This is a genomic window from Halomonas sp. R57-5 (genome assembly GCF_900070345.1).
Classification (GTDB): domain Bacteria; phylum Pseudomonadota; class Gammaproteobacteria; order Pseudomonadales; family Halomonadaceae; genus Vreelandella; species Vreelandella ventosae_B.
Genome location: NZ_LN813019.1, coordinates 2,132,766 through 2,190,436 on the forward strand (window position 1 = coordinate 2,132,766; position 57,671 = coordinate 2,190,436).

The following is a 57,671-nucleotide window of genomic DNA, read 5'->3' on the forward strand; positions in this document are numbered from 1 at the left end:
CGGGCTCATGGCGACCGGTGGTACATCCGCTTGGCGCAGTTTGCGCGGCGACAATCCGTAGCTGCGGCGAAATGCATGGGAGAGCGCGCTTTGATTGGCAAAGCCGGTTTGAATGGCAATATCGGTGAGGGGAAGACGGCTTTGTAGGACCAGTTGGCGGGCCGCATGCAGACGCTGGCGCTTAACGTACTGCCAGGGCGACAGGCCGGTTTGGGCGCGGAAGCAGTCGGAGAAATGGGCTTCGCTTAAACAGGCGAGTCGGGCTAAATCGGCGACGCGCAGGTCTTCGGCGAGGTGCTGACGAATAAAGCGGTTAATGCGCGTCAAATCCAGGCGCTGCTGGTTGCTGTTGGCGGTGGTGCCTAATCGCGCCTTCAGTGAGCCTAGCAGCGTGGCAGCCAAGCGGTCTTGCTGAAAGGAGTTAGTCGAGGTGTCAAACCCTTGAGCAAGTTCGCTTTGCATAAATGCTAAATAGTGTTGCAGCGCGTTATCTAGGCCAAAAAAACGCGGCGCATCAAACAGCGCTACCAATTCGCGGTTTTCACCGGTGAGCGCGGGGGCGTCTTCGGGTAGGTCAAAAATTAATTGCCGATTGTGGCCGTAACCCGAGTAGTAGTGCTCGTGATTAGCAGGCACGATACAGCCCGAAAAGGCATTAACTCTGCCACCTAAGCCTTCAATTTCAAATTCTGATGAGCCACACAGCGTAATCACAATCTGATGAAAGTCATGGGTATGATGGTGCGTTGCGCTGGCTAGCGGAATTTGTCGAATGGTACTGGGCATGCAGGTCTCCTTAATCGCAATAGGTCTGCTGAACCGCTACTGCTCGCGGAGGGCCGTGTGGGCGGATAAATGGTCGCGAAGGGCCTGCAGTTCTGCCTGCCCCTCTTGATTGAGTAACGGTTTGCCTTGAGCAATCATCCAGCGTCGCCCGTGCTGCTCCATCAAGTGCGCGGCACGGCGTCTAATGCCGTCCAGGTACTCATTGTGTCGAATAGGGTAACCGATCATCGCATTCCACTCGGTTTCGCTTACTTGGCTGTTGAGCGCTTTATCAAACAACGCCAGTAAGTCCTTGGGTTCTGTGCGGTAGCGGGGGGTACTTGAGGTCATTAGCACCAGCATTACCGCACCAATCACCAGCAAACACACTCCCAACACCAATAGATACAGCGCCATTCGCGGTGCTCCCAGGCATCATTAATTAAAAAACTGCCCCTAAATTATACGCTTGACGCCGCCTGGGTCGAAATTTTTACTTTTTTGCGAACTTTTCCTTCATCGCGTGTCTGAGTATGTACAGGCAACATCGCGATAGCAGTCGCTAAAGTTGTTGTTCTGGCTCTATTGTTTTGATCCCTTGCCTCCGCTACTCACTGAGTAGCGGCTTTTTTTTGGCTGAAGATTTTTCTGTCGAATGCTTACCTAGAACGTTTAACAGCCCTGCTAATGGCGGCGTATAGCTAATAGTGCTATCAGGATATCACGTCGTGTCACGATTCCTMCCAGCCGCTGCTGCTCAACCACCGGGTAGACTTTAGGTTTTGAGCCAAGCATCTCCTGGGCCAAGTCGGTTATGCTTTTAGTGGGGGAGACGCTGAGCACTTCGTGGCGCATCATCTCTTTTACCAATGGTGCTTCGTCATCATGGTAAATACTGTCCAGCACACGGCCCATAACATCCTGTTCTGAAATAAAGCCAATTAAACGATCGGCATCATCCACGACCGGCGCGCCGGGCAGGCGGTGCAGTGCCAGTCCTTTAGCCAAGGTGGTGACCGAGGCGTTGGGTGAGACACGGTAGCAATCCCGGGACATGATATCGCGGACAATGCTGGGGGTTGCTCTATTCATCATGGACACTCCTTGCTCATCGTAGTAATCGCTATGGCAAGCAGGGCATCGCAAGCAAAGCGATCTGGTCTAGGTGCTAAAGTAGCAGCGACTCTTTCACTGTAGGTGATTTAATCCGCAGTGTTTTGTCTGCAAGTCGTCTTTATTCAACGCTGTAATTACTGAATTTTCTGAGCCGTTAATTTTCTAACCACTCAAATGATCTGTAAATTAACGCATTAAGGAGCCACCCATGGATGCACGTGAGTACTTAAATCGCAAAGGGGTGGGGCTTGACCGAGACCCTGACCGGCCGAACACCTTGGAGGAGAAAGCCTGGGAGCGTGCGCGGGGTTCCGGGCACCAACGGCCAAAATCGGGGACGCCTCACGATTGGGAAGATTGGGAGCGTCACCACGATGATCTTGCTGAAGGGGCTGAAACCCTAGAGCAGAAAATTGATAAAGAGGCCCATCGGCTTGCCCAAGAGCGGGCCGCTAAGGCCGCAGCTGAGCGCGCTTCCAGCACTGTGGAGCACTTCACACCGCCGCCCAACGCTGAATCAGTGGCTGCACAGGTCGAACCCCCCGAAGCGACTCCTGGGCCGCAAGCAGAGCAAGCAGTGCCAGAGCCTGGCGCGTTAAAGCTTGCCTATTATGCTTTGGCGTTACTCCTGCCTCCGCTGGCGGTGGGTTTAACCCTGGGGGGCGGCAAACGTGTAGGCTTAGCCGTGCTACTCACGCTAGCAGGATGGCTGCCTGGCGTGGTGTATGCGGTTTGGTGGTTGCAGCGGCGTTAACTAACGCCCCCTAAAGACGTTTACCGCTTGGCAGCCTCATCCAAGTGCGTATAATCCGCGTAAACTAAATAATAGATTGAGGTTTACGATGGGTTGTCTGATCGGCGTCACTGCCCTATGGGCCTTCTCCTTTTCGCTGATAGGGGTTTATCTAGCGGGCCAGGTCGACAGCTACTTCGCGGTGCTCCTGCGGGTAACGCTTGCTACGCTGGTGTTCTTGCCGTTTTTACGCCCCAGCCTGCTGCGTGGTAAACAGCGGCTGGCGCTGATGGGTTTAGGCGCCATACAGCTGGGGGTGATGTACACCTTCTTCTATCAATCCTTTTTGCTGCTATCGGTACCTGAAGTCCTGCTGTTTACTATCTTTACGCCTATTTATATTGCGCTGCTGGATGATCTGCTGTTTGGGCGCTTCACGCCGATCTATATTGTGACCGCGCTGCTCGCTGTAGTCGGGGCGGGGGTTATTCGCTATGACGGTGTTGATAGCGGTTTCTGGGCAGGCTTTTTAGTCGTGCAGGGGGCAAACCTCTGCTTCGCGCTTGGCCAAGTAGGCTATCGTCGCCTAGCCGCTGATTTACCGCCTACCCTGGCATGGCACAATGTGTTTGGCTGGTTTTTTATTGGCGCGATGGTGGTGGCCCTGCCCGCCTATTTACTCTTTGGTAACAGCGCGGCACTGCCGACCACGTCACTACAATGGGGCGTACTCGCATGGTTGGGGCTAGTAGCGTCTGGTGTGGGCTATTTCGCCTGGAATCAGGGTGCCACCAAAGTGGATGCAGGCACACTGGCCATTATGAACAATGCGCTGGTACCGGCGGGTCTAATCGTCAACCTAGTGATTTGGAACCGCGATGCGGATATCCCCCGTTTGTTGCTGGGTGCGCTGATCATGGCAGCCTCACTATGGCTCAATCATTGGKGGTGTCAGCGCCGTCAAGTGGCCGTTAGCTAAGCCTGTTTGCCCGATAGCAGAGGTGTCTCCATAATGGCGACTTACGTTAGCGAGAGTCGGCCCATGAGCAACACCTTATCAGCAGACGCTAAGCCAGGGACTGTATCCCCCTCCGGCGATCAATCAAGCAGGCCCTTTAAAACTATCGGGCTGATTGGTCGGCTGGGGAGCGACAAAGTGGTCGACTCCCTCCAGCGTCTGGTGACCTACCTGACTGCCCATGATTATTCGGTGTTGGTGGAAGACCGCACCGCCACTGCCTTGCCGCACCACGGCCAACCGGAAGCGAGTCGCCGTATGTTGGGTGAGCTGTGCGACTTGGTAATTGTAGTGGGAGGCGATGGCAGCTTGCTGGGCGCAGCACGTGCCCTATGTCGCAGTGGTACGCTGATTTTAGGCGTTAATCGCGGCCGCCTGGGGTTTCTTACCGATATCTCCCCAGATGAGCTGGAAACCCGCGTCAGCGAAGTGCTGGCGGGGGAGTTCGAGGTTGAGCAGCGTTTTTTACTCGATACTGTGCTTTATCGTAATGGCGTTGCCGTGGGTAATGGTGATGCACTGAACGAAGTCGTCCTGCACCCCGGAAAAGCGGTGCGCATGATTGAGTTTGAGCTGTTTATTGATGGCCAGTTCGTGTATAGCCAGCGCAGCGATGGCTTGATTGTCGCGACCCCCACCGGCTCTACGGCCTATGCACTTTCTGGCGGCGGGCCGATTATGCACCCCAAGCTCGATGTGGTGACGCTGGTGCCGATGTTCCCTCATACGCTGTCGAGTCGCCCCATTGTGGTTGATGCCGCCAGCGAAATACGCATTCATATTGGTGAAACCAATCAATCCTATCCGCACATCAGCTGCGATGGACAGACCCGGGCGGTGGCCAAACCCAACGATGTGTTGGTGATTACCCGCAAGCCTGAGCGTGTCCAACTGGTGCATCCCATCGGCCATAATTTCTACGAAGTGTTGCGCAGCAAATTAGGCTGGAGCAATCGGCTGGGGGATTGAGTATGGAGGGCTACGACCTTATTGGGGATGTTCACGGCTGCGGCGCTACGCTTGCCTCGCTGCTGGAAAAACTGGGTTATCACCAGCGCAACGGCGTGTATCGCCACCCCCGGCGCAAAGTGATATTCCTGGGCGACCTGATTGATCGCGGCCCAAGAATTCGTCTGGCGGTCACCATTGCCCGACGAATGGTCGAGCAGGGCGAGGCGTATATTGTCATGGGCAATCACGAATATAACGCCCTGGCCTATACCCACCCAGGACCCGCTGGTAGCCACAAACGCTGGTTGCGCGAGCATACGCCGCGGCATAATCGTATTATTCAAGACACCCTAGAGCAGTATCGCGACTTCACTAATGAGTGGGAAGACACCCTGGCGTGGTTTAAAACCATCCCGCTGTGTTTAGAAATCGATGGTATCCGCGTGGTGCATGCCTGCTGGGATGAGACGCTGATTGATGAGCTTAAACAGCGCCGCCCAGATGGCTGCATGGACACCCAGTTTCTGATTGAGTCCACCGACCCCACCACCCAGGCGTTTCGGATCTTAGATCGCCTCACCCGAGGCCCGCATGTCTCGCTGCCCGCGGGCATTGCGATACACTCCGGTGATGGCTTTACGCGGAAAAGTTTTCGCGCTCACTTCTGGGCCGAGGCTCCAAAGCAGTGGGGAGATGTGGTCTTCCAGCCGGATAACTTGCCCGGTGATCTTGAAACCCGCGAATTGACCGACGAAGAACGACAGAAACTTAGCTATTACGGGCCAGAGCAGCCGCCGCTGTTTATCGGTCACTATTGGTGCGAAGGCATACCGGCACTGCCGGCCCATAATATTGCCTGCCTGGACTATAGCGCCGTCAAATATGGGCGTTTAGTGGCTTATCGTTGGAGTGGTGAGTCGGTCTTAAATGCTGATCATTTTGTCTGGATTAAAGTGCCAAAAGAGGAGCGGGCGCTGCCTAAACCCTGGGAAATCGACTTTGATTAACCGCGCCGATTAACAAATGTTTCTTTTTATTACATAAAATTACATATTTTTTTCAAAACGGCTGAACTAACCCTGCCGTCGGCTATCTGAGTAAGTGTTCCCTTGAATGATCCCTTGCTTTTATTCTCCGGCGGTCCCCACCGCCGGTTTTTTTTCGCCTGTATGTTGGCAGCCGTGCGGTACATTCAGTCGTTATCTTCAATAGCTACCCGCTGCGGTCAGCATGACGTCAGCGCTTTGATTAGAGGGATGTTATGCATCCAGTGATGCTTCTGCCCGATCACGCGGATACGAGCAAACTGCGCCAGGCGCTTTGGCGCCATCGCATTGGCCACCGCATTACCGATGAGGCCGACGGCCAACTGCTATGGGTCGCCGACCCGCGCCAACTAGATGCGCTTAAAGCCTTGGTTGAACGCTGGCAGCAGGGGGAACCCCTGGTGCTCCAGCAGCCTAATCAGCATCCACGCACGATGGCCAACTCCTTGGCTGCGCTAAAACAAGTGCCGGTGACGGCGCTGATGATTGTGATTAGCCTGGTGATATTTGCACTGATTAGTGTTTTTGGCGACCAGTTGATTGTTACTTTAACCATCGTGCCGATAGGTATTTCGGGTGGTGAACTTGTGTTCGGCAACCTGACGCAAACGCTTACCTCCGGGCAAGTATGGCGCTTGCTATCGCCCGCTTTTCTGCACTTTGGCTGGATGCATTTAATCTTCAATTTGATGTGGGTGTGGTATTTCGGTCGCCAGGTCGAGGCCCTACAGGGCAGCCGTACCATGCTACTGCTGCTTGTTGTGGCGGGCATTGGCGCTAATGTGGCGCAGTACGCAACCGGTACCGTGCTATTTGGTGGCATGTCAGGCGTTGTTTACGCCTTGCTGGCCCACGTTTGGTTGATGTCACGACGGGTTCCCCAAAGTGGCTTCTTTGTGCCCCAGATGTTGGTGGTATTTATGCTGGGGTGGATGGTGTTCMCCATGACCGATATGGCGGGCAGCGTTGGCTTTGGCAATGTCGCTAATGAAGCGCATTTGGGCGGTTTACTCGTGGGGCTGGTCACAGGCTGGTATTATTCATCCCGCCGTTTGAAAAATCGTTAAGAGGCCTGCAATGAGCGAAATGACGTTCGAAAAAATGATCAATCAGATGACCCCAGCGATTTACGAGAGCCTTAAACAAGCCGTATCGCTGCGTAAATGGCCCGACGGTCGCCGCTTAACGCCGGAGCAGACCGAACTCTGCCTAGAAGCCGTTATGCGTTTTGAGGCGGAGAATAACGTGCCTGAGGAGAACCGCGTTGGGTATCTAGAGCAGCGTACCTGCGGGGCGGCGGCTACCGGTGCTGGCGTAACGCCTGAAATGGCCGGCTTGGCACGGGATGCCACGCGTGATTGAAGCGGCAGTACCGGGCTTTTCAGTACAGGGCTGTTTAAGCAAAATGGCGGCAGCGCTACCTGGCCGCCAAGACCAGCCAGTGGTTTACCACTTGCGCGCGGGTGAGCACCGTGTTGCGCTTAACGAGCGTATCGGTGAGCCGCTTAGCTTGCGTTGGACGGGTGCCATTGCCTGTACCCACTGTGGGCGGGCGACCAAGAAAAGCTTTGCCCAGGGCCACTGCTACCCCTGCTTCAAGCGGCTAGCCCAGTGCGATACCTGCATCATGAAGCCGGAAACTTGCCACTATTTCCAAGGCACCTGCCGTGAGCCGGAGTGGGGCGAGCGGCACTGCTTCCAGCCGCATATTGTCTATTTGGCTAATTCGTCGGGGCTCAAAGTCGGCATTACTCGCAAAACCCAAATGCCTACCCGTTGGCTGGATCAAGGCGCGATTCAGGCGCTGCCGATTCTTGAAGTGGATACTCGTCAGCAGTCCGGCTTTGTCGAAATGCTGTTTAAACAGCAGGTGGCTGACCGTACCAATTGGCGTGCGATGCTCAAGGGCGATGTCGAAACCATGGATTTAAGCGCCGAGCGTGATCGTTTGCTGACTTTGCTAGCCGATGGATTGAACCAACTGCGTGAGACCCATGGCGCGGAGGCGATTCGCACGCTGGAAGCGGTGCCGCAGCATTTTCACTACCCCGTCAGCGTTTTCCCCAAAAAAGTGGTCTCGCATAATTTTGATAAACAGCCGCTGGTGGAAGGCGTGCTGCACGGCATCAAAGGGCAGTATTTGATCCTTGATAGCGGGGTGATTAATCTCCGCAAATTCACGGGTTACGAGATACAAGTGAGTTAGGCGGCTAGCCAGATGAGGGKGTTTTGACTAAGGTTAGGGAGTGATCTGATCCCGCCTTATGCAACGCAAGGAAGCCCCGATGCCTTGGCTTAAACTGCTTCACATTGCCGCGCTAGTGATCTGGTGCGGCTCACTGCTTTATTTGCCTGCCTTACTCAGCCAGGCACTGCAACTGCGCAAAGACGCGGGCTTCGCCCAGGGCACGCCGCCCATGCCGCGCTTCTTTTATAACTCTATTGCTACCCCAGCTGCCCTGGTGGCGATTACCTCAGGCACGCTGCTGTTTCTCGTGCATGGCCTGCTGGGCGGATGGCTGATCTTAAAGCTGGGTGCCGTCGTGGCCATGGTGGCTGCGCACGGCTGTTTTGGCTGGTTAATACTGCGCCTTGAGATGGGCCACTACCGCTGGGTTAAGCCCGCCAACTGGACGGCGCTCTGTTTAGCCCTGGCAGGCATTCTAAGCGTGCTGGGGTTTGTGTTAGCAAAACCACTGGATTGGAGCTAACACGATGACTTTTAACGTATTAGCGTTAATCCTCAACCTCGACACCCACCGCGTGTTCATACACCAGCTGGCCACCCAGCCAGCCCGCCAGGGCGATCAACGCCGCCGTGACCAGCGAGACCGCCAGCCCCCAGGGCAGAATCGCGCTGGGGTCGTTGAAGCGCAGCAGCCAGTTCAGCGACGCCAACGAGAGCATGACCACCGCGACGATGGCGTGGCTCCAGCCGGTAATCAGGCGGCGAATGCGCGGCACGGTGACCAGATCGATAATGCCCGCCGTACTGGCAATCCAGCCGCCAAACGCGCCGACGCCTGCCAGCCACAGGCTAGCGCGCAACCAAAAGGGATCGCCGCTCAGCAGGTAACCGATATCGCTTGCCACCAGCGCCATCAGGGCTGCGACGGGAAAGTGAATCATCACGGGATGAAGCGGGTGGCCGGCGAGGGACGCGCGGCTTTTAATCGAGCGCTGACGAGGTTTTGCCATGGTCACTTCCTGTGGGCCGAAACAGCAATTCAAAGGGTAAGACACACTATTCAACGCTTAACCCCGCAGCGGGTCAACTCACTTGGCGTAACGCTAGCGCTGTTTGCGGGGCTGTTGCTAACCGGCTGCGCGGGGGATAAGTCTATTCTAGACCCGGCCGGTCAGGCCGCGTGCGATGTGGTGATGATCTGGTGGGTAATGCTGGGGTTTGGCAGCGTGGTTTTGGTGCTGGTCACCGCTTTTTGGCTGTATACCTTCAAGCGCAAAGAAGTAACGCGAACGCCTGCCGAGGAGCGAACAATAGCTCGTCGCTGGATTATTGGCGGCGGCATTTTGCTGCCGGTGGCAAGCATTACCACGCTACTGGCCTTCGGGGTGCCCACTGGGCAGCGTTTATTGCCGCTACCGTTGGGAGAACCACCGGAAGTCATCGAAGTTATCGGCCATCAATGGTGGTGGGAAGTCCGCTACCCAGGGGCGGAAGGGGGCGAGGTGGTGACCGCTAATCAACTTATTATGCCGGCGGGAGAACCGGTCGATTTTCACGTCACCGGTGCCGATGTGATTCACGCCTTCTGGGTGCCCCGCCTGGGTGGAAAGATCGATATGATTCCCGGGCGGGTGAATAAAATTCGTCTGGAAGCGGATGAACCGGCGGTATTTGGCGCCCAGTGCGCCGAGTTTTGCGGTGCCCAGCATGCCCAAATGCAGCTCTATGTAGAAGCCGTCGAGCGCGACGAGTACGAGGCTTGGCTGGCCGCTCGCGAAACGGACGCATTGTCGTCGCTAGCGGAAAACGATCAACAGCATGAGCCGGCCAGGGAGGCCTTTATGACCCATTGCGCGAGCTGCCATCGGGTAGCGGGACTCTCCTCGGGTGGGGAGGGGCCGGATCTTTCCGATCTTGGCAACCGCACCAGCCTTGGGGCGGGCATTATGGCCATGGAAGAGGGGGCGGTAACCCGCTGGCTACAGCACCATCAAGATTTAAAGCCGGGCAACAAAATGCCGCCCCACGATGATATTGAGACGGCCACCTTGGAGAGCCTGGGTGCTTGGCTGGAGACGCTCACCCCATGACCACTATCAACCGTGAAGCGACCCCCGAAGGCGATAACATCAAAGGTCCCCATCAACTGCACAGCGACTTGCACGACATATGGGGCAATCCGCGGGGCTTAAAAGCCCTCACCATTGTTAACCACACCACGCTCGGCCTACGTTTTATGGTTACCGGGATGGTGTTCTTCTTGATTGGTGGCCTATTGGCCATGCTGGTGCGCACCCAGTTGGCGCTCCCCGATCAAGACTTTATGTCCCCGGATATCTATAACCAAGTCACCACCATGCATGGCACGGTGATGATGTTTCTGTTCGCCATCCCAATGCTGGAAGGGTTGGCGATTTATATGATTCCCAAGATGATCGGCGCCCGTGATCTGGTTTGCCCACGGCTTACATCGCTGGGTTACTGGTGCTATCTGTTTGGCGGCATCATCCTATCGTTTAGTCTGGTGCTAGAAATGGCGCCGAATAGCGGATGGTTTATGTATACCCCGCTAAGCAGCAGCGAGTACTCCCCGGGATTGGGCTCGGATTTTTGGCTGCTGGGTATTACTTTTGTTGAGATCTCCGCGCTCTCTGCCGGGGTAGAACTGGTGGTTTCGATACTGCGTACCCGCACCCAGGGCATGGCGCTGCACAAAATGCCGCTGTTTGCCTGGTATATCCTCGCCATGGCGCTGATGATCGTGGTCGGTTTCCCGCCGCTGATTCTGGGCAGTATTCTATTGGAGCTTGAGCGCGCAGTCGGGATGCCCTTTTTCGAAGTGGCGGGTGGCGGTGACCCGATTCTTTGGCAGCACCTCTTTTGGCTGTTCGGCCATCCTGAGGTTTACATCATTTTCCTGCCTGCGGCGGGCATTGTCTCCACGCTGATACCTGTCTTTGCTGGCCGTCCGATTGTTGGCTATGGCTGGGTGGTGTTTGCCATTGCCGTGACAGGCTTTATCAGTTTTGGGCTTTGGGTTCACCACATGTTTACCGTGGGCATCCCTCAACTGGCCCAGGCGTTCTTCTCCGCCGCCAGTATGTTGGTGGCGGTGCCCACGGCGATTCAGGTGTTTGTGTGGCTGGCCACGCTATGGCTGGGCAAGCCCAAAATGAAACTGCCGATGCTGTGGATCATGGGCTTCCTGATTATCTTCGTGTGTGGTGGCTTGACTGGGGTGATGCTGGCGCTGGTGCCGTTTAACTGGCAGGTGCACGACACCCATTTTGTGGTGGCGCATATGCACTATGTGCTGGTGGGCGGGATGTTCTTTCCGCTGATTGCCGGGCTTTACTACTGGCTGCCGCTGTTTTCCGGACGGATGCCGTCTGAAACCTTAGGCAAATGGGGCTTTTGGCTGACCTTTTTAGGCTTTAACGGCACGTTCTTAATCATGCACTGGACGGGCCTGCTGGGTATGCCGCGGCGGGTTTACTCCTATGAAACGGGCATGGGCTGGGATATTTTCAATCTGCTCTCGTCCATGAGTAGCTTTATTATGTCGGCGGGGATTGCCATGGTGCTGCTCGATTTTGCGCTGCATTTCCGTTTTGGCAAACCCGCTAAGCATAACCCCTGGAATGCTGACACTCTTGAGTGGGCTAACAGCATGCCGCCCAGCGCCTATAACTTTGTCAGCCTACCCAGCGTCGAGACGCGTCATCCGCTCTGGGATAATCCCGACCTGCCACGCACCATGGCAGAAGGGCAGCATAGCCTGGCGGTGGCGACTCACGGCCGCCGTGAAATGTGGGGCAGTGACCCATTAACGGGCAAAGTGCGCGAAATCATTCACCTTCCGGGTAATTCCTGGTGGCCGCTGTTTGCTGCCATGGCGCTGGCGGTTGTATGTATTAGCTTGCTAACGCGCCTTTATCCCTTGGCGGGCATCGCGGTGGTTATCGCTGGGCTATTTTTGCTGCGCTGGTCGTGGGAGAACGGGGCGCATCCAAAAGCCGCCCCGGATGCAGAAGTTGCTCCCGGCGATCCACCACTGCACTCGCGTACCATGGATGGCCCCGGCCTATGGGCCATGTCGATCACGCTAATCGCCAATGGCTCGTTCTTTCTCTCGTATTTGTTTGGTTGGTTTTACCTGTGGACGGTGTCGCCGGAGTGGCGGATGCCTGAGTCTTCACCGCTCTCCTTGCTGGGGTTGATTCTTGCCGGGGCAGCGCTAACCGCTGGCGCAGGAATTCTCGAAAAACTTGTTAGCGGTTTGCGACAGGGTAGGGATGCGGGGCTGGCAGTGGGCATGTATGGCATCAGTGCCCTTGGATTTGTGCAGGTAGCGATGACGCTGTGGGTGCTGTTAAGTGCAGACTTGGCAGTGACCGAGACCTCCCATGATGCAATCATCATGGTTGGCTTAGCCTATGCGCTGCTACATGGCGGTTTAGGCGCCGTGCTTGCCCTGCTTCAAGGCCTGCGGGTGGGCTATGGCTATGTGGGTGCTCATGCGCCTTTCGAACCCGCTGTGGTTGCCCAATGGTGGCGCTATAACCTGGTGACCTTCTGGATACTCGTGGGCGCGCTTGCCGTGTTGCCTCGTGTAATAGGGAGCTAATCTGATGTGGAAACCGCCTACAATGCAGCGCCTACACCTTACCCATCCACTACATTTCGTCATTGGCCTAACGCTGTGGTGTATCTGGTTTATAGTGGTTTATGGTGGGCATGCGGTTGCCTGCGCAGTCGCACCGCCTGCTCCCGAGCAGGGCGTATTCACCCTGGTGAGCGCTATGCTGCTTGCCGTCAGTGTCGCAGCGATTGCGTTACTGACGGCATTAACGGTGGGCTGCTGCCAGATGGCCAAGCGCCAGGTCGGGCGGCTGCGTTTTAATGCTTCGGTGTCCGCCGGGCTGTATCTTTTCTCTACCTTAGGCGTTGTGTTTGCGGCAATGCCGATTATCGGCATTCCGCCTTGTTTGTGAGTGGCATGACTGACGGCAACGCGGAAAATCTCTATACCCTCCACGGTATGTGGTGCACCAGTTGCGCCCTAGCCGTGGAGGGTTCGCTTAAGCGGCTTGAAGGCGTGCGTGAGGTTAGCGTGCACTACCCAAGCGCAACGCTTTGCATCAGCGGCACGCCTGCCGCTACCCAGCTCTCGAATCTCGCTGCAAAGGTTAAGCGTCTGGGCTACCGACTGACGGAGCTTGAGCCGGTGGCGGACGCCCATGCGCGTTTAGAAGAGGAGAGCCGCTACTTAACGCTTAGACTAATGGTCGGCTCGTTGTTCGGCATGTGGACGATGCTGGCTTCTCTACTGATCTACGCCGGTGCGCTGCCAAGCGAGCAGGTTGAGCAGGTAGTCGCTTGGGTTTCAGGGGCGTTTTCACTGCCCGTTGTGCTGTTTGCCGGCGTGCCGTTTTACCGGGCTGGGTGGCGCACGCTGCTCGCCAAGCGCCCCGGTATGGATGTGCTCGTCAGCCTTGGTGTTATTGGCGCGGTGACGGTGTCGGTATGGCTGCTATGGCGCGGCTCTGCAGAGGTCTACTTTGATACGGCGGTAATGCTGATCGTGCTTTTACTCGTTGGGCGGCTGGTGGAAACGCTGTGCCGCCACCGGGGGTTAAAAGCATTGGATGCCCTGACGCTGCCGGACGTGAATATCACTGCTTGGCAAGAGGAAGCCTGGATATCGCTGCCCGTAGATGACGTGAAAACGGGAATGCGCGTTGAGCTAGCGCCCGGTGCGATGGTGGCTCTCGACGGCACCCTTGAAGAGCCCGGCTGGATCGACACCGCCTCACTGACTGGGGAAAGCTTGCCGCGACATTTTCAAGCAGGGCAGAAGGTATACGCGGGCTGCCGTTATTTGGGTGCCACGCCTATCGTCATGCAGGTCAGCGCTGGGGTAGGCCAGCGGCGACTGGATCGGCTGTGTGATGAAATGCGCCGCTATCAGGCCAAAAAAGGTGAACTGCAGAAGCTCGCTGACCGTTTTGCCGCCTGGCTAAGCCCGCTAGCACTAGGGCTCGCGTTACTGACACTGCCCGCTGCACTGTTATTCGGGTTGGGGTGGGAGGATGCCTTAGTGCGCGCGCTTTCCGTATTAGTCGTGGCATGCCCCTGCGCCGTCGGGCTTGCAGTACCGCTGGCAAGCCTGGCAGGGAGCGGTCAGGCAATGCAGCAAGGGATTGCACTGCGCGACCCCGCCGCGCTTGAAACCCTGGCACGTATTCGCTCGGTCGCACTGGATAAAACCGGCACTCTGACCACCGGTAGCCACGCAGTGCTTCACTGGCAAGCGCGTGAGGGTGTTAATGAACAGGTGTTACAACGCAAGCTCAGCGCCGCCGTTGCGGGCAGCGAACACCCCTTAGCACAAGCGCTCGCTCGCTGGGCGAGTAACCCAGGCGATCAGCGACCTGAACAGTGTATAGAGGTCAACGAATCGCCTGGGGAAGGACGCCGCGTGCAGTTAAGTAGCGGCGAATGGCTGACGGTAGGCAGTGCCAATTGGTTGGCTCGCCAGCGTATCGTGCTGCCTGCCCAAGCGGAGGACGCAACGCTGGCCTTTGCTTCTCAAGTGGTGATAGCTGATAAGGTGGGTTGGCTAGCCACGCTCTATCTCACTGATCAACCGGTGGGCGACGCCGAGCCTAGCGTGAAACATCTGTTAGCGTCAGGGTATGTGGTGGCGATGATTAGTGGTGACCGGCAGGGCGCGGTGAGTTGGTTAGGCGAGCGTGTGGGGCTTGCCCGTGAAGCTTGCTATGCACAGCGCTCGCCGGAAGCGAAAGCGCGTTTATTGCGGGGGCTACCATCGCCAACGCTCTACGTGGGGGATGGCTTAAACGATACCTTGAGCCTGGCCGCAGCAGATGTGGGTATCGCGCCACTAAGTGCCAGCGAAACCGCCCGGGAGGGGGCTGCTGCCCAGCTTATGGCACCAGGAATTGGCGGGGTAGTGAAACTGCTTGGCATTGCCCAACGCACCCGGCGCATCATGGCTCAAAACCTGTTCTTTTCAGCGCTGTATAATACTCTGGCGCTCGGTTTGGTGGTCGTGATGGCAATACCCCCGCTAATCGCGGTGCTCGCCATGGCAGCAAGCTCGCTGACAGTTACCCTTAACGCTGCACGATTAGCCTGGGCTGAGCCGGATTAAGAGGGCTAACTAAATGAAGAGAGCTAAATGGAATAGCCAAGTGCCTGTTTAAGCCGCTCTGCATTGGTAGCCACCCAACGTGGATCAATCGCGCCCCAATTACGTATCTGGTAGCGGCCAATGTTGTGGCGCTCGCCGTCATCTTTAGTAAATACACACTCGATATCCAACTCGGCCAGGGAGGCGATCGTATCCTGGGCGGTGCGCCGGGGCATACCGGTGGCCTCGATCAACGCAGGCACGCTGGCAGCACCTTGTTCGATCAAATGGGCGACGTATAAACGGCGGTAAAAACTTGATTTGGTTTTGCTAAGAGCGGGCATTGGGCTTCCTTTTCAGCTAATTGTTGCATATGCCGCTTAGCTTAAATGAATAAATCCTGCTGCGCTCGTGGCGGGCGAAAATCCCGTGTATTCAAGCCCTGCTCGGTGCGATCCTGCATGTTCCACTGGCGGCTGGCACGGGCAAAGCGCTGGGCGATTAAATCCGCAAATACCCCTTCACCGCGAAAGCGCTTACCAAACTTGGCATCGTACGCCTTACCGCCACGGCACTGACGTATTAGGCTCATCACTTTCGCAGCGCGCTCTGGGTAGTGTGCTTCTAACCACGCTTCAAAAAGCGGCGCCACTTCATAGGGTAAGCGCAGTAGCATCCAGGCGGCAGTGCGCGCCCCTGCACGGCTGGCAGCTTCCAAAAGGTTTTCGATTTCATGATCCGTCAGTCCCGGAATAACTGGCGAAATCAGCGTACCTACGGGAATGCCCGCGGTATTCAGTTCCCGAATGGCTCGTAAGCGCGCCTGGGGAGATGCCGCCCGCGGCTCTAATGTGCGTTTCAAGTTGGCATCCAGGCTAGTCAAACTAACAAATACGCGCACCAGCCGGTGCTCAGCCATTTCGGCCAGGAGTTCTAAATCGCGCAGCACTAAGGTGCTTTTGGTCACTAGCGTTACCGGGTGGCGACACTTCAGTAGCAGCTCAAGTAACTGCCGAGTGGTTTGATGTTTGGCTTCAAGCGGTTGGTAGCAGTCGGTGTTGCCGGAAAGGTTGATGGGGCGGCACACATAGTTGGGATGACAAAGCTCTTCAGTTAACCGCTCCACTAAACCGCTGCGGGCAATCAATTTGGTTTCAAAATCCAACCCCGGCGACAAATCCCAGTAGGCGTGGGAGGGGCGGGCATAGCAGTAAACGCAGCCGTGCTCACAGCCACGATACGGGTTTAGTGATCGATCAAAGGGTAAATCCGGCGATTTGTTCCAGGAGAGTGCGCTTTTGCTGACTTCCTCACGTACTTCGGTGGCGATAGTGGTGGATGTTTCCTCCCGCCACCAACCGTCGTCTTCCGCATTGCTTTGGGTGGGCGCAAAACGGTTATGCGGATCGTACGTTGCCCCGCGACCTTTACGCACGGCTGACGCATGAGACGCTTGTTCGGGAGTCGTCATTGGCCACCTCACCTCTAAATGCTATTGATGTATGCATATGGTTATATATACAGTATATGGCGTTTATAAAAAGACGCAAGCAGAGGGGTAGGAGCTTAAATGCTAAATTCGGGGGATGAACAGACGCTCCGTTATTTCATACTCTTAACTAGGGCCTGTTGGCGTTTCACTCACGGCCACGCTGGCGCCCATATTGAAAGAGGCGATATGACCTATGGAGCTGCAACCACATTTTGAGCTGATGGCATCCTATAACCAGTGGATGAACACCAAGGTATACGATGCTGCCAGCAGGCTGACGACCGCTGAGCTTAGCGAAGAGCGTGGCGCTTTCTTCGGTTCGATTTTTGGCACGCTAAATCATGTTGTGGTCGCCGATACCATTTGGCTTAAGCGGTTTGCAGCGCATCCCGCGTCTAGCGCAAGAACGCTTGCGGTAATAGTCGACCTCCCTACGCCACAGCGGCTTGATGAATTGATGTTTGATGACTTGGAAGGCCTGAAAGCGCATCGCCGATGGCTTGATACTGTAATTATTAACTGGGTGGGCGCGCTAACTGATGACGATTTGAGTACCACGCTGAGTTATCACAACACAAAAGGAGTGGCCTCAAAACGACGCTACTCAAGCCTGATTCTCCACTTCTTCAATCACCAAACCCACCATCGCGGACAGGTATCTACTTTATTCTACCAAGCCGGGGTGGACATTGGTGTCACCGATCTGCTGGCGCTGATTCCGGACGAAGCATCAATATGATGTTTAACCACCTTATATGGTGGAAAACGGTGAAGGGAGAAAGGCCATGCATATTAGATATATGTATACTGAAGATCATTGATAGCGGTCACTTACATTGAAAGGTTTCACATTAATTAAGACGGTTGCGAGCACTAGATGATCAAGCTAGAAAAACTTGATGCAGCGGATGTGGCTGAAGTGCGCAACATCGCGGTGCGCGATGATCAGGTGAAATTTGTGGGGACCGCTAAGGAGTTTCTCACTGATCGACATGAAGCGACGCATCTGCATGTGATTAAGCACGATGACCAGTTGGTAGGATGCTTCAAAATCGATATAGCCTACGCTGATGACTATGATTTTTGTACGGAAGGCAGCATAGGCCTACGCGCGTTTTTCATTGACGCCAAGCAGCAGGGTAGAGGGCTTGGGACGTTGGCGGTAAAAGCGCTGTTTCCCTACCTAAAAGAAAACTATGCGAATTATCCCCGAATCTACCTGACGGTGAACGCCAAGAACCCTGCGGCTCACACCTGTTACCAAAAGGCGGGCTTCCATGAAACAGGTGAGCACTACCTGGGCGGGGCTGCGGGGCCTCAACATATAATGTATTGGGACCTCCAGTGATCAGAACGTTTACCCCAAGCGATAGTGAGTCAGTTCTGACTTACTAGTTCGTTGATGTTATGTAGCTTGACGTATAAGGGCGAGCATAAACGCCTTGGTTTTCTCAAACCAAGGCGTTCTTTTTTCTACCCGGTTAGCAAGCTAGCCTAGCGCTTCTTCTTCGCGGGTTTCTTACCGGCACTGGCTGGTGCGCTTTCCTTCTCACCGCTACCGCCATTAGGGAAGTGCGCACGCACCAGTTCCAGCAGACCTTGCGTTGAGGCGTCGAAGTCGGCGGCGTTGGTGTCGATGCGCTCGCTGATTTCACCGGCGATGCGCTTGCCGAGCTGTACGCCCCACTGGTCAAAGGAGTTGATGTTCCAGATGACCCCTTGCACGAACACCTTATGCTCGTAGAGCGCGATCAGCGCACCCAGGTTTTTCGGCGTTAGTTCGTCCAGCAGCAGTGTGCTTGATGGTCGGTTGCCGGGGCAGCTGTAGGGGTCGTGTTGGCTAAGCTCTTTGCTGTCCCCCTGGCTGCCTTCCATAAAGGCGTTGGCCTGGGCGAGCATATTGGTGAGCAGTGCGAAGTGGTGGTCTTCAACGCCGGGCTCGGGCTTAAGCGAAGCAATAAAGTCGATAGGTACGTAGCGCGTGCCCTGGTGCAGCAACTGGAAGAAAGCGTGCTGGCCGTTGGAGCCGGTCTGGCCCCAGACAATCGGGCCGGTTTTGTAATTCACCGGGTGACCGAAAATATCCACCGATTTACCGTTAGACTCCATATCCAGCTGCTGCAGGAAAGAGGGTAGTTGGTTCAGCGCCTGGTCGTAGGGCACGATGGCTTGGGTTTCGGCGCCAATAAAGTTGATGTACCAAATACCAATCAGCGCCATCAGTACCGGCATATTCTCGGAGAAGGGCGCGTTGATGAAATGGTTATCCATCTCGTGAGCGCCCTCCAGCAGCTCAATAAAGCCCTCAAAACCGATCGAAAGCGCGATCGGCAGACCGATCGACGACCACATGGAGTAGCGCCCGCCCACCCAGGCCCAGAATTCGAACACGTTCTCTTCGCGAATGCCGAATTCCATGGCCGCTTTGCGGTTGGTGGAGGCGGCAATAAAGTGCGCGCCCACGTCGGCGTCTTCACCAGCGTTCTCCAGGAACCAGCGCCGCGCGGTTTTGGCGTTTAGCAGTGTCTCCTGGGTAGAGAAGGTCTTGGTGGAGACGATAAACAGCGTGGTGGCGGGGTCGAGGCGCGAAAGTACCTTCTGAATATGGGTGCCGTCCACGTTGGAGACGAAGTGGAAGTGCAACTCCGGGTGGCGATATTTGAGCAGCGCGCGAACCGCCATATTGGGCCCAAGATCCGAGCCGCCAATACCGATATTGACCACGTCTTTAATGCGTTTGCCGCTGTAGCCTTTCCACTCACCGCTGCGCACCGCTTCGGAGAACAGCTTGATCTGCTCGCGAGTGCGGGTGATCTCCGGCATCACGTCTTCGCCGTCAACATACACCGGCTCATCGCCTAAGTGGCGCAGGGCAGTGTGCAGTACCGGGCGGTTCTCCGTCACGTTGATAATATCGCCGGAGAACATCTGTGCTCGGCGCTGTACCAGCGCGGAGTGGTCGGCTAGCTCGATCAGCTTGTTAAGCACTTCATCGGAGACATGGTGCTTGGAGTAGTCAAGAAACAGGCCGCCCACCCGTAAGCTCATTTTCTCAAAGCGCTGCGGGTCATTAGTGAAATAGTCACGAATGCGGTCATTAGCGGTTTTGTCGCGTAGGCGGTCAAGCGCCTGCCAGGTAACACTGCGAGTGAGCTGAAACATAGGGCGATCCGTTTGTTATAGATGAATTGGGTGATCAGAATCGAAAAAGTATATGTAAAAATACTACATAAAAAACGGCAGATAGTAGAGGGTATTTGTGATCTGAAAAGGGTTAACTGCGTAAAACTACCAACTTTTTTTGAGGGACAGTTGTGAGGGCAGGGCAGGCGCTATGCCTACCCTTCACGTTTAACTAAAAGATGTTAAGTGGCAACGGCGACTTGGGCCGCGCCGCGTTTGATAAACGCATAACCTAACCCTGTTACCAGTGAGCCTGCCACAATAGCGCCAAGATAGAGCAGCGCTGGGGTGATGGCGTTGGGAATCAACAGTACGAAGATGCCACCATGGGGCGCCATCAATTTAGCACCCACCAGCATAGAGAGCGCGCCTGTTAGCGCCCCGCCAGCGATACAGGCCGGAATCACCCGTAGCGGGTCTTTCGCCGCAAAGGGAATCGCGCCTTCACTGATAAAGCAGAGGCCAAGTACAAACGACGCCTTACCTGCTTCGCGCTCCGGTGCAGAGAACTTGTTGCGCGCTACAAAGCTGGCAATCCCCATACCAATGGCAGGTACCATCCCCGCCGCCATAATCGCCGCCATGGGGCCGTAGGTTTCAGAGGCCAGCAGGCCCACGCCAAAGGTGTACGCGGCTTTGTTGACCGGGCCGCCCAGATCGAAACACATCATCGCGCCCAGCAGAATACCTAATAGCACCGCGTTGGTGGAGCCCATGGATTCCAGGAAGCTGGTCAGGGCATTCAGCAGCGCCGCGACCGGTTCGCCAATCACGTAGATCATGGTCAGGCCGGTGACCAAGCTAGCGACCAGCGGAATAATCAGAATCGGTTTGAGTGACTCAACGCTGGAGGGCAGTTTGACGTAGCGTGTTACCGCCAGGGCCACATAGCCCGCCAGGAAACCCGCCAAAATACCGCCGATAAAGCCGGAGCCGATATTGGCCGCTAGCATGCCGCCAATCATACCCGGCGCGATACCGGGGCGGTCGGCGATGGAGTAGGCGATGTAGCCGGCCAGTACGGGAATCATCAGGGCGAAGGCGGTGCCGCCACCGATCTGCATCAGCGCGGCAGCCAGGGTGCCTTCCTGCTCAAAGGCTTCAATGCCGAACACAAAGGAGAGCGCAATCAGCAGGCCGCCCGCCACCACCATCGGCAGCATAAAGGAAACGCCGGTGAGCAGGTGCTTATAAACGCCTTTCTCTTTGACGCTCTTATTAGCGCCGCCCGCACTGTTGCTGCCACTCTCTATAGCGGCCTCGCTGAGCGCGGCTTCAAGTGTAGGGCGGGGCTTTTTCAGCGCGTTGCCGGTCGAGGTGCGGTAGATGCGCTTGCCTGCGAACCGCGTCGGGTCAACGTCGATATCGCAGGCCAGCACGACCACATCGGCGTCGGCGATCTCTTCTTCCGTCAGCTGATCTTGGGCGCCTACCGAGCCTTGGGTTTCCACGCGAATGGCGTGGCCCATGGCTTTGCCTGCTTCCGCTAGCGCTTCGGCAGCCATAAAGGTGTGGGCCACGCCGGTGGGGCAGGCGGTGACGGCGACGATTTTCTTACCACCGGCGCTGGTGGGAACGGGAGATGCGGAGGCTGCCGGGGCGCTATAAATCGGCGCTTCTCGCTTAGCCTTGGCCAGAAAATCGCTGGGGTCGGGGAGGGCGCTGGCAATCGGTGCTTGGAATAGGCGCTTGCCTTCAAAACGCTCTGGGGCCGGTACATGGTCGGCGGCGACCACGATTAAGTCGGCGTTGGCAACCTGTTCGGCGGTCGCGGCTTGCAGCGGGGCGACTTCGCCGTGCATTTCCACGTGCACCGTCCAACCTTGGCGCTGGGCGGCTTGTTCCAGGCGCTTAGCCGCGAGGAAGGTGGTCGCCATGCCGCTGGGGCAGGCGGTAATCAGAATAATATTCATAGCGTGGCTCCCTCGGTGATGGTGTCATCAAGACGCCGTATCCGGGTGTGTTGTTGGAGTGAATCGAAATCGGCTGCATGGGGATTGCCCACACCCACGTGGCGCACTGCTTCGGCAGACAGCGCCGTGGCGAAGCGAAGGGTGTGCTCGGGGGCATGGCCACTCAGCAGGCCGTGGAGGATGCCAGCGAAAAACGTATCGCCAGCGCAAACGGTATTGGTCGCGGTCACCTTGGGCGGTGTCGCGTGCCAGGCGCCCTGGGCGCTGACCCATAGCACTCCTTCGGCGCCCGCTGAAATCAATGCATTGGCGATGCCGCTTTCATGCAAGCGCTTGGCAGCATTCAAACGTGCATCGGAAGACGTCATGTCTTCGCCCGMCCATTCGGCCAGTTCGCTTTCATTGGGCTTCACCCCTGCAGGGTGGGTCGCTATCGCGGCGTTGAGTGCTGGGCCGCTGGTGTCCACCCACAGCGGCACGCCGCTGGCGTTTAAGTGGCTTAACAGTTCGCTGAAATCTTCCAGCGAGAGCCCTGGGGGCAAGCTGCCCGCCACTACGACAGCATGCGGGGGCGTGGCACTGGCCAGCTTGGCATTCAGGGTGTCGATCAACGCCTGCCAATGCTCGGCATCTATCGGCATACCGGGGCCGTTAATGTCGGTAACACGGCCGCTCTGTTCCGCAATTTTGGCATTAATGCGAGTTTCACCCGGCACGCGCACAAAGGCATCGGTTAAGGCGTATTTGGCAAAGGCCAATTGGAAGGGGGCGTCGTTATCGGCACCTAAAAAACCGCTGACGGTAACGTCGTGGCCCAGCCCTACCAGCACCCGGGCAACGTTAACACCTTTGCCCGCGGCTTCTAGCTGCGCGCTGGTGGGGCGATTGACGCTGCCCAACACCAGAGCATCAAGGTTAAACGCCAAATCCAGCGCTGGGTTGAGGGTAATACACAGCACGCGTGCCATTAGCGCGCCTCCAGTGCATCGCGCACTTCATCGCTGGTCGCTTGGGAAAGCGCCAACTGAGCACTGGCCTGGGCATCCGCAAAATCAAACTCGCGCAGGCGGGCCTTGACCAGTGGAATCTGCCGAGCGCTAACAGAAAGTTCGTCTACACCAAGGCCGACCAGCACCGGAATGGCCACGGCGTCCGAGGCTAGTTCGCCGCACACGCCGACCCATTTGCCTTGGCTGTGGGCAGCCGCCACGGTCATCTGAATCAAACGCAGCACCGCAGGGTGCAAACCATCGGCCTGGGCCGAAAGCTCCGGGTGGCCGCGGTCGATGGCCAGGGTGTACTGGGTTAGGTCGTTGGTACCTACCGAGAAGAAGTCCACTTCAGCGGCAAGGCTGGGCGCTAGCAGTGCACTAGAGGGTATTTCAATCATTACCCCAAGCTGCACATCGGTAGCGCGCTGGGAAGTCGGGATCTCTTGGAGTAGGCGATCGTAGATGACTTTAACTGCGCGGAACTCGGCAATGTCTTTGACCATCGGCAGCATAATGCGCAGTGGTTGATCCTTTCCTGCCATTAGGAGCGCGCGCAGCTGGGTTTCGAGTACTTCCGGTTGGGTCAGCGCCAGGCGAATGCCGCGCAGGCCCAGGAAGGGATTGTCTTCCTGGGGCACCGGCCAGTAGGGCAGCGGTTTGTCACCGCCGACATCTAACGTGCGGGCGACCAGCGGGCGACCCTCAAGGGCATCAATTGCCTGGCGGTATTCGCTAACCTGAGTGGCTAAATCCGGAGCGCTGGCGTGGGCCATAAACAGGAATTCGGTACGCAGTAGACCCACGGCCTCGGCACCACGCTCTACGGCATCGGCCGCGTGGGCGGTGTTGCCCAGGTTAGCGGCGACTTCGACACGGTGCCCGTCGCGGGTTTGGGCGACCTCAAAGCGGCTTTCCCAAGCATCGGCTTCGCGCTGCTGGAGGTCGAGCAACTGCTGCTCGGCGCGCTGTAGGCGCTCTTCGGAAGGCTGCGATGTGACTCGGCCGCGCTCACCGTCCAAAATCATCATGCTGGCGTTGTTGAGCGCCATCACTGCTTGCCCTGCGCCCACAACAGCGGGGATACCCAAGGCGCGGGCCAGAATAGCGCTGTGTGCCGTGGCACCGCCGCGTACGGTGAGCAAACCGCGCACACGCGTCGTGTCTAAGCGGGCGACATCGGAAGGGCCGATATCGTCCATGATCAGAATGTAGGGGTGATCTGGCGGTTCGGGAAGCGTCACATCGCAGAGTACGCCCAGCACTCGGCGGCCGACGTCGCGCAAATCGGCGGCGCGTTCGGCCAGCAGGCGGTCAGCGAGCATCTCCTGGGCGTGGGCCGCGGTTTCAATCGCTTCCCACCAGCCCGCTTCCGCCGAGCGTCCTTCACGAATGGCATCCGTCGCCGCGTGATGGAGCTCCGGGTCGTCGAGCATCTCTTCGTGCATCGAAAGAATATCGGCGACTTCGCCACCGGGGGCCTTACGCACCAGGGTTTCCAGTTGGGCGGCGCCCTCTTTTAGCGCGCTGTTTAAACGACTGATTTCGTGTTCAGCGTCGCTGGCGTGCTCGGCGTAGTCGAACTGCATCGGGCGAATCACAAACACGGGCGCAATGGCCAGGCCGGGTGACGCGGCTACGCCCGCATGGGGAGTATCGGCAGTGAGGGGGGCGATATCCGGTTGGGGAGTGCTCGCTTGCGGCGTGCTGTCAAAGCCGCCGTCAAAGGGCGACACTTTCTCCCCCAGGCCCGATTCAACCGCCTCAGCGACTGCCGCTAGTGCTGCGCTCGCCTGCTCGCCTTCGGCTGAAAGTACCAGCCACTGGCCGCGTCGTGCACCCAGGCCAATCACCTTGGTCAGGCTGGCGGCGGAAACCGGGGTGGCGCTGCCCTCTTCCAGGCGCGCCTGAATCGGCATAGCCTGGGCACGGGCAATTTGCACTAACTGCTTGGCGGGGCGGGCGTGAAGGCCGTGAGGGTTAAGCACCCGCACGCGGCGGGTCTGGGTGCTGGCGGTCTCGCCCGCCAGGGTGGCCAGCAGTTGCGCGCTGGTTTTGCCCACTAAGCTTTGGCTTTCGCCGTTCTCTAACACCGCCATGAGTTGCTCAAGCAGTGGGCGATGGGCGTCGCCATGGGCGGCCAGACAGAACAACGCATGCACCGGATGGCCCGCACTTTCCAGGCTTTGCTCCGCTGGCGTGGCGACCCCCAGCGCGGGCTGGTTAACCCCCTGGGCGCTGCTGGCCAGCCAAATGCCTTTGCCTAACCAGGTCGGCTGTGCTGCGGCGACGGCGGTAATGAAGGCGTTATCGACACAGCCACTTTGGCGTAAACGGGCAGCCGCCGCCAAGGCGAGTTCTTGTGGGKCGCGGGCGGGAAAATTGACGCACAGGGTGTCGGCGTCCAGGCGGGGCTCAAGTGCCGGTTTGGAAAGCAGGCGCGCGACATCGGCCGCGGAGGTGGCATTGGCCAACTGCTCGGAAACGCCCTCTTTGTCGAGTACGTGGGTCAACTGGCGCAGAATATCCAAGTGTTCATCGTTTTGGGCAGCAATCGTGACCAGTACGTGTACACGCTGGCCGTCGTGCCATTCGACCCCGTTGGGAAACTGCAGCACGCGCACGCCCGTTTGCTTTACATACTGACGGCTTTCCGGCGTACCGTGGGGGATCGCAATAGCGTTGCCTAGAAACGTGGATGATTGCGCCTCGCGGGCGTGTAGGCCGTCGCGGTACTCGGCCTCAACCAATCCGGCGTCTACCAGCGCCTCAGCGGCACTGTCCAGCGCGGTTTGCCAGCTGTCAGCGTTGCGGCCTAGCAAGATGTCATTGGGGCCGAGTGTCAACATAGGTGTCTCCGTGTAGAACCATAGTCGTAGCGCATCAAAGTGAGCTAGATGAATTGTCTCACCTGTGTATAGTTGGCTATGCTGAATCGATTCACTGAATGACACAAGGTTTGTGCTTTTAGACTTTGGTCTGGTAGGCGCTAACTTGCTGATAAACTGCCCGATCACACCAAGGGGAAACCGCATGACACTTGCCGATATTGCCCGGCTAGCCGGCGTCTCGCGCACGACCGCTAGTTACGTGATTAATGGCCAGGCCGAGCAGCGGCGCATTAGCGCAGCGACCATCGATAAGGTGATGGCGGTGGTGCGCCAGCACCGCTACCACATTGACCCCCAGGCGGCAGCGCTGCGCCGGGGCGCTAGCCGTTTGCTGGGGCTTATCGTGCCGGATCTGGAGAACATCAGTTACGCCCGGCTCGCCAAGCGCCTTGAACGTGGCGCCCGGGAGCAAGGGTACCAACTGTTGATCGTAAGCTCGGATGACTGTGCAGAGAGCGAACGAACCCTCGCCTTGGCGCTGCGTGCCCAGCGCTGCGAAGTCTTGATCACCGCCAGTTGCCTGCCTAGCGACGACACTTTTTATGCCGATCTGGTAGACGAGGGCTGGTGCGTAGTGGGTATGGACCGTGGTCTTAATCCGGCGCGTTTTGCCAGCGTCGTGAGTAACGACCAGGAGGCGGCGGAGACGTTGACGCGCTCGGTGATCGGCGAAGCAACCAAGCGCGTTGCGTGGTTGGAGGCGATGCCAGATCTGTCGGTGAGTCGCGAGCGGCGGGCGGGCTTTCAGACGGCGCTTAAAGGCACTGCTATAGAGCCGCTGTATCTCACCGGATCGCACTATGAGCGCAGCGAGGGGGCACGTTTGGCAGCTGAGTTACTGGATAAGCAGGGAGGTGCCGACGCGCTGGTGACCGCGTCTTACACACTGCTTGAAGGGGTGTTTGATGTGTTCTTGGAACGTGGCGGCTTACCGAACAATATTCGTTTGGCGACCTTTGGCGACCACCGGCTGCTGGATTTTCTTCCTCAGCCAGTGAACTCGGCGCTACAGGATTACGACCGTATCGCCGAGTTAACGTTGAGCTGCGCACTCACTGCCATGAGCGGACACTATGAGTGTGGCCAGCAAGTAGTAGCGCGTCATCTGCACACCCGATAAACACCAAGCCCAGGCTACAAACCCAAGCGACAAGACCTGGTGCATCGTGGTCTAGACCGTTCTGGCTTGGGCCCAGGCGGCAGCGTCCGGTATCGACATGTCGTAGCTCTCGCTTAAGTAGGGCGAGGAGAGCAGGAAGTCCGCGCTCGCCGCATTGCAGGCAACGGGCACATTCCATAGCGCCGCTAAACGCAGCAGCGCTTTAACATCCGGGTCGTGAGGCTGGGGTGAGAAGGGATCCCAAAAGAAGATCAGCACATCCAGCTGCTGCTCCGCTATCCGTGCGCCAATCTGCTGGTCACCGCCCAAAGGGCCGCTCATCAGCCCTTCGACTTCAAGTCCTAACGCGGTTTTAAGCCGCTTAGCGGTGGTGCCTGTGCCAATCAGCTCGTGCTGGCTCAGTGTCTCCTGCCAGCGAGTGGCCCACTCAAGCATTTCACTCTTTTTGCCATCGTGGGCAATCAGCGCAATGCGCTTGCGCGCTTGTAGGGTGCGGATAGCCTGGCGGGGCGGTTGCGCGTCACTCATGTCGTCMCTTTCCTCTTGAGTTTTTTGCTTTTGAAAGGTCGCTAAAGATAAAGCTCGCTACAGAGGTTAGCCCGTTACTCGCTATCCAGAGCAAGGATTTTCATTGTATTGGTGCCCCCATGAGCGTTCATATGGTCGCCGCGGGTCAAAATCACATGCTCACCAGGGTGTACAAACCCTTGCGTTTGCAAGCACTTCAAGGCCTCTTGGTTGAGGTTGGTAGGGTCCATGTCGGTGGTGTCGAAAGGTATCGAGACAACACCACGATAAAGTGCCATCCGCCGCTGGGCGATAGGGCTGTGGGCCAATCCTACGATAGGCAAGCCGGAGCGAATGCGCGACGCAATCAGTGGTGTATAACCGGTGGAGGTCATGCAGGCGATGACGCTAACGCCGGATAAGTGGTTCGCCGCATACATTGCCGACAGCGCAATGGTTTCATCGATACGCTCAAAGCCTTCATGAATCCGGTGGCCTGACTCCTGAGCGAGACGTTCACGCTCGGCGCCCAGGCATACGCGGTTCATCGCCTCAATGGTTTCCACCGGATAATCACCCGCCGCGGTTTCCGCTGACAGCATCACCGCGTCGGTGGCGTCGAGCACTGCGTTGGCCACGTCGAAGACTTCGGCGCGGGTGGGTAGCGGCGACTCAATCATTGATTCCATCATCTGGGTGGCGGTAATCACCGCACGATTAAGTGTGCGCGCATGTTTGATAATGCGCTTCTGAGTGCCGATTAGCGCGGCGTCGCCAATCTCCACGCCCAGGTCGCCCCTCGCCACCATGACCGCCTCCGAGGCTTCGATAATGCCATCCAGAGTGGCGTCGTCGGCAACCGCTTCGGCGCGTTCGAGCTTAGCCACTAAGCCAATTTCTTGACCGGCTTCGCCAAGCAGTTCGCGGGCTTCCTGCATATCCGCGGCGCTGCGTGGGAAGGAAACTGCCAAATAGTCAACGCCGATCTCGATAGCGGTTTTCAGGTCGGCCTTATCTTTCTCAGTGAGGGCAGGCGCGGATAGACCGCCGCCCTGTTTGTTGATGCCTTTATTGTTGGAGAGCTTGCCACCCACGTGAACCCGGGTGTGGACTTCCTGTCCAATTACACGAGTGACATCCAAAACCAAACGGCCGTCGTCGAGCAGTAGGCGGTCCCCTTCCACGACATCATCGGGGAGGGTTTGATAGTCACAGCCGACGCGTTCTGCAGTACCGCTGTTGGCATCTAGCGCCATGTCCAAGACAAATGGCTGGCCGACATCAAGTTTGACGGCACCTTCAACAAAGCGCGCGATACGAATTTTCGGCCCCTGAAGATCGCCCAGCGCAGCAACACTGCGACCAAGCCGTGCAGCGATTTCGCGCACTTCACCTAAGCGACGACGGTGGTCATCTGCCGAGCCGTGGGAGAAGTTAAGCCGCACCACATCCACACCGGCTTTGAGCATCGCTTCCAGCACGCCGGGGCGATCGCTGGCGGGGCCAAGGGTGGCGACGATTTTGGTGCGCCGCAATGGGCTGTGAGGGCTGGTCTGCGTGTGGGAAAGAGGGCTAGTAGACGTCTGAGCTGCTGTGTTCGAGGTAGCATTTGTCACGAGGGCGCTCTCCTTATACAAGGGTATTGTTGGTAATTTAGTATTGGACTACGATAGCGTTTATATAGTAATTTTACTACATATTGGATATTTACTAGCCTTTTGGGGCGGTTAAAACGCTGTTTATCGGCCTCATGAAGCTTAAATACGTATTTTTAGTAATTTTTTTACTAAAAGTACCTCTCATTATTATTGGTTAATTGAGGAGCTATCATGACAATAAGAGTTGCGATTAATGGATTTGGCCGTATTGGCCGCAATGTGCTGCGCGCCCTTTACGAAAACAGCTACCGTGACCGCATTCAGGTGGTCGCCATTAACGATCTAGGCGATCCCTCGCTAAATTCTCACCTACTGCGTCACGACACCGTGCATGGCCACTTTCCTTTTAAGGTAGAACACGACGCTGAGAGCATCACGGTAGATGGTGATCGTATCGCCATCTCCTCAGAGCGCGACCCAGCGCAGCTGCCGTGGGCATCAATGAATATTGATCTGGTGATGGAGTGCACAGGGTTATTTACCAAACGTGAGGCAGCGGCTAAGCATATTGAAGCGGGCGCCAAGCGCGTGCTGATTTCCGCACCCAGCCCTGATGCCGATGCCACTATCGTGTATGGCGTCAATGATGATGTGCTGACTGCCGAGCATACGGTGGTTTCTAACGCTTCTTGCACCACCAACTGTTTAGCGCCGGTGGCCAAAGCGTTGAACGATGCCGTCGGTATTGAGAACGGTTTGATGACCACGGTGCACGCTTACACCAACGATCAGAACCTGTCGGATGTTTACCACTCTGACCCCTACCGGGCACGTAGCGCGACGCACTCGATGATCCCGACCAAAACCGGTGCTGCCGCAGCGGTAGGCTTAGTGCTGCCGGAATTAGCTGGTAAGTTTGACGGCTTGGCGATTCGCGTGCCGCTGATCAACGTCTCGCTAGTGGACCTGACCTTTACTGCCGGACGCGATACCAGCAAAGAAGAGATCAACGCCATCGTCGAGAAGGCTGCCGCCAACTCACCGGTATTGGCCATTAACGCCGAGCCCCTGGTGTCTATCGACTTTAACCACGATGCCAACTCGTCGACCTTTGATGCCAACCACACCCGCGTGAATGGCCGTCTGGTTAAAGTTATGGCCTGGTACGACAACGAGTGGGGCTTCTCTAACCGTATGCTGGATACTGCGCTTGCCATGCAGGAGACTGCCAAGTAATACCCTCCTTTATTAAGGGCTAAGGGCAGGTATCGCCCAGCAGCAGCTCCGTTTGCAGCAGCTGCTGGGCGAGGGGAATGCGGCCAAGAATCATCTGCGCGGCGACCCGTCCTTTGCCCACGCTGTCCTGGCGCACCGTGGTTAAACGCGGTGCACGGTATTGCCCTTCGGCAATACCATCAAAGCCGGTAATGCGCAGCTCTTCCGGTACTTGAATACCGCGCTGTTCCGCGAGCGTTAGCGCTGTGAGCGCAATGCGGTCAGACATACACAGCAGCAGATCCGGCCGCTGCTCTTTGGGCTGGTCGAGAATCTCAGCAATGACTGGCGAGCAGACCTCAAAGGTATTCTCCTCGATATTCCACAGCGGCACCTGTTCCGCATCCACTCCTCGTTCACTCAATGCGCTATGAAAGCCTTCCAAACGGGCGCGGCTGATTGTGCTGGTGTTGGGCAGCAGGGTGTGCTTGGGTGTCACACGGCCGTTGCAAACCTCTTTGGTTAAGCGCAGGTTGATAATCGCCGGGCGTTTGGGCAACTGGCTCAACGCATGGTGGGCGATTTTATAGCTGGCGGCGGTATCGTCGATATGCACCGTTGGGCAGCCTTCAATATCAAAATCGACGGCCACCAGGGTGCGCTGAGCGGGTAGTTCATCGAGCAGCTTATTGTTGGGCATTAGCCCATAGACGATAAAACCATCGGCGATATTGGCCGAGCCCGGCGGTTGAGAGGCGTGGCCCCGGCCCGGCAAGAGCAGCAGGGTATGGCCATGGGCATCAAGGACTTCGGCAACCCCGGAAAGAAACTCGCTGGCCACGGCGTCGTTCAAACTGTAGGTAAGGCTTTCGGCAAGAATCACCGCAATAATCCGCGAGCGGCCAGTGCGCAGACTGCGTGCTTTGGCATCAGGGCCGCTGTACCCCAATTGTTTGGCCTGCTTAAGTATCCGCTCGCGCAGGGCTGGGGAGAGCTGATCCGGCCGGTTAAAGGCATTGGAAATTGTCGCAGTGGAGACATTGAGTTCCTGCGCAAGATCCTTGAGTGTCATTCGGCGCTGATCAGTCACGGTACTTCCTTTGCAGGCTAATTATTAAGAACTTAATTATTTAAAATCTAGCTATTTAAGCCCTGGCTCTTCAAGTCCTGGCTTTTCAAAACAGGGTTATTCAACCAGCCGCCCAAATAAAATCGACCCGCTGGGTGTTGCCATTCCCCATGATAAGCGAAGGGGAGGTTAGGCACACACAGAGGGTCGTTATGCGATAACTTGCGTGTCTGTGTGATTAAGCTGCCGCCTGCTGTTCAGCTAATTTCAGCGCCGTACCGCTGTCATCAAACAAGTGGACTTTTTCCCAATCCGCTGCCAGCGACACCTGCTGGCCTTCCTGCCACTGGCTGGGCGCTTCGCTGCGATGAATCAGCAGTGTATCTCCCTGTTTGGGCTCAAGGTAAACGTAAACCTCGTTGCCCAAATACTCGACGTTGACGATATCAAAGCAGTTTTCATTGGTAGGTGCCGCCAAGCATAGATGCTCTGGGCGAATACCGAGCGTCAGCGCTTCACCACTTTGCCGTTGCTGGGCGTCCTGGGGTAGGGCGAGTTCTCCAATCCCTGTGGCCCGCACGCGACAGCCGTTGGCGTCGCCAGCGAGTAGCTCTGCGGGCATGAAGTTCATGGTGGGKGAACCAATAAACCCGGCAACAAATTTCGTCGCTGGGCGCTGATAAAGCTCGTGGGGGCTACCGACCTGCTCCACATGACCACCATTGAGCACCACGATTTTGTCGGCCAGGGTCATGGCTTCCACTTGGTCGTGGGTCACGTAAATCATGGTGGAACCGAGACGGTTATGCAGTCGGGCGATCTCGTTACGCATCTGCACCCGCAGCGAGGCATCCAGGTTGGAGAGTGGCTCGTCAAACAGCAGAATACGCGGTTCACGCGCCATGGCACGGCCCATGGCCACCCGCTGGCGTTGGCCCCCGGAAAGGGCTTTTGGCTTACGGTGCAGCAGCTCTTCAAGCTGCAAAATCTTTGCTGTGCTCATGACCCGCTCGTGCACGGTCTCTTTGGCGGTCTTGGCCAGTTTCAGGCCAAACGCCATATTGTCGTAAACGGTCATATGCGGGTAGAGCGCATAGGATTGAAACACCATGCCCACACCGCGTTCCCGCGGTGGCAAGTCATTGACCACGGTGTCATCCATGCTCAGGTCGCCATCGCTAATCGATTCCAAACCGGCGATCAGGCGCAAAAGGGTCGACTTGCCGCAGCCGGAGGGGCCAACGAAAACCACAAATTCGCCGTCGCCAATATGTAGGTCCACATCGTTAATAATGTGATCGCTGCCAAACACTTTGTTGATCTTGCTAAGCGTAACACTTGCCATAGGTAACTCCTTGCCGACCTCAATGCTTATGTCTTCTGGGTCGGCCTGTTGTTGTTTAGAGCTTATGAGACGACGCGCATAAATGCCGCTTGATACCCCGGTAGCGTCAGGCTGTCACCATCGCGCTGGGTGATAAAGCCGTGGCCCTGCAAATCGCTGTCTATCGCTAGCGGCAGGTTAACCGTCTGCTTCTCAGCGGTGAGGTTGAAAACGCACAACAGCTTCTCATCCGCTTTTTGGCGGGTAAAACCGAGCAGCGTTTCACCCACATCGACCAGCATTAAGTCGCCATCGAACAGCGCCGGGTGCTGGCGACGGAAAGCCAGCATGTTGCGCAGCGCGTTCAAGGTGGAGTTGGCATCATCCTGTTGGCGGCTTACCGCTAGATCGCGATGACGGGGCTCCATGGGGAGCCAGGGCTCAACGCTGGAGAAACCGCCGTGTTCGCTGTCGTTCCAGGGCATGGGCGTGCGGCAACCGTCGCGGCCTTTAAATTCCGGCCAAAGCACTTTGCCGTAAGGATCCTGGATGCGTTCAAACGGCACGTCGGCTTCCGGCAGGCCCAACTCTTCGCCTTGATAAAGGCAGACGCTACCGCGCAGCGAGCAGAGCATAGCCAGCGCCACTTTAGGGTAGGCGCTAGGGTCTTTGCCTGCGCCCCAGCGGGTGGCGCTGCGCACTACATCGTGGTTGGAGGTCGCCCAGCAGGGCCAGGCATCGCCTGCCAGGCGTTGAAAGCGCTCCAGCACTTCATGAATATAGCGCGCCGAGTGGGGTGTGTTGAGTAGGTCGAAGGTGTAGGCCATATGCAGCTTGTCGCCGCCTGCGGTGTACTCGGCCATGCGCTCCAGGGGGTTATCATCACCAATTTCACCCACTGTCGTGGCGCCCGGATATTCATCCATTAACGCCCGCAGGTCTTTCAAGAAGTCGAGATTCTCCGGGCGGCTAAGGTCATAAACATGACGCTGCCAGGTGTAAGGGTTGGTTTCCGGAGCGCCCAGGGTTTTGGCTTCGCCTTTGGGAACCGGCGGATTGTCGCGCAGCTCGGCGTCGTGGAAGTAGAAGTTAACCGTATCGAGGCGGAAGCCATCAACGCCCAGATCCAGCCAGAAGCGCATATTATCCAACTGCGCCTGCCGTGCTTCCGGGTTATGGAAGTTTACGTCCGGCTGGCTGGTTAGAAAGTTATGCATATAGTACTGCTGGCGGCGTGAATCAAACGTCCACGCCGGGCCGCCGAAAATCGACAGCCAGTTGTTGGGTGGCGTGCCGTCCGGCTTGGGGTCAGCCCATACAAACCAGTCGGCCTTGGGGTTGGTGCGGTTTTGGCGACTCTCCTGGAACCAAGCGTGTTGATCCGAGGTGTGGCTAATCACCTGGTCGATCATCACCTTAAGGCCAAGCGAGTGGGCTTTTTCCAGCAGCGCTTTAAAGTCCGCCAGGGTGCCGAACATGGGGTCGACGTCGCAGTAGTCGCTAATGTCGTAGCCAAAATCGAGCATTGGCGAGGTGAAAAACGGCGATAGCCAGATACCGTCCACGTTTAGTGACGCCACGTAATCAAGTTTTTCAGTAATGCCGTTAAGATCGCCAATACCGTCACCGCGGCTATCCATAAAGCTACGCGGGTAGATCTGGTAGATAACGCCGCCGCGCCACCAGAGTGTGTTGTCTTGCATCTTAGTATCCATCGTTGACATAAACATTCCTTAGCCTTTAACGGCGCCTGCGGTAAGGCCTGACACAATGCGGCGCTGGAAGATAATCACTAATACGACCAGGGGCACCGTGACCACCACAGAAGCGGCCATAATCGGCCCCCAGGGCAGTTCGTAGGCGCTGCCGCCTGACAGCAGCGCGATGGCGACGGGCACCGTGCGCTGGGTGTCGGTGAGTGTGAAGGTGAGGGCAAACAGAAACTCGTTCCAAGCGGCGATAAATGCCAGCAGTCCCGTGGTCGCCATGGCGGGCCACATGAGCGGCAGAAATACCTTGGTAATGGTCACCCAGGGTGTGGCGCCGTCCATAATGGCGGCCTCTTCCAGCTCCATGGGTAGCTGCTTCATAAAGGTGGTCAGCACCCACACGGTGAAGGGCAGGGTGAAGATGGTGTAGCTTAAAATCAGCCCGGCGGGGTTGTTGTAAAGGTTGAGCGCACGAATCACCTCAAACAGCCCGGAAAGCACCGCCACCTGGGGAAACATCGAAACGCCGAGAATCACCAGCAGCACCGTAGAGCGCCCGCGAAAGCGCACGCGGCCCAAGGCGTATGAAGCGGTAATGCCGAGTAGCAGGGCAATGAACACCACGCTAAACGCGACGATGATTGAGTTGAAAATAGCGCGCAGAAAGCTGGTCTGGGTGAAGATGCTGATGTAGTTATCGAAGTTCCAGTTCGAAGGCCATAGCTCAACCCGGAACAGGTCGCTCGACGGTTTTAACGAGGTGACCACCGCGTAGTAGAAGGGAAAAACGGCATACACCATGATCAGCACAATCAGCGCCCAAAACCCGATGCGCTTGGCTATTTTGGCCAACTGACGCGTATTCATTAGTCGCCTCCCAATTGGATTTGTTTACGCCCAACGTAGAGGTAAGCCACGGTAGCCAGGGCAATGATCAAGAACAGCAGGGTAGAAGCGGCGCTGCCGTAACCGACATCCTGAAACTCGACCAGCTGTTGGCGGGCGTATACCGACATCGACATGGTGCTGGTGGAATTAGAGGTCAGTACGTAAATCACATCGAAAACGCGCAGTGCATCCAGCAAGCGGAAAATCACCGCCACCATCAGCGCCGGGGTAATCAGCGGTAGCGTGACTTTGAAGAACACCCGCAGCGGGTGAATACCGTCTACTTCGGCGGCCTCGTAGCAATCCTTGGGCAGCATCTGCAGAGCAGCAAGCACCAGCAGCGCCACGAAGGGGATGGTTTTCCACACATCGACCATAATCACCGCCCACATGGAGTAGGTGGCGTTGGCCGTCCAGGCGATGGGAGCGTCAATCACGCCCAGGCCCATCAGCATATGGTTGATGATGCCGAACTGGTCGTTGAGCATCCACGCCCACATTTGCGCAGAAACGATGGTGGGGATGGCCCAGGGAATCAGCACCGCAGCACGCACAATGACGCGACCCTTAAACTCGGCGTTCAAAATCAGCGCCACAATCACCCCGAATACCACTTCCAGGGATACCGACACCACCGAGAAGTAGACGGTGTTCCATACCGACTGCCACCACACCGAGTCGGCCAGAACCCCATACCAGCGGCCATCGTCATAGACGAGGTAGTTCTCAAAGCCAATCAGGTTGGCGGCGCCTAAATCTGACAGTGAGGCATCGGTGAAGCTGAGAAAAAACGTGCGCACCAGCGGCCAGCCAGCCACCAGCGTTAGCGCAATCAGCATTGGGGCTAAAAACAGCCAGGCGGCTTTCACTCGCTGACGGCGAACTTTAGTGCCCCGACGCGGCTTGGTAGTGAAAGAACGCGCCCCGGCGGGCGCGTCATCATGCTTGATGGAGGTCGACATGGAGGGGCTCCAGGGTTACCAGTTGCGACGCTTCAGGCGAGCCAATTCGTCTTCAAGGTCAGCGACCGCTTGAGTGCCATCTTTAGTGCCGGAAAGCACATCATGGGAGGTGCTGAAAAAGGCGTTGCTCACCCGGCCATAGGCATCGCCGGTGGGGGCGGAGGGCCGTGCAACAGCGTTAACAAAGGTTTCGTAGAGGGTGCCAAAGAAGGGCACCGCTTCGAGCACTTCCTCGTCCTGGTAGAGGGCGTCGATAGTGGGGTTGTAAGAGGCTTGAATGGCGCGGCGCTTCTGCTCCTCTTCACCGGTCAAAAAGGCGACCAGATCAGCGGCTAGTTCCGGGTGCTCGCTGTAGCGCGATACGGCTAAGTTCCAGCCGCCTAGACCCGCGGCACTTTGGCCMTTTTCACCACCCGCGGGCAGTTGGGTTACCCCCACTTTGCCGCGAACGTCACTGTCTTCGCTTTGGGCCAGCGACCAGGCGTAGGGCCAGTTGCGCATAAACACCGCGCCGCCGCTCTGAAAGACACCACGCGCTTCCTCTTCGGTGTAATTGAGCACGCCGTTGGGCGATATATCACCAATCCAGGAGGCGGCAAGATCAAGTGCCTCGGCAGCGTGTTCGTTGTTAATGCTAATCTCGCCATCAGTTTCGACGATGTTTCCGCCACCAAAGCTGGCCACCCACTCAAGGGCATTAACGGTCAAGCCCTCATAAGCACGTCCCTGGAAGACATACCCCTGCATGCTGTCTTTGCCCTCAGCGCGTTCGGCGTCTTTGATCTCGCGGGCAATTTCGGTGAGTTCTTGCCAGGTTTTTGGCACTTCATGGCCATACTTTTCCAGCAAGTCTTCGCGGTAGTAGAGTACGCCCGCATCGGTGAACCAAGGCATGGCGACTAAGCGGTCATCGATGGTGTTATTGGTGACGATGGTGTCAAAGTGCCCAGCGGCTGCGTCATCGCCAAGCACCTCACGTAGATCCAGCAGGTGGTTGGCGAGCAGACCGGGCCACACCACGTCGATCTGCATCACATCGATATCGCTGGAGTTAGCCGAAAGGATCTGCTGATAAAGTGAAAGGCGTTCGGTGGATGAGTTGGGCGTTGAAACCACGTCGACGCTATGGCCGGTTTTCTCCTCCCAGGCGGCGACACCCTCCTGGCAAAGCGTTAGCTCCGCGCCTACCGCACCACATGAAATGGTGAGTTCTTCAGCCTGAACCTGGCTTGCCGCGCTCAGCGAGCTGGCCACGGCGATAGCGGTAGTGATTAAAGTCTTTTTCATAACGGCGTACCTCGACGTTTATTGTTGTGGATGGTGTTGCATCAAAATCAGCGTTGAGCAGCTAACCAATCTATACCTTAATCGCTTTCTTAATCGATTAAGATTGTGCCGCTCAGTTAGCCGCTTGGGCTGGAAAAGTTCAATAGCGACTTTTGTCTAACGGGATTGTTCAGTTTTCACTAAATAAAATCGTTCCTTAGACATTAGTCGCTAATTAGCAACTAGCCGTTGGCAATAAGCGACTTAATCGATTAAGTTTTGGCTATCTTTCCTTAAGCACCGTGGCGTTTAATGACCGCCGCTATCCCCGCTGGGCGAACTGTGCAAGGGAAGTGTTATCGATATGACCTTAATCGATTTAGATATAGGCGATTCAAAATAGTCGCTTAAAAGACAGCCGCTTACCAATAACAATAGGGTACTCAAAACAATGCATAAAATGACATTCAAAACGCCGTTAGCCATTGCGATTGCCGCCGCCAGCTTAGGGATGAGCGGTGTTGCCTCTGCACAAATGACCATGGAGCAGCGCTTTGCCGAACTGGAAGCCCGCATTGAAGCAGCGGAACAGCGTGCCGATGCCGCCGAGCGCCGTGCCGAGATAGCCGAGCAATCACAATCGACCGCCGTGGCGACAGAGAGCGACGCGGAGATCGAAGAGCGTCTGGCCCGGGTGGAGCGGTATGCCGATGGCGAAGAGGGTTTCTCGTTTAACGTTTATGCACGTTCAGGCTTGCTGATTGGTGAAGATGGTAAAAGCGAAAATGCTGGCCCTTACCTGACACCCGCGGGKGGAGAGGGCGGCGCCGTTGGGCGTTTAGGTAATGAGCCGGACACCTACGCCGAAGCGATTTTCAACTACCGTATGCAGTTTGATAACGGCGCCAAAGCGCTTTACCGCACCATGATTGCTGACGGCACGACCTCCAGCAATGACTGGACTGGCGGCGAGTCCGATCTCAACGTGCGCCAAGTGTTTGCTGAATTCAGCGATCTTCCCAGCTTTACCGGCGCCTTTGAAAACGCCTCTATCTGGGCCGGTAAGCGCTTTGACCGCGATAACTTCGATATCCATTGGCTCGACAGTGATGTGATTTTCCTGGCCGGTACCGGTGGCGGTATCTACGACATGCAGTTGGCAGACAACTGGAAATCTAACCTGTCGATTTATGGCCGTAGTTTTTCTGACTATCCGATCGTTGACCGCGAGAACCCCGGTCTTGAAGGCGATACCGACAACCTGATCCTGACCTCCAACAACTACTTCGGCAACTGGCAGTGGATGGTCAACGGTATGTCCGCTGCAGACAACGACGAGCGCGACATTGATGTCGGCCAAACTGCTGCTGATACCGGTTTCCACACCATGATTGCTTATCATGGAGACAGCTTCTTCGGCATGGGCGAGGGTAGTTTCAAAGCGGCTGTGTTGCATGGTCAGGGTTTAGGCGCCGAGACTAAAAGTATTGGTTCACGGGGTGATCTAACTGATGACGCTACCGCCACGCGCCTAGCGCTCTATGGCACCACTTATATTGCACCGCAGTGGCGCGTTGCCCCCTCCATTCTGGCTGAAACCAGCGAAGACCGTTATGCCCAGGGCGATAAGTACAACTGGGCAGGGCTTAACGTGCGCCTAGCCAACGAGTTAACGCAGAACTTCGAAATGCAGTACGAAGCGGGCTATCAGTGGATGGATCTCGATCCCCAGGGGKATAGCGGTCGTAACGCCGTGGATGGTGGCTTCAGCAAATTCACTATTGCGCCCACCTTCAAGCCTGAAGTCGGCGGTTTCTGGCAGCGCCCTGAGATTCGTCTGTTCACCACCTTCAGCGATTGGGACGATGACCTCAACAACTACGGTGCCAGCTCACTGGGCAACGAAGGCTTTACCGGCGGCCAGTGGACCTTCGGCGTTCAGACCGAAGTGTGGTTCTAAACGATGCGAGTTGCTTGATGTAACTGTTTCTTCTCCAATGCACTTTGCCCGCGATCCGTCGCGGGCTTTTTTGTAGGGCTTTAATCGCATTGGTGAACGGTCAGCAGGGCTGCCCAGGGGAGAGCCTATGTCACTTCTACAAGAGAAACTAAAAGCGCCGTTACTGCCGCTTAGCGTGGTAGCCCGGCCGCGCCTAAATGATCATTTCGGTTTAAATGAGCATGTTCGTTTACTGATGGTGCAGGCCCCTGCCGGCTATGGCAAAACCACGCTGCTGGCCGAGCGGCTACCGGCGCTGGAGCAGGAAGCCGCTTGGCTACGCTTGGATCAGCGAGATAATCAGCCCGCGCGATTTTTAGCCTATTGGCAGGCAGCACTCAATGCGCTGTTGGATGACAAAGCGCCGCTGTCACCTGTGGCCGAAGAGGCCGATTGCGTTGAGCAGTTAGAGCGCTGGCTTGGCGAGTTGCCCGAGCAGCGAACTCCGTGCCGGCTGGTGGTGGATGAGTTTGAACACCTGACGCATCCCGATATCTTAGCCGGGCTGGCTCACTGGCTGCGCCACCAGCCGCCCTGGCTGACCTTAACGCTGGCGAGTCGCTCGCGTCCCGCCCTAGGGCTAGCCAGCTTACGGTTACGCGGCGAGATTGAAGAGATCGACCTCAGCGCCCTTGCCTTTGATAGCGAAGAGGCGCAAACCCTGTGCGCAGAGCAGCTCAGCTTTCCACCCACACGAGTAAGCCTGGAGCGTGCGCTACGCAGAAGCGGCGGTTGGGTCATGGTGCTGAACTGGTTAGTGGAGCGCACCACCACCCGGGCGGGGTTTGACGCCCTGGTTGATCGATTAAGTGGCGCTCACCCTGACTTTGTCGCCTGGTTTGACGAACTGCTCTCCGCTGCACTGCCTCTGGAAGAGCGCGAGCTAATGTTGCAACTGGGGGTGCTGGAGCGTTTTTCTCCTGAATTAATGGCGCGGCTATTAGAAGGTGAGCGTTTAACCCAGCGGTTGGAGGCCTTTGAGCAGGCGGGGCTGTTTATTGAACGGACCGACCCTCACGCCCAGTGGTACCGCTTTCAGCGCTTGTTTGGTGAGTATCTTCGCCACCGTCGTCACGAGCTAAGCCTTGCCACCCAGCGCACGCTCCACCAGCGTGCCAGCCAAGCGTGGCTTGCGCTCAACGACCCGGTGATGGCGCTGCGTCAGGCAATTCTCGCCGAAGCTCCTGAAGGCGTGGCCAGTCTACTGACCGCAGAAGGGCCAGCCCTATTGGCAAGCGGGGCCTACGCACTGTTGSCCAAGAGCTTTGCTCTGCTCGGCGAGCCGCGGCTCACCGCCTGCCCAGAGCTTGCACTGCTGTATGGCTGGGTCTCTCATGCTCAGTTTCAGTTTGACATTACCGCCCGGGTGATTGGCTGGATTGAAGCGCAACTAAATACGCCCGAATGGCAACGGCTTAGCGCTGAATTTGCCACCCTGCGCGCGCAGCTGGCGATTAACCAGGGTAATGCCGAGCGTGCCGCACCGCTGGCGGAACAGGCGCTGGCCGTGCCCGCCCGCTATTTAGCCTCAACGCCGCTCACCGCTACCGCCATATTGAGCGAGGCGCGATTTGTGCAGGGGTATTTAGACGAGTCGCTGCAGCGAGTTCGCGAGGTAGAGCGCCAGTCCCGCCAACGTGAAGACCACCAGCTGCTGCTGTGGTCGTTTTGTCATCAATCCGAAGTGCTGGTTGCCCAAGGTCGCCTACAGGCTGCCTACGATATTCAAGAGCGAGCCTTTGCCCACTTAGAGCGAGCTGAGCTTGAGCATCTCCCCGTGGCAGAATTTCTTTACCGGATTCGCAGCCAGGTGCTGTGGGAGTGGCACCGCCTGGATGAGGCCGAGCAGGCTGCCCTGAAGGGGATTGCCGTGCTGGACAGTCAGGGCGAGCGCTGGACGCTGCAGTGCCATATTCAACTGGCAAAGGTTGCCCAAAGCCGTGGCGACCAGGCTCAGTGCGCCGACCATATTCGTCGGTTGCGTAAGATTCTTGCCGAAGGTGATTACCACATCGACTGGGTCGCGAACGCCCACGCTACGCTGCTGGCCTGGTGGCACTCGACCCATGATATGGATGCCGTAGAGCGCTGGCGTCAGGAAGCCCCGGCACCGCTTATCGATAGTGCCACCAACCACTTTTCCCAGTGCAATGTGCGTAACCATGCCCGGGCGCTTACGCTGTTGGGCGGCTACGACGAAGCCCACACGCTATTGGAAGCCCTTGAAGCGCATACTCAGCGTTTGGGACTGGTGACTGATGCCAACCGCAACCAACTCTGCCTGGCGGCGGTTGCCTGGCATCAAGGTCAGTTAGCGCAAGCCAGCCAGCATATGCAGCAGGCGCTTAGCTTAGCTTCTCGCACCGCGTTGGTCGGCAGCTTTTTACGCCTGGGTAAGCCGCTTGGAGAACTGCTGACCAGATTAATCGCCAGCGGCACGCTGGCGCCTTTAGAGCAGGCAAGGGCAGAGCGACTGCTAACGCTTGCTGGCCGACAAAAGGACTTTGGCAGTGCCCGACGCTTAATGCTGGATGAAACGGTAATTGCCGATATCGTCGCGAGGCCAGATGTGCCCGAGCTGATCCGCACTTCGCCGCTGACTCGTCGAGAGTGGCAAATCCTGGGGCTGATTCATGCCGGTCTTTCCAATGAGCAGATCGCTGAACAGCTATCGGTGGCGCCGACGACCATCAAAACCCATATCCGCAGCCTCTATCAAAAGCAGAATATTCGCCGCCGGGACGAAGCGATTGCCCTGGCCGGGCAGCTCTTGGCACAAATACAAGGGGAGTGACGGTACCTCCACTTGTGCTTTTACACCTCCTCCTTGCGTCTACGCCTAGTACCACCCCAGGGGGAGGATTTTATCTGGCGGCCTAGCCTGCATCATGCCCACTATCGGTAATAACTCAGTCGTTGATAAAACCGTCGGCAATAACAAGGATAAGGACTCACCATGATGCAGACACCTTCTACTTCTCACTACGTTGGCAGCCAGGGAGCCGACTGGTGGCGAGGGGCCGTGATTTACCAAATTTATCCACGTAGCTTTATGGATAGTAATGGCGATAGCACTGGCAAAGGGATTGGCGATTTGAAAGGCGTGATCGATAAGCTCGACTACATCGCCTCGCTTAACGTCGACGCTATTTGGCTGTCGCCGTTCTTCACCTCACCGATGAAAGACTTCGGTTACGATATCAGCAACTACCGCGATGTTGACCCGATGTTTGGCACCCTGGATGATTTCGACCGTTTGGTGGAGGCCGCCCATGCCAGGGGGCTGAAGGTGACGATCGATCAGGTGATGTCCCACACCTCCGACCAGCACGCCTGGTTTGAAGAGAGCCGCCAGAGCCGCGATAACCCCAAGGCTGACTGGTACGTATGGGCCGACCCCCAAGCCGACGGCGCACCGCCGACCAACTGGCAGTCGGTATTTGGCGGCAGTGCCTGGCAGTGGGACACTCGTCGCTGCCAGTATTACCTGCATAACTTCCTGGCCAGCCAGCCGGATCTTAATTTCCGCACGCCAGCCGTGGTAGATGCCATGCTGGAGGAAGTGCGCTTCTGGCTAGAGCGGGGCGTGGATGGCTTCCGGTTGGATGCGGTGAACTTCTGCACCCATGGCGAGCTAAAGGATAACCCGCCGCGCCAGGAGATTACCGAAAGTTTTCTAGGCGTTCGCCCCGACAACCCCTACGGCTACCAGCTCCACCAGTACGACAAAACCCAGCCGGAGAATCTTGTGTTTCTGGAGCGGCTGCGCGCTCTGTTGGATGAATACCCCGGCACCACCAGCGTGGGCGAGGTGGGCGACGACGACGCCTTGGGCGTGATGGCGGAATACTCCCAGGGCGGTAAGCGGCTGCACATGTGTTACTCGTTTAACCTGCTTACCGATAAAGCCGACCCCGGCTACTTGCACGAAACGCTAACCGAAATGGAAGCACGCATTGGCGATGGCTGGCCCTGCTGGGCGCTGGGCAACCACGACGTGACGCGGCTGGCAACTCGCTGGCAGGCGGAAGGGCAGCTCGATAAGCTGCGCCTTTATATGGTGTTTCTACTCACCCAGCGCGGTAGCGTATGCCTTTATCAAGGTGAAGAGTTGGGCCTGCCCGAAGCTCAGCTAACGTTTGAGCAGTTGGTTGACCCTGCGGGTATTACCTTCTGGCCTGCCTATAAAGGCCGAGACGGCTGCCGAACGCCGCACCCCTGGCAGGCCGATGCTCATCATGCGGGCTTTAGCAGCGCCACACCCTGGCTGCCGGTGCCTAATACTCATGCTAATCTCGCCGTTGACCAGCAAGATAACGACACCGATTCATTGCTCAATGCCTATCGCGATTTTTTAGCCTTCCGCCGTACTCAGCCTGCGTTGGTGAAGGGCGATGTGCGCTATCACCCTGTGCGCGACGATGTGCTTTGTCTTGAGCGCACCTACCAGCAAACGCGCTTACTGATTGCACTCAATTTTAGCGGTCAAACGGTTACCCGTGCAGCACCTGAGGGCGCTGAAGCCATCGCCGATGCTCCCACGTGGCTTAACGGTGAGTGGCAGGAGGGTGCGCTGACGCTACCTCAACTGTCCCTTCCGCCCTATGGCGTGGCGATTGCCCGTTGCCCGCAATCCCAGGAGGACGCGCCATGGGACGTTTAACCCTAAGCGGCATCGGTAAATCCTTTGACGGAGTGGAAATCTCCCGGGATATCGATCTCACCATCGAAGATGGCGAGTTTGTGGTGTTTGTCGGGCCTTCCGGCTGCGGTAAATCCACCCTGTTGCGCATGATTGCGGGCCTGGAGGATATTACCGAAGGGGATATGCAGCTGGATGATCAGCGGATCAACGAGATTCCGCCCCAGGAGCGGGACATCGGCATGGTGTTCCAATCTTACGCGCTCTACCCACATATGAGCGTGGCAGAGAACATGGCATTTGGCCTGAAGCTGGCGCGGACTGACAAGGCGGAGATTCGCCGCCGCGTCCAGCATGCCGCTGAGATGCTGCACCTCACCGAGCTCCTGGAGCGAAAGCCCAAAGACCTCTCCGGTGGCCAGCGCCAGCGGGTAGCCATTGGCCGCACCCTGGTAAAAGAACCGGCGGTGTTTCTATTTGATGAACCGCTCTCCAACCTGGACGCCGCGCTGCGGGTGGATATGCGGGTGCAGATTGCCGCGCTGCATAAGCGCTTGAACGCCACCATGATCTACGTGACCCATGATCAGGTAGAGGCGATGACACTGGCCGACCGCATTGTGCTGCTATCCAAGGGCCGTATTGCCCAGGTGGGTGCGCCGCTGTCGCTTTATCACTTCCCTAAAACGCTGGAAGTAGCGGAGTTTATCGGCTCACCGCGGATTAATACCTTCCCAGTGACGGTGGTAGACCCTGGCGAGCGTCAAACGGTGGTGCGCCTGCATAGCGGAAGCGAAGACACACTGTCGGTGGCGGTCAATGGCCAACATCTTCACTCAGGCGAGCGCGCCACACTGGGGTTGCGAGCAGAAGACTTTGTTGCACCTGAACAAGCCGAAGCCACGCTAAGTGCTACCTTAATGGTGGCAGAAAAGCTGGGCTACGAAACCCTCGCCCATTGGCAGGTGGTGGGTATCGACACTCCCTTAACCCAGCGCCTGGATGGCTTAACGCAACTAACCGAAGGTCAAACGGTCGCTTTGGGCTTAGCGGGCCAGCACTGTCATCTTTTTGATCAGCAGGGGAACGCCTGCCCACGGCAGGTGGTGGTCGATGGGGTTAGCCAATAATTTTTTTTAAAAGAGTGCATCCAAAACGTCTCCTCGCGGGTATTCCCTATACAGCCGCTATTTAAGGCAGCTGATAATAAACTTTTAGGAGACTGAAAATGACCATTCATCATCTAACGCGGGCTACCCTGGCCGCCACTCTGATTGCATCCTTCAGTCATGTCGCGCTGGCAGATATGACGCCTGCGGATGTCCAAGTGCCTGACGGCAACACCGTTGCGCTCGAAACCGTCGGCGTTGGCGCGATCACTTATATGTGTGAAATGAATGACGAAGACACCATGGCTTGGGTTTTTAAAGGCCCGCACGCTGCGCTTAATGATAGCGACGGCAGCCAGGTTGGCAGTTACTACGGCCCGCCCGCCACCTGGGAAGCGTTGGATGGTTCAAAAATCACCGGTACTCAGCTAGCCACGACGGCCAATGGCGATGGCAATATTCCGCTCCAGCTGGTTGAAGCCAACCCCGCTGAGGGCGAAGGCGCGATGACCGGCGTTAGCTACATTCAGCGTTTGAACACCCAGGGTGGCGTTGCCCCGGATGTGGCCTGCGATATGGATCACGACGGTGCCACGGCTGTTGTTACCTACCAAGCGGACTACATCTTTTGGACGGCTGAATAAGKCGACGAGAGCGCTAATTCCGCTGGGGGCTCGKTTGTCGMGCCCCCAGCGGCTATGCTGTCTGTGAAAACGACGACTGGCGTCGGCGCCGTCACCAGGGAGCTAGGGTTTGACTGACGAGTCTTCAGAATTTGATCATGCTGCGGCATTAGCCAACTGTGCCCGTGGCGAGCATGACGCCTTGCACCAACTCTACGTTCATGAGGGTGCCCGACTATTAGGTGTTGTTGTAAGAATCGTTAAAGATCGCGGTATGGCCGAAGACATTGTCCACGATGCCTGTCTTAATATTTGGCAGCGTGCCGACAGTTTTGACCCTGATAAGGGCTCGGCAAGGGCGTGGATATTTAGTGTGGCACGCCACCTGGCACTCAATGCCATCCGGTACCGTGACCGGGAAGTCACTTTTGATAGCACTTTTGACAGTAATGATCCGACCGAGTTAGACCACCCAGAACATTTCCAGCACGCGACGGTTGCCGAAGATATCTTCGATTGGCAGACCGGCCAGCGGATGGATAGCTGTTTAGAACAACTTGAGCCAGAGCGGCGTAACTGCGTACTTCACGCCTATGTGGATGGTCTTAGTCACGCGGAAATTTCAGCGCATACAGGGGCGCCGCTAGGCACCGTTAAAGCCTGGATCAAACGCAGTTTGCTGCGCCTACGGGAGTGTATGACATGACTCGCCCCAGTCAGCACGAACCAGAACACGACGATGACCATACCTTGGCGGGTGAATACGTGCTGGGTACGCTGTCGTTAGAGCAGCGCAAAGCGTTAGAAGCGCGGTTACCCAATGAGCCTGAGTTGCAAAAAGCGGTGATGGCGTGGGAAGAGCGTTTCTTMCCCTATACCGCTATTACCGATCCGGTAACGCCCTCCGACTATTTATGGCCGCGGATTGAACGCAGCTTAAAAGCACGCGAGACGTCCGCTAAACGGGCCGGTTCCGCTAGTGCGCCGCGAAGACCCGGTCGCATGCTACACAGCCTGCCACTTTGGCGTGGCGCTGCCGGGTTTGGCTTAGCGGCGGCGTTAGTGATGGGCGTGATGCTGGCTAATGAAGTCACCGAGCCAACTATTTCAACGACGCCCGAGTACATGGTGGTGCTGCTGGCCCCGCAAACGCAGTCGGCTGGTTGGGTGGTCCAGGCCTCCTCGCGGCAGGAAATCGAGTTGATCCCACTGGGCACCTTCGAAGTGCCTGAAGGTAAAGCGCTAGAGTTCTGGACTAAAGCAGACGAATGGCAGGCACCGGTATCGCTGGGTTTAGTGGAGCCAGGCCAGCCGATTCGGATGCGCTTAGACCAATTGCCGCCACTTGAAGATAACCAGCTGTTTGAGCTCACGCTGGAAGACGAAACCGGTTCGGCCACCGGCTTGCCTACGGGCCCCATTGAATTTATTGGCCGAGCGGTCGAGATTTAACCTGCGTTAAAGCGTCTGTTCAGCGTGCCTTTAAAAGAATGATAAGCCGACTTGGAACAGGCGCTCCACATCGCGAATGCGGCGTTTATCGACCACAAACAGAATCACGTGGTCGCCGCTTTCTACCTTGACGTCGCCGTGAGCAATGATGACCTCTTTGCCGCGCACAATCGCACCAATGGTCGTGCCGTCGGGCAGGTCGATCTCGCGAATCGTACGGCCCACTACTTTAGACGACTGCTTATCACCGTGGGCGATGGCTTCAATGGCCTCGGCCGCACCCCGGCGCAGTGAGTGAACGTTAACGATATCGCCCCGGCGTACGTGGGTGAGCAGGCTGCCGATGGTCGCCTGCTGGGGTGAAATGGCGATATCGATCTCGCCGCCTTGCACCAAATCCACGTACGCGGCGTTGTTAATCAGCGTCAGCACCTTCTTCGCCCCTAAGCGCTTGGCGAGCAGCGACGACATAATGTTGACCTCGTCGTCGTTGGTCAGCGCGCAGAAGATATCGCACTCTTCGATGTTCTCTTCTTCCAGCAAACGCTTGCTCGTGGCGCTGCCGTGGAGCACCACGGTGCGATCCAAGCGCTCAGAGAGCGTGGTGCAGCGATCCAGGCTGTGTTCGATGATTTTAACCTGGTGACTATGCTCCAAATGCTCCGCCAAGCGTTCGCCGATATTGCCGCCCCCGGCAATCACTACCCGACGGAAGTCCCGCTCGACGCGGCGCAGCTCGCTCATTACCGCGCGAATATCCCGCCGGGCAGCGAGGAAAAACACTTCGTCGTCGGCTTCGATGACCGTATCGCCACGGGGGATAATCGGCCGATTACGCCGGTAAATCGCCGCCACGCGAGTATCCACGTTGGGCATATGGCGGCGTAGAAAGGCCAGGTCTTGGCCCACCAGCGGGCCGCCGTAGAAGGCCTTTACCGCCACCAGCTGAACCAAGCCACCGGCAAATTCAAGCACCTGTAGGGCCCCAGGGTGCTCGATCAGACGGCGCACATGGTCGGTCACTACCTGCTCGGGGCTAATCAGTACATCAATGGGAATCGCTTCGTGGGCGAACAGCCCTTTGCGGGTTAAATACGCCGTGGCACGCACCCGGGCGATCTTAGTGGGGGTGCGAAACAGCGTATGGGCGACCTGACAGGCGATCATATTGATCTCGTCGCTGCTGGTCACGGCGATCAGCATATCGGCGTCTTCGCAGCCTGCCTGGCGCAGCACAATGGGGTAGGAGCCCGCCCCGGTAACGGTGCGAATGTCGATTTTGGTGTGCAGCTCACGCAGTTTCTTGGCGTCAGTATCAACGACAGTGATGTCGTTCTCCTCACGGGCGAGGTGCTCTGCCAATGTGCCGCCGACCTGGCCGGCGCCCAAAATAATAATCTTCATAGGTAGTTAGATCACTTCGGCGACATGTAAATACAGATACTCACCTACTAAGGGAAAACTGTCGAGTGAAGGGAGCCTTAGATCTCCTTTTGCCCGACGGAAAGGGCTTTTTTTACGCCTTTTTGACGGCTAATGCCTTAAACGCCATCGAATTTTTACGCCTGCAATCTCTAAGCTCAAGGTGCCAATCAAAGGAGGCACTTCCATGAATATTGCATTGCTAATCATCGCGACCGGCACAGCGGCGTATCTGTTTTACGCGCTCATCTGTCCCGAGCGTTTTTAGGAGATCGTCATGAACGATATGATCGCTATTTACGCCTTAGTGGCTCTGCTTAGTGTGCCCTTGGGTATCTATATTGCTTTTGCATTAAGCACACAGACGAACCGGCTCGATACGCTGTTTGGCGTGATCGAAAAGCCTATCTACCGGTTGGCGGGCGTTAAAAGTCAACACACCATGACGTGGCAAGTGTACGCGTTAGCCATCCTTAAGCTGCATGTGGGCTTGATACTGCTGGCATGGCTGGTCTTTATGTGTCAGGGCTTATTGCCACTCAACCCGGACGGCATCCCCGGCATGCCATGGGACACGGCGCTGCATACAGCGGTGTCCTTTGCTACCAACACTAACCAGCAGCACTACTCTGGCCAAGCGCAGCTTTCGCATTTAAGCCAAACCTTCGCCATTGTCACGCTGCAGTTCTTAACCCCCGCCACGGGGCTTGCGGTGTTGGTTGCGATTGCCCGCACTTTATTCGTCGCTAAGCCTGCCAAGGTGTTAAACGGCGTTGGCAACTACTACCACGATCTTACCCGCACCCTGGTGCGCGTTATGTTGCCACTGGCAGCGGTTGTCGCACTGCTGCTGACCTGGCAGGGCGTACCGGCCAGCTATCAGGCCGCCCACCAGGTAGACATGCTGGATCCCCAGGTAGAAGAAGTGCAGTCGATTCCCTTAGGCCCGGTGGCGTCCATGGTGGCGATCAAGCAGCTGGGTACCAACGGCGGTGGCTGGTATGGACCCAACTCCACCGTGCCCCTTGAGAACCCCMCGCCGCTGGCGAACGTTATCGAAACCGCTTCGCTCACGCTTATCCCCGTGGCGCTGCTTATCGCGATTGCTCTGATCAGCGGTCGACGTCGGCTAATGACGGGCATTGGTGCCGTGATGATCGCGTTCTCTCTGATTTCCACCTCGGTGGTGGTCTATTCGGAACGCATGCCCAATGCAGCCCTGGTCGAACTCTCCCAGCCGGGGGCCAACTTGGAAGGCAAGGAGCTGCGTTTTGGCACTGACCTTTCTGCTCTGTGGGGCAGTTGGACGACACAAACCTCCAACGGCTCAGTCAACGCCATGCACGATAGCTTCAACCCCATGGGCGGCATGATGCTGCTGATGGATATGTTTGTGAACGTAACGTTTGGTGGAGTGGGCGTCGGGCTGATTGGCTTCTTCCTCTACCTGATGTTGGCGGCCTTTGTGGGCTCGTTGATGGTGGGCAGGGCGCCCGAGCTGTTTGGTAAACCGTTAGAAACCCGCGAAATACGCTGGATTTCACTGGCGATTCTGGCTCAGCCGCTGGTCATCCTGGGGTTGAGTGCGCTGACCGTTGCGATTCCAAGCGCGGCAGCCAATTCCAACCCAGGGTTCCACGGCTTATCCCAAGTGCTTTATGAATTCACCTCTGCGTTTGCCAATAACGGCTCTGGTTTTGAAGGGCTGGGCGATGACACGCCCTGGTGGAATATCGCCTGCGTGGTCGCCCTATTGATTGGCCGCTTCTTACCCATGCTAGTGCCATTAGCGGTAGCCGGTTGGTTGGCAGCTAAGCGCACGGCACCGGCGGGGCGCGGCACCCTGCCCATGGATAGCCCCGCCTTTATGGGCTTAACCGCAGGGGTGATTGTGATTGTCAACCTGCTTGGCTTCTTACCGGCGTTAGTGCTTGGCCCGATTGCAGAATCCGTCGTGCAAGGCTTCTAGGAGAAAAGAGATGTCACATACAGAGCTTGCTAAACAGCCGCGTCGTTCGCTGCCTATTGGCCAAGTCGTCACCGGCGCGGTAAAAGGGCTTGCGCCCCATCTACTGGCTCGCAACCCGGTTATGGCGGTGGTCGCCATTGGTACGGTGGTGTGTTTCGGGCTAACGCCGATTGCTTTCGCCCAGGGCGAAAACGGCGGCTTTGCGCTCACCATTGCGCTACTGCTGCTTGCCACCGTGCTTTTTGCCACCGGTGCGGAGTCACTGGCAGAGTCCCGGGGTAAGGCTCATGCTGGCGCGCTGCGCAAAACCAAAGGGGAGCTCAAGGCGGCTAAGCTAAACGCTGACGGCACCACCAGCGCCGTGACCGCCGACTCACTGTGTAAAGGCGACCGAGTGAAAGTGGTGGCGGGTGAGCTGATTCCGGCAGATGGCGATATCGTCGAGGGTGCGGCGTCTATCAACGAGTCGGCGGTAACCGGTGAGTCCGCGCCGGTGCTGCGTGAAGCGGGCACCGATAACAGCGGCGTCAGCGCAGGCACCAAAGTGCTCTCGGATCAGCTGATCATTGAAGTCAGCGCCAACCCCGGTGAATCCCTGCTGGATCGTATGATTGCCTTGGTAGAGGGCGCTAGCCGTCAGAAAACGCCTTCCGAGCTGGCGCTTTCGGTGCTGCTGGCGATGCTCACCCTGGTGTTCCTGATCGTGGTGGTCACGCTGGTGCCCATGGCCGCTTTCGTAGGAGTAGAAACCTCGACGGTCATGCTGGTAGCGCTACTGGTGTGCTTGATTCCTACCACCATTGGCGGTCTTTTACCCGCCATTGGCATTGCCGGTATGGAGCGCGCCATGCGGGCCAATCTGGTCGCCAAGTCAGGCAAGGCAGTAGAGATCGCCGGTAGCATCGACACGCTGTTACTGGATAAAACTGGCACGATTACCCTGGGCGACCGCCGCGCGACGGAGTTCGCCCCCTGCCAGCAGGTGCCGCGTCAACGGGTACGCGATGTAGCGTTTTTAACCTCTCTGGAAGACCCTACGCCTGAAGGCCGCTCGATTGTGACGCTGGCCACTGAGCAGGGTGTGGATGTGCAGCTTAGCGAAGAAGCGGATGGCGCAACCTTTGAAGCCTTCAGTGCTGAAACCCGACTTTCAGGGGTGGATCTAACCAGCGGTAAAAAGCTACGTAAAGGTGCCCCCAATGCCATCGCCGAGTGGGTAAAGGCGCAGGGCGGCGATATCCCCAGCGACTACAACCAGGTCATTGAGCGTATATCCCGCGATGGTGCCACCCCTATTGCAGTAGCGGAAAACCAGCAGATCCTGGGCGTGGTAGCGCTTTCTGACGTGATCAAAAGCGGCATCGCGGAGAAGTTTGCCGAGCTGCGCGCTATGGGCATCAAAACCGTGATGATCACCGGTGACAACCCGATTACCGCCTCGGCCATAGCCGCCACGGCAGGGGTCGATGACTACATCGCCGAAGCCACACCTGAGCGTAAGCTGGCGCTGATTCGCGAAGAGCAGGCCAGTGGCCGTCTGGTGGCCATGGTCGGTGACGGTACCAATGACGCTCCGGCGCTGGCCCAGGCCGATCTTGGTCTGGCCATGAATTCCGGCACCCAAGCCGCCCGCGAAGCGGCCAATATGGTCGATCTGGACTCCGACCCCGGCAAGCTCATCAGTGCGGTGGAAATTGGTAAACAGCTGCTGGTGACCCGAGGCGCACTGACCACGTTCTCTTTGGCGAACGATGTCGCTAAGTACTTCGTGATTCTACCGGCACTCTTTGCGGCAAGTTTCCCGGCGCTGGGCGTGCTGGATGTAATGAACCTGCATTCACCCACCACGGCGGTGCTGGCAGCCGTGCTGTTCAATGCGTTGATTATTCCCGCACTGATTCCCTTTGCGCTACGTGGCGTGTCCGTAAAAGCCGCATCGGCGACGGTGCTATTGCGCCGCAACCTGCTGATCTACGGTCTTGGTGGGCTGCTGCTACCGTTCCCTGCCATCAAGCTGCTCGACATGCTGATTGCGCTGTTTATCTAGGAGAAGCGTCATGAATATAGGTATTAAAGATCCCGCGGCGATTAATGACGAAGAGCAGCAGGCACCAACGTTTGAGGCAAAAGCCACTTGGGGCAGTGCGTTGCGCTTTATGGTGGTGATGGCCGTTCTGCTTGGGCTGGTGTACCCCTTAGCGACGACAGCGGTCGGTGGCTGGTTGTTTCCTGAGCAGTCGCAAGGCAGCTTGGTTCGTGACGCCGAGGGTCGGGTGGTAGGGTCAAGCCTGGTGTCACAAACCTTTGTCAGCGATGAATACTTTATCGGTCGCCCGTCAGCGGCGGGTAACGATGCGGGCGGGGTTTCAGGGTCTAACCTGGCTCCTAGCAATGAAGCGCTTCGTGAGCGTGCCCAGGCCGATGCCCAGGCGATTGCCCAGCGGGAAGGTGTCAGCGTCGATCAAATCCCGGTTGATCTGATCACCGCGTCGGGCTCTGGGGTTGACCCGCATATCTCGTTACCAGCCGCTGAATTACAGGTCGCAAGGGTAGCGCAGGCGCGTGAAATCGACGAAGCTAGCGTCACTGAACTGATCGACCAAGCGCTTGAAAACACGGGCTGGCTGGGGTCGCCAGTGGTCAACGTATTGCGATTGAATGTGAGTTTGGATGAGCGTTTTCCCGTCGCCMCCACCACGTCGTCTGTCACCCCTGTGGAGTAGCTAAATGTATTCAGCGGATCAGCGACCCGATCCCAATGCATTGCTAAAAGCCGCGCGCCGAGAGGCGCGCGGCTGTTTGCGTGTATTTTTGGGAGCCGCCCCCGGCGTAGGCAAAACTTACACCATGCTACGCACTGCCCGGGAGCGAGCAGAAGAGGGTGACGATATCGTGATTGGCGTGGTTGAGTCCCACGGCCGCGCCGACACCGAAGCTCTCTGCGAGGGGCTGTCACGTATTCCGCTGGCGCCTTTACAGCACCATGGCCGAACGTTTTATGAATTTGATATTGATGCGGCCCTAGAGCGGAAACCCACCATTCTACTGGTAGATGAGTTGGCCCACCGCAACATTCCCGGCAGCCGACATCCAAGGCGTTATCAGGATATTGAAGAACTATTGGATGCGGGGATCGATGTCTGGACCACAGTGAACGTCCAGCATTTGGAAAGCCTTAACGACGATGTGGCCCGGATTACCGGCATACGCATGCGCGAAACCGTTCCCGATACGTTGTTGGAGCGCGCCCGGGATGTGTCGCTGGTGGATTTAACCCCGGAGGAACTGCTTGAGCGTTTAAGGCGCGGCAAGGTGTATATCCCCGAGCAGGCACGCGCCGCCATGGAGGGCTACTTTAATGAGTCGAACCTCAATGCGTTGCGCGAGCTGGCGATTCAAACCATGGCCGAGCGGGTGGATGCCGATGTAAAAGTGGCTATGGATGCTAGCGGCAGAGCAGGCCCTTGGCCGGTAAGGCCGCACCTGCTGGTGGTCGTCAACGGTAGTGAAGACGATGTATCCCTCGTGCGCGCAGCCCACCGAATGGCAGAGAGGCGCCTGGCCGTATGGCGAGCGGTCTATGTTGATAAGGGTGTCGACTCGCCCGAGCAGCAGCTAGCGGTTGAGAAGATATTTAGCCTGGTGACCCGGCTGGGAGGCGACCCACTTCGCTTGCAAGGACATAGCCAGCTAGACGAAGTGATCAACTACGCCCGCTCGATTAATGCCACCACAATTATGGTAGGCCGCGACGGCAAGCGTCGCTGGTGGCCGTGGTCGCGGCCGCTTGCCCAACGTTTGATCGCGCAAAMCGATGTCTTTGATATCGTGGTAGTGGCTCAGGGGAGCATGAAGCAAGGTATGCGTAAGCAGCAGCCTGGCTGGAGAGTGCGCCCACCCCAGCTACTCGCCACCAGCTTAGCGGTGATGGCCTCACTGGGAATAGCCCACCTGCTAGAACCTTGGCTGGAGCTTGCCAATCTGTCGCTGGTGTTTTTAGCCGCCGTGCTGTTCAGCGCTATCTGGGCGGGCACCGCTATGGCCATGTTCAGTGCCGTGGTGGGCTTTTTGGTGTTTAACTTCTTCTTTACCGAGCCGCGTTTGACCTTTGCCATGGTGGAACGGGGGCAACTGTTGACGGTGGTGTTCTTCTTTTTGGTAGCGCTAGTGGTAGGGCAACTGGCGGGTSGTGGACGCCAGCGCTTAGTCGCACTGCGGGCCAGCCGCGACCAGACCCAGCTTCTGCTGCGCTACGCCGAGCAGCTTTCTACCGCCACCGACAGTGCCAGCGCCGCCAAAGTGGGTGTCGATACGCTGGTGCAGTGTTTTGAAGTCCCCGTTATCTTTATTGAAACGGCGGAAAGCGCTAGTGAGGTGCAAGTGGTCTACGCGCTACCGGATTCCGAGCGTTTGGACATGACCGCCAAGCAGGCAGCGGTATGGAGTTGGCAGCACCAAAAACCGAGCGGTCAGGGCACACAAACATTGAGCCAGCAGGCGTGGCGCTTACTTCCGCTCGCGGTGCAGGGAGAAAAAGTGGGGATGCTGGCGCTCAAACTGTCGGCCAGCCCAAAGGCACTCAACCATGAGCGTGAGTCGCTGATTGACACCCTGGTGCGCCAACTCAGTATGGCCCTGGAGCGCACACGTTTGGTGGCCGAGTTGAATACAACGCGGGTGTCCGAAGAGAACGAGCGGCTGCGCTCCGCGTTACTCTCGTCGGTTTCTCATGACTTGCGCACGCCGCTGTCATCTATCATTGGTGCCACCAGCTCCCTGATTGAGCTAAAACCCCAGCTCAGTGAAGACGATCAGCGCGAGCTGCTAGACGGCATATTATCCGAGAGCGAGCGGCTCAACCGCTATATTCAAAACCTGCTCGATATGACGCGGCTGGGGCACGGCACGCTGAAAATAGAGCGTGACTGGGTGTCGTTTGACGACGTTATCAACTCAGCGCTGAAGCGGCTGGGGCAATCGCTGAAACACGTCGTGGTAAGGAAACAGTGGCCTACTACGCTGCCGCTGTTGTACGTTCATCCCGCGCTGGTGGAACAGGCGCTGGTTAACGTGCTGGATAACGCCCAGCGCTTCTCGCCACCCGGTGGGGAGCTGCTGATTAAGGCCCACCTTAATGAAGGTGATCCAGCCACATTGGTAATCACCATTGAAGACCAAGGCCCAGGGATTTCCCCCGAGCTGCGCGAGCAGGTATTTGATATGTTTTACAGCGGCGGCGACGGCGATCGCAGCGCCCATGGCAGTGGCCTTGGCTTGGCCATTTGTCGTGGCATGATTGGTGCCCACGGCGGCACGATCAACGCTGACACAGGCGAAAATGGCCGAGGCACCGCTATTGTCATTACGCTGCCACTGTTAGGTGCAGATATGAGGAAGATGGATGAAGAATGAGGGTAACGGGCGCATTCTGATTGTTGACGACGAACAGCAAATTCGCCGTTTTCTGCGTATCAGCCTAGCCTCCCAAGGCTACGGTGTGCTGGAGGCAGAGAACGGTGAGCAAGCCTTGGCAGCGGTATATACCCAATCGCCCGACGTGGTGCTGCTTGATCTTGGCCTACCCGATATGGATGGCCACGAGGTGCTGCAGGGCATCCGTGAGCACAGTGCTGTGCCGGTAATTGTAGTATCCGTGCGGGATAGGGAGGAGGAGAAGGTCTTATCGCTGGATAACGGCGCCAATGATTACGTTACTAAACCCTTCGGCATCCAAGAACTGCTTGCTCGCATCAGGGCCGTACAGCGTCAGTCGCAGCAAGCGAGGGGGGAGGTGGCCGCTAGCTACTATGTTAGCCAGGGGCTGGTGATCGATCTTGAGTTAAGGCAGGTTTCTCTACAGCAGGAAGGTGTGCATTTGACCCGCAAAGAGTTCGCCGTGCTGGCCCGTCTTTGCCGCTATGCCGGGCGTGTTGTTACCCAGACCCAGTTGCTTAAAGAAGTATGGGGGCCGACCCATGTAGACGACACCCATTACCTGCGTATTGTGGTCAGCCGCCTGCGCCAAAAGCTCGGCGATGACCCCCAAACACCCGTACTGCTTCAAACAGAAGCTGGGGTCGGCTATCGGCTGCTGGTAGAGCCAGCGCAGCGACCTGCAGCTTCTTAGTGATCTGAAAAACAGTAGCTATCTGAAAAGCAATAGTGATCTGAAAACATTAGCGACGCCAGAACATCGGCGTCATCAGCACGACCACCGTCAAAATTTCCAGGCGGCCCATCAACATACCGATACACAGCAGCCATTTTGCCGCCTCGGGAAGCGACGAAAAGTTGCCCGCTGGGCCAATAGTGTCGCCAAGGCCGGGGCCGACGTTGGCCACCGCAGTGGCAGCACCAGAAATGGCCGTCACTAAATCCAGCCCAAGTGCCGAAAGGCTTAGAGCCAATGCCGCGATGGTAATAAAGAAGAAGAACGAGAAGGCCACCACGCTTCTGGAAATGTCGCTGGTTACCGGCTGGTGGTTGTAGCGAGTAGTAAACACGCCGTTGGCATGTATGAGATAACGCAGTTGGTTGAGCAGCATCAGCATGGCAATTTGAAAGCGGAAGATCTTCATACCACCACTGGTAGAGCCACTACAGCCGCCCACAAAAGTGAGATAGAAAAAAGCAGTCACCGGTAACGCGCCCCATAGCGTGTAGTCGTCTGAGGCGTATCCGGTGGTGGTCACCACTGAAATCACGTTAAAAGTGACGTGGGTAAGGGAAACAAACCAATCATCGCCTTGCAGCACCCGCCACCCGCTAAGAACCACTATCGCGGTCAGTAACAGCTTTAAAAGTCCGCGTACCTGCTGGTCTTTCCACAGGGCGGTGCGCGATGTGCGAATAAAACGAATGTATAAAACAAACGGCAACGCCCCGCTTAGCATAAAAAAGCTGCCCATCCACAGTAGCCATGGCTGCTCGGAGTAGGCCCCAAAGGAAGCATCCGAGTTGGCAAAGCCACCGGTAGCCAGGGACGTCATGCCGTGGACAACGGCGTCAAGCGGTAGCATGCCTCCCGCCCAATAACTCACCATGGCCGCAAGCGTTAGGGCTACATAAATACTTAGCGTCGCTTTGGCAATGCCGCCTGTGCGGGGCATGACTTTGTCAGACCAGTCGGAAGACTCGGTATGAAATAGTCGCATACCGCCCACTTTCAGAAACGGCAAAATGGCAATGCCCATAACGATGATGCCGATGCCGCCCATCCACTGCATTAAGCCGCGCCATAGCTTCAATCCGTCGGAAAAATGCTCAATCCCCACCATCACCGTCGAGCCGGTGGTGGTGATGGCAGAGACGGATTCAAAGACGGCATTGGTCACGCTGAGCTGCGGTGCGCCTAAA

49 protein-coding genes (2 of these 49 cut by a window edge) are annotated in these 57,671 nt (G+C 57.1%); 29 read left to right on the top strand and 20 right to left on the bottom strand.

The genetic code is table 11. From position 1 onward, the window contains the following. The 3 genes from HALO_RS09740 to HALO_RS09750 form a co-directional block, all read right to left on the bottom strand. Positions 1 to 786, bottom strand: the 5' portion of a protein-coding gene (locus tag HALO_RS09740) for an AraC family transcriptional regulator (protein ID WP_035580243.1). The gene continues 48 nt to the left of window position 1, outside the view; 786 of the gene's 834 nt are visible here — the first part of the coding sequence; it begins with the start codon at positions 784 to 786; the stop codon falls past the left edge of the window. A gap of 36 nt (positions 787 to 822) precedes the next feature. After that, entirely contained in the window at positions 823 to 1,182 is a 360-nt protein-coding gene (locus tag HALO_RS09745) for a hypothetical protein (protein WP_035580240.1), read from the bottom strand. A gap of 267 nt (positions 1,183 to 1,449) precedes the next feature. Further along, positions 1,450 to 1,857: a CBS domain-containing protein gene (locus HALO_RS09750; RefSeq protein WP_050714156.1), complete on the bottom strand. Its 408-nt coding sequence runs from the start codon at positions 1,855 to 1,857 to the stop codon at positions 1,450 to 1,452. 232 nt (positions 1,858 to 2,089) lie between these two features. Here HALO_RS09750 and HALO_RS09755 point away from each other — a divergent pair, with 232 nt between their 5' ends. The 8 genes from HALO_RS09755 (at position 2,090) to HALO_RS09790 (ending at position 8,340) form a co-directional block, all read left to right on the top strand. Then, the gene (locus HALO_RS09755; RefSeq protein ID WP_035580237.1) at positions 2,090 to 2,635 is read left to right on the top strand and encodes a YqaE/Pmp3 family membrane protein; all 546 of its coding nucleotides are present in this window, start codon (positions 2,090 to 2,092) and stop codon (positions 2,633 to 2,635) included. 88 nt (positions 2,636 to 2,723) lie between these two features. Continuing rightward, the gene (locus HALO_RS09760) at positions 2,724 to 3,593 is read left to right on the top strand and encodes a carboxylate/amino acid/amine transporter (RefSeq protein WP_050713374.1); all 870 of its coding nucleotides are present in this window, start codon (positions 2,724 to 2,726) and stop codon (positions 3,591 to 3,593) included. A 63-nt stretch (positions 3,594 to 3,656) separates the two neighbouring features. Next, entirely contained in the window at positions 3,657 to 4,601 is a 945-nt protein-coding gene (locus HALO_RS09765; RefSeq protein ID WP_035580231.1) for an NAD(+) kinase, read from the top strand. A 2-nt stretch (positions 4,602 to 4,603) separates the two neighbouring features. After that, positions 4,604 to 5,590, top strand: a complete 987-nt coding sequence (locus HALO_RS09770; RefSeq protein ID WP_035580228.1) for a metallophosphoesterase — start codon at positions 4,604 to 4,606, stop codon at positions 5,588 to 5,590. Positions 5,591 to 5,844: 254 nt separating this feature from the next. Then, positions 5,845 to 6,696, top strand: a complete 852-nt coding sequence (locus HALO_RS09775) for a rhomboid family intramembrane serine protease (protein WP_050713375.1) — start codon at positions 5,845 to 5,847, stop codon at positions 6,694 to 6,696. Between the two features lie 10 nt (positions 6,697 to 6,706). Then, the gene (locus HALO_RS09780) at positions 6,707 to 6,991 is read left to right on the top strand and encodes a YeaC family protein (RefSeq protein WP_035580217.1); all 285 of its coding nucleotides are present in this window, start codon (positions 6,707 to 6,709) and stop codon (positions 6,989 to 6,991) included. A 43-nt stretch (positions 6,992 to 7,034) separates the two neighbouring features. Continuing rightward, on the top strand, positions 7,035 to 7,835 hold the full coding sequence (locus HALO_RS09785; RefSeq protein ID WP_235208662.1) for a DUF2797 domain-containing protein: 801 nt from the start codon (positions 7,035 to 7,037) through the stop codon (positions 7,833 to 7,835). A gap of 79 nt (positions 7,836 to 7,914) precedes the next feature. Further along, complete coding sequence (locus HALO_RS09790) at positions 7,915 to 8,340, top strand: CopD family protein (protein ID WP_035580213.1); 426 nt, start codon at positions 7,915 to 7,917, stop codon at positions 8,338 to 8,340. Between the two features lie 25 nt (positions 8,341 to 8,365). On the opposite strand, the gene HALO_RS09795 is transcribed toward HALO_RS09790, so the two are convergent. Beyond that, positions 8,366 to 8,827, bottom strand: a complete 462-nt coding sequence (locus tag HALO_RS09795) for a DUF2231 domain-containing protein (protein WP_035583470.1) — start codon at positions 8,825 to 8,827, stop codon at positions 8,366 to 8,368. 9 nt (positions 8,828 to 8,836) lie between these two features. Here HALO_RS09795 and coxB point away from each other — a divergent pair, with 9 nt between their 5' ends. From coxB to HALO_RS09815, 4 genes are read left to right on the top strand one after another with little or no spacing between them, the layout of a single operon-like run. After that, positions 8,837 to 9,907, top strand: coding sequence for a cytochrome c oxidase subunit II (gene coxB, locus HALO_RS09800; RefSeq protein WP_050714157.1), 1,071 nt, complete (start codon positions 8,837 to 8,839; stop codon positions 9,905 to 9,907). Next, complete coding sequence (gene ctaD / locus HALO_RS09805) at positions 9,904 to 12,444, top strand: cytochrome c oxidase subunit I (RefSeq protein ID WP_035580210.1); 2,541 nt, start codon at positions 9,904 to 9,906, stop codon at positions 12,442 to 12,444. The genes coxB and ctaD overlap by 4 nt, the downstream gene beginning before the upstream one ends. 4 nt (positions 12,445 to 12,448) lie before the next feature. Beyond that, on the top strand, positions 12,449 to 12,811 hold the full coding sequence (locus HALO_RS09810; RefSeq protein ID WP_231896835.1) for a hypothetical protein: 363 nt from the start codon (positions 12,449 to 12,451) through the stop codon (positions 12,809 to 12,811). A 5-nt stretch (positions 12,812 to 12,816) separates the two neighbouring features. After that, entirely contained in the window at positions 12,817 to 14,994 is a 2,178-nt protein-coding gene (locus HALO_RS09815; protein WP_035580208.1) for a heavy metal translocating P-type ATPase, read from the top strand. A 23-nt stretch (positions 14,995 to 15,017) separates the two neighbouring features. Here the strand turns inward: HALO_RS09815 and HALO_RS09820 are convergent, their stop codons facing one another. Next, positions 15,018 to 15,317 (bottom strand): winged helix-turn-helix domain-containing protein, encoded by a 300-nt coding sequence (locus HALO_RS09820; RefSeq protein ID WP_035580204.1) that lies wholly within the window; start codon positions 15,315 to 15,317, stop codon positions 15,018 to 15,020. Positions 15,318 to 15,358: 41 nt separating this feature from the next. Then, entirely contained in the window at positions 15,359 to 16,444 is a 1,086-nt protein-coding gene (locus tag HALO_RS09825; RefSeq protein WP_035580201.1) for a PA0069 family radical SAM protein, read from the bottom strand. A gap of 214 nt (positions 16,445 to 16,658) precedes the next feature. Between HALO_RS09825 and HALO_RS09830 the strand changes: the two genes are divergently transcribed. Further along, entirely contained in the window at positions 16,659 to 17,204 is a 546-nt protein-coding gene (locus HALO_RS09830; protein ID WP_035580198.1) for a DinB family protein, read from the top strand. 138 nt (positions 17,205 to 17,342) lie between these two features. Beyond that, the gene (locus HALO_RS09835) at positions 17,343 to 17,813 is read left to right on the top strand and encodes a GNAT family N-acetyltransferase (RefSeq protein WP_035580195.1); all 471 of its coding nucleotides are present in this window, start codon (positions 17,343 to 17,345) and stop codon (positions 17,811 to 17,813) included. 146 nt (positions 17,814 to 17,959) lie between these two features. Here HALO_RS09835 and pgi read toward each other — a convergent pair whose 3' ends face one another. From pgi to ptsP, 4 genes are all read right to left on the bottom strand, one after another. Continuing rightward, complete coding sequence (gene pgi, locus HALO_RS09840) at positions 17,960 to 19,627, bottom strand: glucose-6-phosphate isomerase (RefSeq protein ID WP_035580193.1); 1,668 nt, start codon at positions 19,625 to 19,627, stop codon at positions 17,960 to 17,962. A gap of 203 nt (positions 19,628 to 19,830) precedes the next feature. Continuing rightward, complete coding sequence (locus HALO_RS09845; RefSeq protein ID WP_035580191.1) at positions 19,831 to 21,561, bottom strand: PTS fructose-like transporter subunit IIB; 1,731 nt, start codon at positions 21,559 to 21,561, stop codon at positions 19,831 to 19,833. Next, positions 21,558 to 22,529 carry a 1-phosphofructokinase gene (pfkB, locus tag HALO_RS09850; protein WP_050713377.1) on the bottom strand — a complete coding sequence of 324 codons (972 nt, stop codon included), beginning with the start codon at positions 22,527 to 22,529 and terminating at the stop codon, positions 21,558 to 21,560. Before pfkB ends, HALO_RS09845 begins: the two co-directional genes overlap by 4 nt. Continuing rightward, the gene (ptsP, locus tag HALO_RS09855) at positions 22,529 to 25,399 is read right to left on the bottom strand and encodes a phosphoenolpyruvate--protein phosphotransferase (protein ID WP_050713378.1); all 2,871 of its coding nucleotides are present in this window, start codon (positions 25,397 to 25,399) and stop codon (positions 22,529 to 22,531) included. The genes pfkB and ptsP overlap by 1 nt, the downstream gene beginning before the upstream one ends. Before the next feature lie 184 nt (positions 25,400 to 25,583). Here ptsP and cra point away from each other — a divergent pair, with 184 nt between their 5' ends. Beyond that, the gene (cra, locus tag HALO_RS09860) at positions 25,584 to 26,561 is read left to right on the top strand and encodes a catabolite repressor/activator (RefSeq protein ID WP_035580185.1); all 978 of its coding nucleotides are present in this window, start codon (positions 25,584 to 25,586) and stop codon (positions 26,559 to 26,561) included. A 51-nt stretch (positions 26,562 to 26,612) separates the two neighbouring features. Here the strand turns inward: cra and HALO_RS09865 are convergent, their stop codons facing one another. After that, entirely contained in the window at positions 26,613 to 27,089 is a 477-nt protein-coding gene (locus HALO_RS09865; protein ID WP_035580183.1) for a methylglyoxal synthase, read from the bottom strand. 74 nt (positions 27,090 to 27,163) lie between these two features. After that, a complete protein-coding gene (gene pyk, locus HALO_RS09870) occupies positions 27,164 to 28,684 on the bottom strand; it encodes a pyruvate kinase (RefSeq protein WP_081899086.1) in 1,521 nt (506 codons plus the stop codon). A 213-nt stretch (positions 28,685 to 28,897) separates the two neighbouring features. Here pyk and gap point away from each other — a divergent pair, with 213 nt between their 5' ends. Then, the gene (gap, locus tag HALO_RS09875; protein WP_035580181.1) at positions 28,898 to 29,902 is read left to right on the top strand and encodes a type I glyceraldehyde-3-phosphate dehydrogenase; all 1,005 of its coding nucleotides are present in this window, start codon (positions 28,898 to 28,900) and stop codon (positions 29,900 to 29,902) included. Between the two features lie 19 nt (positions 29,903 to 29,921). On the opposite strand, the gene HALO_RS09880 is transcribed toward gap, so the two are convergent. From HALO_RS09880 to HALO_RS09905, 6 genes are all read right to left on the bottom strand, one after another. Then, positions 29,922 to 30,971 carry a LacI family DNA-binding transcriptional regulator gene (locus HALO_RS09880; protein WP_231896836.1) on the bottom strand — a complete coding sequence of 350 codons (1,050 nt, stop codon included), beginning with the start codon at positions 30,969 to 30,971 and terminating at the stop codon, positions 29,922 to 29,924. 217 nt (positions 30,972 to 31,188) lie between these two features. Beyond that, entirely contained in the window at positions 31,189 to 32,295 is a 1,107-nt protein-coding gene (locus HALO_RS09885) for an ABC transporter ATP-binding protein (protein ID WP_035580178.1), read from the bottom strand. Between the two features lie 62 nt (positions 32,296 to 32,357). Next, positions 32,358 to 33,977: an alpha-glucosidase gene (locus tag HALO_RS09890; RefSeq protein WP_035583463.1), complete on the bottom strand. Its 1,620-nt coding sequence runs from the start codon at positions 33,975 to 33,977 to the stop codon at positions 32,358 to 32,360. A 30-nt stretch (positions 33,978 to 34,007) separates the two neighbouring features. Continuing rightward, positions 34,008 to 34,850 (bottom strand): carbohydrate ABC transporter permease, encoded by an 843-nt coding sequence (locus tag HALO_RS09895; protein WP_035580176.1) that lies wholly within the window; start codon positions 34,848 to 34,850, stop codon positions 34,008 to 34,010. Beyond that, positions 34,850 to 35,833 carry a carbohydrate ABC transporter permease gene (locus tag HALO_RS09900; RefSeq protein WP_035580168.1) on the bottom strand — a complete coding sequence of 328 codons (984 nt, stop codon included), beginning with the start codon at positions 35,831 to 35,833 and terminating at the stop codon, positions 34,850 to 34,852. Before HALO_RS09900 ends, HALO_RS09895 begins: the two co-directional genes overlap by 1 nt. A 15-nt stretch (positions 35,834 to 35,848) precedes the next feature. Continuing rightward, positions 35,849 to 37,120 carry an ABC transporter substrate-binding protein gene (locus HALO_RS09905; RefSeq protein ID WP_050713379.1) on the bottom strand — a complete coding sequence of 424 codons (1,272 nt, stop codon included), beginning with the start codon at positions 37,118 to 37,120 and terminating at the stop codon, positions 35,849 to 35,851. 430 nt (positions 37,121 to 37,550) lie between these two features. Between HALO_RS09905 and HALO_RS09910 the strand changes: the two genes are divergently transcribed. The 7 genes from HALO_RS09910 to HALO_RS09940 all read left to right on the top strand — a co-directional run bounded on the left by HALO_RS09910 (position 37,551) and on the right by HALO_RS09940 (position 46,924). After that, on the top strand, positions 37,551 to 39,059 hold the full coding sequence (locus HALO_RS09910) for a carbohydrate porin (protein ID WP_050713380.1): 1,509 nt from the start codon (positions 37,551 to 37,553) through the stop codon (positions 39,057 to 39,059). A 127-nt stretch (positions 39,060 to 39,186) separates the two neighbouring features. Then, a complete protein-coding gene (malT, locus tag HALO_RS09915; RefSeq protein WP_050713381.1) occupies positions 39,187 to 41,892 on the top strand; it encodes an HTH-type transcriptional regulator MalT in 2,706 nt (901 codons plus the stop codon). A gap of 162 nt (positions 41,893 to 42,054) precedes the next feature. Then, complete coding sequence (locus HALO_RS09920; RefSeq protein WP_035580152.1) at positions 42,055 to 43,761, top strand: alpha-amylase family glycosyl hydrolase; 1,707 nt, start codon at positions 42,055 to 42,057, stop codon at positions 43,759 to 43,761. Further along, complete coding sequence (ugpC, locus tag HALO_RS09925) at positions 43,749 to 44,870, top strand: sn-glycerol-3-phosphate ABC transporter ATP-binding protein UgpC (protein WP_035580150.1); 1,122 nt, start codon at positions 43,749 to 43,751, stop codon at positions 44,868 to 44,870. The genes HALO_RS09920 and ugpC overlap by 13 nt, the downstream gene beginning before the upstream one ends. A gap of 98 nt (positions 44,871 to 44,968) precedes the next feature. Beyond that, complete coding sequence (locus tag HALO_RS09930) at positions 44,969 to 45,493, top strand: DUF3455 domain-containing protein (RefSeq protein ID WP_035580148.1); 525 nt, start codon at positions 44,969 to 44,971, stop codon at positions 45,491 to 45,493. Between the two features lie 109 nt (positions 45,494 to 45,602). Beyond that, positions 45,603 to 46,178, top strand: a complete 576-nt coding sequence (locus HALO_RS09935) for a sigma-70 family RNA polymerase sigma factor (RefSeq protein WP_035580141.1) — start codon at positions 45,603 to 45,605, stop codon at positions 46,176 to 46,178. Further along, positions 46,175 to 46,924: an anti-sigma factor gene (locus tag HALO_RS09940; RefSeq protein ID WP_050713382.1), complete on the top strand. Its 750-nt coding sequence runs from the start codon at positions 46,175 to 46,177 to the stop codon at positions 46,922 to 46,924. Before HALO_RS09935 ends, HALO_RS09940 begins: the two co-directional genes overlap by 4 nt. A gap of 30 nt (positions 46,925 to 46,954) precedes the next feature. Here the strand turns inward: HALO_RS09940 and trkA are convergent, their stop codons facing one another. Next, positions 46,955 to 48,328: a Trk system potassium transporter TrkA gene (trkA, locus tag HALO_RS09945; RefSeq protein WP_035580132.1), complete on the bottom strand. Its 1,374-nt coding sequence runs from the start codon at positions 48,326 to 48,328 to the stop codon at positions 46,955 to 46,957. Positions 48,329 to 48,533: 205 nt separating this feature from the next. Here trkA and kdpF point away from each other — a divergent pair, with 205 nt between their 5' ends. Genes kdpF through HALO_RS09975 form a run of 6 tightly spaced genes read left to right on the top strand, consistent with a single transcriptional unit; the run spans position 48,534 to position 56,442 of the window. Beyond that, the gene (kdpF, locus tag HALO_RS23730; protein ID WP_081742537.1) at positions 48,534 to 48,614 is read left to right on the top strand and encodes a K(+)-transporting ATPase subunit F; all 81 of its coding nucleotides are present in this window, start codon (positions 48,534 to 48,536) and stop codon (positions 48,612 to 48,614) included. A gap of 9 nt (positions 48,615 to 48,623) precedes the next feature. Next, a complete protein-coding gene (gene kdpA / locus HALO_RS09955; protein ID WP_050713383.1) occupies positions 48,624 to 50,315 on the top strand; it encodes a potassium-transporting ATPase subunit KdpA in 1,692 nt (563 codons plus the stop codon). Positions 50,316 to 50,325: 10 nt separating this feature from the next. After that, a complete protein-coding gene (kdpB, locus tag HALO_RS09960) occupies positions 50,326 to 52,362 on the top strand; it encodes a potassium-transporting ATPase subunit KdpB (RefSeq protein WP_035580130.1) in 2,037 nt (678 codons plus the stop codon). A 10-nt stretch (positions 52,363 to 52,372) separates the two neighbouring features. After that, entirely contained in the window at positions 52,373 to 53,038 is a 666-nt protein-coding gene (kdpC, locus tag HALO_RS09965; RefSeq protein ID WP_092490830.1) for a potassium-transporting ATPase subunit KdpC, read from the top strand. A 4-nt stretch (positions 53,039 to 53,042) separates the two neighbouring features. Then, complete coding sequence (locus HALO_RS09970; RefSeq protein ID WP_050713384.1) at positions 53,043 to 55,727, top strand: sensor histidine kinase; 2,685 nt, start codon at positions 53,043 to 53,045, stop codon at positions 55,725 to 55,727. Further along, positions 55,717 to 56,442: a response regulator gene (locus HALO_RS09975; RefSeq protein ID WP_035580126.1), complete on the top strand. Its 726-nt coding sequence runs from the start codon at positions 55,717 to 55,719 to the stop codon at positions 56,440 to 56,442. Before HALO_RS09970 ends, HALO_RS09975 begins: the two co-directional genes overlap by 11 nt. A 49-nt stretch (positions 56,443 to 56,491) precedes the next feature. On the opposite strand, the gene HALO_RS09980 is transcribed toward HALO_RS09975, so the two are convergent. Further along, a protein-coding gene (locus HALO_RS09980; protein WP_035580124.1) for a TrkH family potassium uptake protein crosses the window boundary here: on the bottom strand, positions 56,492 to 57,671 show its 3' portion. It continues 308 nt past the right edge of the window; the window shows 1,180 of its 1,488 coding nt (coding positions 309–1,488); the start codon falls outside the window, past its right edge; the stop codon is at positions 56,492 to 56,494.

Coding starts and splice junctions, on each gene's coding strand:
- HALO_RS09765 (WP_035580231.1), top strand. CDS start 3,657: ATGAGCAACACCTTATCAGCAGACGCTAAGCCAGGGACTGTATCCCCC.
- HALO_RS09745 (WP_035580240.1), bottom strand. CDS start 1,182: ATGGCGCTGTATCTATTGGTGTTGGGAGTGTGTTTGCTGGTGATTGGT.
- pgi (WP_035580193.1), bottom strand. CDS start 19,627: ATGTTTCAGCTCACTCGCAGTGTTACCTGGCAGGCGCTTGACCGCCTA.
- HALO_RS09865 (WP_035580183.1), bottom strand. CDS start 27,089: ATGAGTGACGCGCAACCGCCCCGCCAGGCTATCCGCACCCTACAAGCG.
- HALO_RS09900 (WP_035580168.1), bottom strand. CDS start 35,833: ATGTCGACCTCCATCAAGCATGATGACGCGCCCGCCGGGGCGCGTTCT.
- HALO_RS09895 (WP_035580176.1), bottom strand. CDS start 34,850: ATGAATACGCGTCAGTTGGCCAAAATAGCCAAGCGCATCGGGTTTTGG.
- HALO_RS09790 (WP_035580213.1), top strand. CDS start 7,915: ATGCCTTGGCTTAAACTGCTTCACATTGCCGCGCTAGTGATCTGGTGC.
- HALO_RS09975 (WP_035580126.1), top strand. CDS start 55,717: ATGAAGAATGAGGGTAACGGGCGCATTCTGATTGTTGACGACGAACAG.
- HALO_RS09825 (WP_035580201.1), bottom strand. CDS start 16,444: ATGACGACTCCCGAACAAGCGTCTCATGCGTCAGCCGTGCGTAAAGGT.
- ugpC (WP_035580150.1), top strand. CDS start 43,749: ATGGGACGTTTAACCCTAAGCGGCATCGGTAAATCCTTTGACGGAGTG.
- HALO_RS09770 (WP_035580228.1), top strand. CDS start 4,604: ATGGAGGGCTACGACCTTATTGGGGATGTTCACGGCTGCGGCGCTACG.
- HALO_RS09930 (WP_035580148.1), top strand. CDS start 44,969: ATGACCATTCATCATCTAACGCGGGCTACCCTGGCCGCCACTCTGATT.
- gap (WP_035580181.1), top strand. CDS start 28,898: ATGACAATAAGAGTTGCGATTAATGGATTTGGCCGTATTGGCCGCAAT.
- HALO_RS09815 (WP_035580208.1), top strand. CDS start 12,817: ATGACTGACGGCAACGCGGAAAATCTCTATACCCTCCACGGTATGTGG.
- HALO_RS09920 (WP_035580152.1), top strand. CDS start 42,055: ATGATGCAGACACCTTCTACTTCTCACTACGTTGGCAGCCAGGGAGCC.
- kdpB (WP_035580130.1), top strand. CDS start 50,326: ATGTCACATACAGAGCTTGCTAAACAGCCGCGTCGTTCGCTGCCTATT.
- HALO_RS09890 (WP_035583463.1), bottom strand. CDS start 33,977: ATGCAAGACAACACACTCTGGTGGCGCGGCGGCGTTATCTACCAGATC.
- HALO_RS09755 (WP_035580237.1), top strand. CDS start 2,090: ATGGATGCACGTGAGTACTTAAATCGCAAAGGGGTGGGGCTTGACCGA.
- trkA (WP_035580132.1), bottom strand. CDS start 48,328: ATGAAGATTATTATTTTGGGCGCCGGCCAGGTCGGCGGCACATTGGCA.
- HALO_RS09780 (WP_035580217.1), top strand. CDS start 6,707: ATGAGCGAAATGACGTTCGAAAAAATGATCAATCAGATGACCCCAGCG.
- HALO_RS09835 (WP_035580195.1), top strand. CDS start 17,343: ATGATCAAGCTAGAAAAACTTGATGCAGCGGATGTGGCTGAAGTGCGC.
- HALO_RS09820 (WP_035580204.1), bottom strand. CDS start 15,317: ATGCCCGCTCTTAGCAAAACCAAATCAAGTTTTTACCGCCGTTTATAC.
- HALO_RS09795 (WP_035583470.1), bottom strand. CDS start 8,827: ATGGCAAAACCTCGTCAGCGCTCGATTAAAAGCCGCGCGTCCCTCGCC.
- cra (WP_035580185.1), top strand. CDS start 25,584: ATGACACTTGCCGATATTGCCCGGCTAGCCGGCGTCTCGCGCACGACC.
- HALO_RS09830 (WP_035580198.1), top strand. CDS start 16,659: ATGGAGCTGCAACCACATTTTGAGCTGATGGCATCCTATAACCAGTGG.
- HALO_RS09810 (WP_231896835.1), top strand. CDS start 12,449: ATGTGGAAACCGCCTACAATGCAGCGCCTACACCTTACCCATCCACTA.
- kdpF (WP_081742537.1), top strand. CDS start 48,534: ATGAATATTGCATTGCTAATCATCGCGACCGGCACAGCGGCGTATCTG.
- ctaD (WP_035580210.1), top strand. CDS start 9,904: ATGACCACTATCAACCGTGAAGCGACCCCCGAAGGCGATAACATCAAA.
- HALO_RS09845 (WP_035580191.1), bottom strand. CDS start 21,561: ATGAATATTATTCTGATTACCGCCTGCCCCAGCGGCATGGCGACCACC.
- HALO_RS09785 (WP_235208662.1), top strand. CDS start 7,035: ATGGCGGCAGCGCTACCTGGCCGCCAAGACCAGCCAGTGGTTTACCAC.